At 69.3% G+C, this 41533-nt stretch carries 37 protein-coding genes and 1 pseudogene; 22 read left to right on the forward strand and 16 right to left on the reverse strand.

All coding sequences use genetic code 11. From position 1 onward, the window contains the following. From secD to DQP57_RS18845, 5 genes and pseudogenes are all read left to right on the forward strand, one after another. A partial coding sequence (gene secD, locus DQP57_RS18825; RefSeq protein WP_112634247.1) for a protein translocase subunit SecD occupies positions 1–1111 on the forward strand: 1111 nt, incomplete at its 5' end. A 3-nt stretch (positions 1112–1114) separates the two neighbouring features. Next, positions 1115–2382, forward strand: a pseudogene (gene secF, locus DQP57_RS18830) (protein translocase subunit SecF). 5 nt (positions 2383–2387) lie between these two features. Next, positions 2388–4082, forward strand: coding sequence for an ABC transporter substrate-binding protein (locus DQP57_RS18835; protein ID WP_165821844.1), 1695 nt, complete (start codon positions 2388–2390; stop codon positions 4080–4082). Between the two features lie 7 nt (positions 4083–4089). Beyond that, positions 4090–4632: an adenine phosphoribosyltransferase gene (locus tag DQP57_RS18840; protein WP_112634249.1), complete on the forward strand. Its 543-nt coding sequence runs from the start codon at positions 4090–4092 to the stop codon at positions 4630–4632. Positions 4633–4675: 43 nt separating this feature from the next. Then, positions 4676–7054 (forward strand): RelA/SpoT family protein, encoded by a 2379-nt coding sequence (locus DQP57_RS18845; RefSeq protein ID WP_112634281.1) that lies wholly within the window; start codon positions 4676–4678, stop codon positions 7052–7054. A 3-nt stretch (positions 7055–7057) separates the two neighbouring features. Here DQP57_RS18845 and DQP57_RS18850 read toward each other — a convergent pair whose 3' ends face one another. Next, a complete protein-coding gene (locus DQP57_RS18850) occupies positions 7058–8797 on the reverse strand; it encodes a protein kinase domain-containing protein (protein ID WP_112634250.1) in 1740 nt (579 codons plus the stop codon). Between the two features lie 153 nt (positions 8798–8950). Beyond that, positions 8951–9850 (reverse strand): peptidylprolyl isomerase, encoded by a 900-nt coding sequence (locus DQP57_RS18855; RefSeq protein WP_112634251.1) that lies wholly within the window; start codon positions 9848–9850, stop codon positions 8951–8953. 117 nt (positions 9851–9967) lie between these two features. Here DQP57_RS18855 and DQP57_RS18860 point away from each other — a divergent pair, with 117 nt between their 5' ends. The 3 genes from DQP57_RS18860 to DQP57_RS18870 are packed head-to-tail and all read left to right on the forward strand — an operon-like array spanning position 9968 to position 13466. Then, complete coding sequence (locus tag DQP57_RS18860; protein WP_112634252.1) at positions 9968–10636, forward strand: MBL fold metallo-hydrolase; 669 nt, start codon at positions 9968–9970, stop codon at positions 10634–10636. Between the two features lie 3 nt (positions 10637–10639). Beyond that, positions 10640–11911, forward strand: coding sequence for a histidine--tRNA ligase (gene hisS, locus DQP57_RS18865; protein WP_112634253.1), 1272 nt, complete (start codon positions 10640–10642; stop codon positions 11909–11911). 37 nt (positions 11912–11948) lie between these two features. Further along, complete coding sequence (locus tag DQP57_RS18870) at positions 11949–13466, forward strand: HNH endonuclease signature motif containing protein (RefSeq protein WP_112634254.1); 1518 nt, start codon at positions 11949–11951, stop codon at positions 13464–13466. Positions 13467–13493: 27 nt separating this feature from the next. On the opposite strand, the gene DQP57_RS18875 is transcribed toward DQP57_RS18870, so the two are convergent. Then, a complete protein-coding gene (locus tag DQP57_RS18875; protein WP_066861033.1) occupies positions 13494–13718 on the reverse strand; it encodes a deoxyribodipyrimidine photolyase in 225 nt (74 codons plus the stop codon). Positions 13719–13809: 91 nt separating this feature from the next. Further along, positions 13810–14295: an SRPBCC family protein gene (locus DQP57_RS18880; protein WP_112634255.1), complete on the reverse strand. Its 486-nt coding sequence runs from the start codon at positions 14293–14295 to the stop codon at positions 13810–13812. Between the two features lie 425 nt (positions 14296–14720). Between DQP57_RS18880 and DQP57_RS18885 the strand changes: the two genes are divergently transcribed. Continuing rightward, complete coding sequence (locus tag DQP57_RS18885; protein WP_112634256.1) at positions 14721–15749, forward strand: Rv2578c family radical SAM protein; 1029 nt, start codon at positions 14721–14723, stop codon at positions 15747–15749. Between the two features lie 56 nt (positions 15750–15805). On the opposite strand, the gene DQP57_RS18890 is transcribed toward DQP57_RS18885, so the two are convergent. Continuing rightward, a complete protein-coding gene (locus DQP57_RS18890) occupies positions 15806–17368 on the reverse strand; it encodes a purple acid phosphatase family protein (RefSeq protein WP_112634257.1) in 1563 nt (520 codons plus the stop codon). 88 nt (positions 17369–17456) lie between these two features. Here DQP57_RS18890 and DQP57_RS18895 point away from each other — a divergent pair, with 88 nt between their 5' ends. Beyond that, complete coding sequence (locus DQP57_RS18895; RefSeq protein WP_112634258.1) at positions 17457–17891, forward strand: hypothetical protein; 435 nt, start codon at positions 17457–17459, stop codon at positions 17889–17891. A gap of 28 nt (positions 17892–17919) precedes the next feature. On the opposite strand, the gene DQP57_RS18900 is transcribed toward DQP57_RS18895, so the two are convergent. Beyond that, a complete protein-coding gene (locus DQP57_RS18900; RefSeq protein ID WP_112634259.1) occupies positions 17920–19524 on the reverse strand; it encodes an MFS transporter in 1605 nt (534 codons plus the stop codon). 49 nt (positions 19525–19573) lie between these two features. Continuing rightward, on the reverse strand, positions 19574–20125 hold the full coding sequence (locus DQP57_RS18905; protein WP_112634260.1) for a helix-turn-helix domain-containing protein: 552 nt from the start codon (positions 20123–20125) through the stop codon (positions 19574–19576). 45 nt (positions 20126–20170) lie between these two features. On the opposite strand from DQP57_RS18905, the gene DQP57_RS18910 reads away from it, so the two are divergent. Continuing rightward, positions 20171–20983 carry an aldolase gene (locus DQP57_RS18910; protein WP_112634261.1) on the forward strand — a complete coding sequence of 271 codons (813 nt, stop codon included), beginning with the start codon at positions 20171–20173 and terminating at the stop codon, positions 20981–20983. Then, positions 20980–21852 (forward strand): dihydrodipicolinate synthase family protein, encoded by an 873-nt coding sequence (locus DQP57_RS18915; protein ID WP_112634262.1) that lies wholly within the window; start codon positions 20980–20982, stop codon positions 21850–21852. Before DQP57_RS18910 ends, DQP57_RS18915 begins: the two co-directional genes overlap by 4 nt. Before the next feature lie 9 nt (positions 21853–21861). On the opposite strand, the gene ypfJ is transcribed toward DQP57_RS18915, so the two are convergent. From ypfJ to DQP57_RS18930, 3 genes are all read right to left on the reverse strand, one after another. Then, complete coding sequence (ypfJ, locus tag DQP57_RS18920) at positions 21862–22740, reverse strand: KPN_02809 family neutral zinc metallopeptidase (protein WP_112634263.1); 879 nt, start codon at positions 22738–22740, stop codon at positions 21862–21864. A gap of 9 nt (positions 22741–22749) precedes the next feature. After that, positions 22750–23247 (reverse strand): SRPBCC family protein, encoded by a 498-nt coding sequence (locus tag DQP57_RS18925; protein ID WP_112634264.1) that lies wholly within the window; start codon positions 23245–23247, stop codon positions 22750–22752. 125 nt (positions 23248–23372) lie between these two features. Beyond that, positions 23373–24272: an oxidoreductase gene (locus tag DQP57_RS18930; protein ID WP_205869161.1), complete on the reverse strand. Its 900-nt coding sequence runs from the start codon at positions 24270–24272 to the stop codon at positions 23373–23375. Between the two features lie 62 nt (positions 24273–24334). On the opposite strand from DQP57_RS18930, the gene aspS reads away from it, so the two are divergent. Beyond that, the gene (gene aspS, locus DQP57_RS18935) at positions 24335–26101 is read left to right on the forward strand and encodes an aspartate--tRNA ligase (RefSeq protein WP_112634266.1); all 1767 of its coding nucleotides are present in this window, start codon (positions 24335–24337) and stop codon (positions 26099–26101) included. 33 nt (positions 26102–26134) lie between these two features. Here the strand turns inward: aspS and DQP57_RS18940 are convergent, their stop codons facing one another. Next, positions 26135–26335: a hypothetical protein gene (locus DQP57_RS18940; protein WP_112634267.1), complete on the reverse strand. Its 201-nt coding sequence runs from the start codon at positions 26333–26335 to the stop codon at positions 26135–26137. A 166-nt stretch (positions 26336–26501) separates the two neighbouring features. On the opposite strand from DQP57_RS18940, the gene DQP57_RS18945 reads away from it, so the two are divergent. After that, entirely contained in the window at positions 26502–26933 is a 432-nt protein-coding gene (locus DQP57_RS18945; protein ID WP_112634268.1) for a nitroreductase family deazaflavin-dependent oxidoreductase, read from the forward strand. Positions 26934–26936: 3 nt separating this feature from the next. Further along, positions 26937–28013: an FUSC family protein gene (locus DQP57_RS18950; RefSeq protein ID WP_112634269.1), complete on the forward strand. Its 1077-nt coding sequence runs from the start codon at positions 26937–26939 to the stop codon at positions 28011–28013. Positions 28014–28018: 5 nt separating this feature from the next. Here DQP57_RS18950 and DQP57_RS18955 read toward each other — a convergent pair whose 3' ends face one another. After that, positions 28019–28408 carry an MmcQ/YjbR family DNA-binding protein gene (locus DQP57_RS18955; RefSeq protein WP_112634270.1) on the reverse strand — a complete coding sequence of 130 codons (390 nt, stop codon included), beginning with the start codon at positions 28406–28408 and terminating at the stop codon, positions 28019–28021. Between the two features lie 98 nt (positions 28409–28506). Between DQP57_RS18955 and DQP57_RS18960 the strand changes: the two genes are divergently transcribed. Together DQP57_RS18960 and DQP57_RS18965 are read left to right on the forward strand one after the other, a co-directional pair. Further along, positions 28507–29478, forward strand: coding sequence for a transglutaminase family protein (locus DQP57_RS18960; protein WP_240631810.1), 972 nt, complete (start codon positions 28507–28509; stop codon positions 29476–29478). Then, positions 29471–30526 carry a zinc-binding metallopeptidase family protein gene (locus tag DQP57_RS18965; protein WP_112634272.1) on the forward strand — a complete coding sequence of 352 codons (1056 nt, stop codon included), beginning with the start codon at positions 29471–29473 and terminating at the stop codon, positions 30524–30526. Before DQP57_RS18960 ends, DQP57_RS18965 begins: the two co-directional genes overlap by 8 nt. Positions 30527–30634: 108 nt before the next feature. Here the strand turns inward: DQP57_RS18965 and DQP57_RS18970 are convergent, their stop codons facing one another. Then, a complete protein-coding gene (locus tag DQP57_RS18970) occupies positions 30635–33277 on the reverse strand; it encodes a circularly permuted type 2 ATP-grasp protein (RefSeq protein WP_112634273.1) in 2643 nt (880 codons plus the stop codon). 150 nt (positions 33278–33427) lie between these two features. After that, positions 33428–34378 (reverse strand): hypothetical protein, encoded by a 951-nt coding sequence (locus tag DQP57_RS18975; RefSeq protein WP_165821845.1) that lies wholly within the window; start codon positions 34376–34378, stop codon positions 33428–33430. A 154-nt stretch (positions 34379–34532) separates the two neighbouring features. Between DQP57_RS18975 and DQP57_RS18980 the strand changes: the two genes are divergently transcribed. Both DQP57_RS18980 and DQP57_RS18985 read left to right on the forward strand, forming a co-directional pair. After that, positions 34533–35903 (forward strand): replication-associated recombination protein A, encoded by a 1371-nt coding sequence (locus DQP57_RS18980; protein ID WP_112634274.1) that lies wholly within the window; start codon positions 34533–34535, stop codon positions 35901–35903. Next, positions 35900–36235, forward strand: coding sequence for a hypothetical protein (locus DQP57_RS18985; RefSeq protein ID WP_112634275.1), 336 nt, complete (start codon positions 35900–35902; stop codon positions 36233–36235). Before DQP57_RS18980 ends, DQP57_RS18985 begins: the two co-directional genes overlap by 4 nt. Before the next feature lie 8 nt (positions 36236–36243). On the opposite strand, the gene DQP57_RS18990 is transcribed toward DQP57_RS18985, so the two are convergent. Next, positions 36244–36867, reverse strand: a complete 624-nt coding sequence (locus tag DQP57_RS18990) for a hypothetical protein (protein ID WP_112634276.1) — start codon at positions 36865–36867, stop codon at positions 36244–36246. Between the two features lie 153 nt (positions 36868–37020). Continuing rightward, on the reverse strand, positions 37021–37641 hold the full coding sequence (locus tag DQP57_RS18995; protein WP_205869160.1) for a hypothetical protein: 621 nt from the start codon (positions 37639–37641) through the stop codon (positions 37021–37023). Between the two features lie 163 nt (positions 37642–37804). On the opposite strand from DQP57_RS18995, the gene DQP57_RS19000 reads away from it, so the two are divergent. The 3 genes from DQP57_RS19000 to ruvX all read left to right on the forward strand — a co-directional run. Then, positions 37805–38194, forward strand: coding sequence for a secondary thiamine-phosphate synthase enzyme YjbQ (locus tag DQP57_RS19000; protein ID WP_205869162.1), 390 nt, complete (start codon positions 37805–37807; stop codon positions 38192–38194). 129 nt (positions 38195–38323) lie between these two features. Next, the gene (alaS, locus tag DQP57_RS19005; RefSeq protein ID WP_112634279.1) at positions 38324–41026 is read left to right on the forward strand and encodes an alanine--tRNA ligase; all 2703 of its coding nucleotides are present in this window, start codon (positions 38324–38326) and stop codon (positions 41024–41026) included. Beyond that, positions 41027–41533, forward strand: a 507-nt coding sequence (gene ruvX / locus DQP57_RS19010) for a Holliday junction resolvase RuvX (RefSeq protein ID WP_112634280.1), incomplete at its 3' end; no start/stop codon positions are given.

A 41533-nucleotide genomic window follows, 5' to 3' on the forward strand; every position in this document is an offset into this window, starting at 1 on the left:
TCGCATCGCCGACGAGAAGAAGTGGCGTCAGAGCACGCGCCAGGGCATTCAATTCCTCGCCCTGCAGTTCCAGGCGACGCGCTGCGACAAAGAAGACATCCTGGCCGGCAACGACGATCCCACGCAGCCGTTGATCACCTGCTCCACCGACCACAAGGTCGCCTACCTGCTGGGGCCGTCGATCATCAGCGGTGACCAGATCCAGGACGCCAGCGCCAGCCAGAACCAGCGGGGCATCGGCTACGTCGTCGACCTGCAGTTCAAGTCCGCCGCGGCGAACACCTGGGCCGACTTCACCGCCGCCCACATCGGCACCCAGACCGCCTTCACCCTGGACTCGCAGGTGGTCAGCGCGCCGATGATCCAGGAGGCCATCCCCGGCGGCCGCACCCAGATCAGCGGCGGCGATCCGCCGTTCACCGCCGCGACGGCCAAGCAGCTGGCCAACGTCCTCAAATACGGCTCGCTGCCACTGTCCTTCGAGGCCTCGGAGGCCCAAACCGTCTCGGCGACACTGGGATTGACCTCGCTGCGGGCGGGCCTGATCGCGGGCGCCATCGGCTTGATCCTGGTGCTGGTGTACTCGCTGCTCTACTACCGGGTGCTGGGACTGCTCACGGCCCTGTCGCTGGGCGCTTCCGGCGCAATGGTTTTCGCAATCCTGGTGATCCTGGGCCGTCAGATCAACTACACCCTGGACCTGGCGGGCATCGCGGGTCTGATCATCGGTATCGGTACCACCGCCGACTCGTTCGTGGTCTTCTTCGAACGCATCAAAGACGAGATCCGCGAGGGCCGTTCGTTCCGGTCGGCGGTGCCACGAGGGTGGGCGCGGGCCCGCAAGACGATCGTGTCGGGTAACGCCGTCACCTTCCTGGCCGCCGCGGTGCTCTACGCCCTGGCGATCGGCCAGGTGCGCGGTTTCGCCTTCACGCTGGGCCTCACCACGGTCCTCGACATCGTGGTGGTGTTCCTGGTGACCTGGCCGCTGGTGTACCTGGCGTCCAAGTCCCCGACGCTGGCGAAGCCGGCCTACAACGGCCTGGGCGCCGTCCAGCAGGTCGCTCGCGAACGCCGGGCCTCGGCGATGGTCAAGACGGGACGGGGATAGCGCATGACTTCCTCCAAAGCCTCCAAGGACGCAACCGAGCTCACCGAAGCCTCCGAGGGCGCCACCGAGTTGACCGACAGCGCCCCGCACCACGGCTTCCTGTCGCGCCTCTACACCGGCACCGGCGCCTTCGAGGTGGTCGGGCGGCGCCGCCTGTGGTTCGGCATCAGCGGCGCGATCGTCGCCATCGCCGTCCTGTCGATCCTGGTGCGGGGCTTCACCTTCGGCATCGACTTCAACGGCGGCACGACGGTGTCGATGCCCGCCGCCGGCAAGACGGGCACCGCGCAGACCTCGCAGGTCTCGGAGGTGTTCCACAAGGCCCTCGGCAAGGATCCGGAATCGGTCGTGATCGTCGGCAACGGCGCGGGGGCGACCGTGCAGATCCGCTCGGAAACGCTGACCAACGATCAGACGACGAAGCTGCGCAACGCCCTGTTCGATGCCTTCGGACCCAAGGGCGCCGACGGCAAGGCCAGCAAGCAGGCGATCAGCGACGCGGCGGTCTCCGAGACCTGGGGTGACCAGATCACCGATAAGGCGCTGATCGCGCTCGCCGTGTTCCTGGTGCTGGTCGGCGTCTACATCATGGTGCGCTACGAGCGCTACATGGCCATCTCCGCGCTGACGACCATGGTGTTCGACCTCAGCGTCACTGCGGGGGTCTACTCGCTGGTCGGTTTCGAGGTCACGCCCGCCACCGTCATCGGTCTGCTGACGATCCTCGGTTTCTCCCTGTACGACACCGTCATCGTGTTCGACAAGGTCGAGGAGAACACGAAGGACTTCCAGCACAAGCCCCGGCGCACGTTCGCCGAGCAGGCCAACCTGGCCATCAACCAGACGTTCATGCGATCCATCAACACCAGCCTGATCTCGGTCCTGCCGGTGCTGGCGCTGATGGTGGTGGCGGTGTGGCTGCTGGGCGTCGGCACGCTGAAGGACCTGGCGCTCGTGCAGCTGGTCGGCATCCTGGTGGGCACCTACTCGTCGATCTTCTTCGCCACGCCGCTGCTGGTCACGCTGCGCGAGCGCACCGAGCTGGTACGCACCCACACCCGGCGGGTGATGCGGCGGCGCAACCTCGGCGCGGGCGCGGCGGCCGAGGCCGCCGGCGACGACGACGCCGACACCGCCGAGGACGCGGACGAAACGGCGGCCGTGGCCGAGCCGTCCAAGCCCGCGCCGGCTTGCTCGGCGCGGGCGCCCGTCCCGTGCGGCCGACCGGGACCCGGCGTCCCACCGGCAAGCGGAACGTCGGCCGGCGGTAGGCAGCATGGCCACCAGGTACCGGGGAACTGGGGCCGGTCGTGGCGTGCTGGCCGGCCGTCGGGCCCTCACGGGGTGGATCGGCGCCGCATTGGCGGTGGTGCTGGCGGCGGCCGCCGCGCTGACCGCCTGCGCGGGCAGCGCCGCCTCCCAGATCGACTACGTGGTCGACGGCCCGCTGTCGACCTACAACACCAACACCGTCGCCGGCGCCGCATCGGCCGGAGCGCAGGCGTTCGCCCGCACGCTCACCGGTTTCAGCTATCACGGCCCCGACGGGCAGATCGTCGCCGACCGTGACTTCGGCACCGTGTCGGTGGTCGGCGGCACGCCGCTGGTGCTGGACTACCAGATCGCCGACAACGCCGTCTACTCCGACGGTAAGCCGGTGACCTGCGACGACATCGTGCTCGCCTGGGCGGCGCAGTCCGGCAAGTTTCCCGACTTCCACGCCGCCACCCAGGCCGGCTACCTCGACATCGCCAACGTCGAATGCATCCCCGGGCAAAAGAAGGCCCGGGTGTCGTTCATCCCGGACCGCGGCATCGTCGACTACAACCAGCTGTTCACCGCGACCTCGCTGATGCCGTCGCACGTGATCGCCGACCAACTCAACGTCGACGTGACCGCGGCCCTGCTCAGCAACAACGGGCCGCTGGTGGCCCAGATCGCCAAGCTGTGGAACACCGTGTGGGACCTCAAACCCGGGGTCGACCTCAAGCGTTTCCCGTCGTCGGGGCCGTACAAGATCGAATCCATCCTCGATGGCGGCGCCGTGGTGCTGGTCGCCAACGACCGGTGGTGGGGGCCCAAGGCCATCACCAAGCGGGTCACCGTGTGGACGCAGGGACCCGACATCCAGGATCGGGTCAACAGCCGCAGCGTCGACGTGGTCGACGTCGCCGCGGGTTCGTCCGGCGCCCTGACCACGCCGGACAACTACGAACGCTCCGATGGCCCGTCGAGCGGCATCGAGCAGCTGATCTTCGCCCCGCAGGGGCCGCTGGCCGCGCCCAAGGCCCGGCGCGCGGTCGCGCTGTGCACGCCGCGTGACTCGCTGGCCAAGGACGCCGGGACACCGATCGCCAACTCGCGCCTGGACCCGGCCATCGATGACGCCGCGTCGGCCGGTGACGGGGCGGGCGAGGCCGACCCGTTCGCCAAGGCCGATCCTGCCGCCGCGCGCGCCGCGCTGGGCGGTGCGCCGCTGACCGTGCGGATCGGTTACCAGGGGCCCAACGCGCGGCTCGCGGTCAACGTCGGCGTCATCACCAAGGCGTGCGCCGCGGCGGGGATCACCGTCGCCGGCGTCATCCTGGACAGCTCGGGGCCGCGGGCGCTGCGGGACGGCAAGATCGACGCGTTGCTGGCCAGCACCGGCGGGGCCACCGGCAGCGGGTCGACGGGATCGTCCGCGCTGGATGCCTACGCGCTGCACACCGGCAACGGCAACAATCTCTCCGGCTACAGCAATCCCCAGGTCGACAACGCGATCGGGGCGCTTGCGGTCTCGGCCGACGCCGCCGAGCGCGCCAGACTGCTGTCCGAAACCGCGCCGGTACTGTGGGGCGACATGCCCACCCTGCCGCTGTACCGGCAGCAGCGCACGCTGCTGACCTCGAAGAAGATGTACGCGGTGAGCAAGAATCCGACCCGGTGGGGCGCGGGCTGGAACATGGACCGATGGGCCCTGATCCAGTGAGGCTGCGATGACGAACGCCGCCGGGCGGGCGCCGGTGGCCGAGTTGATCGCGTCGCTGACGCGCAAGGTGGCCGATTTCCCCAAGCCGGGGATCCAGTTCAAGGACCTCACCCCGGTGTTCGCCGACGCGACGGCGATGACGGCGATCACCGGCGCGCTGGCCGACATCGCGTCCGGCGCCGATCTGGTGGCCGGCATCGAGGCCCGCGGCTTCCTGCTGGCCGCGGCCGTCGCCGACCGGCTGCAGACCGGCGTGCTGGCCATTCGCAAGGCCGGGAAACTGCCGCCGCCTGTACACGCCGAGACCTACGAGCTGGAGTACGGCGCCGCGACGCTGGAGATCCCCGCCGACGGCCTGGACCTGCGCGGCCGCAGCGTCACGATCGTCGACGACGTCCTGGCCACCGGGGGCACCCTGGCCGCCGCGGTCCGGCTGCTCGAGCGCGCCGGGGCCCGCGTGACGACGGCGGCGGTGGTGTTCGAACTGAGCGGGTTGTGCGGCCGGGAAGCGGTCGCGCCGTTGGCGGTACACAGCTTGACTTGCGAGTAGCGCTCTCGCATTGGAGATATCCTCGAATTCGGAGGTGACCAACGTGGCGGAGGAAAACAGCGCGGCGCAAGCGCTCGACGCGCCCACTAAAGCCCCGGAGTCGCCGGCCATCACGCAGCCGATGGAGATTCCGGAGCCGCCGACGGAATCCCTGAAAACGTCGAGCAGCGCGTCGCGGCGGGTGCGGGCCAGGCTGGCGCGACGGATGACCGCCCAGCGCAGCACGCTCAACCCGGTGCTCGAACCGCTGGTGGCGGTGCACCGGGAGATCTACCCGAAGGCCAACGTGTCGCTGCTGCAGCGCGCCTTCGAGGTCGCCGACCAGCGCCACGCCACCCAGTTACGCCATTCCGGCGATCCCTACATCACCCACCCGCTGGCCGTGGCCACCATTCTGGCCGAATTGGGCATGGACACCACCACTTTGGTGGCCGCGCTGTTGCACGACACCGTCGAGGACACCGGATACACCCTGGACGCGTTGAGCGAGGAATTCGGTGAAGAGGTGGGCCATCTCGTCGATGGCGTGACGAAACTGGACCGGGTGGTGCTGGGCAGCGCCGCCGAGGGCGAGACGATCCGCAAAATGATCACCGCGATGGCGCGCGATCCCCGTGTGCTGGTGATCAAGGTGGCCGACCGGCTGCACAACATGCGCACCATGCGTTTCCTGCCGCCGGAGAAGCAGGCGCGCAAAGCGCGCGAGACGCTGGAAGTCATTGCGCCCCTTGCGCATCGGCTGGGTATGGCCAGTGTCAAATGGGAGCTGGAAGACCTGTCGTTCGCTATCCTGCACCCCAAGAAGTACGAGGAGATCGTTCGGCTGGTCGCCGGGCGCGCGCCCTCGCGCGACACCTACCTGGCCAAGGTCCGCGCCGAGATCGTCAACACCCTGGGCGCCTCGAAGATCAAGGCGACGGTGGAGGGCCGCCCCAAGCACTACTGGTCGATCTACCAGAAGATGATCGTCAAGGGCCGCGACTTCGACGACATCCACGACCTGGTCGGCATCCGCATCCTGTGCGACGAGATCCGGGACTGCTATGCCGCCGTCGGCGTGGTGCACTCGCTGTGGCAGCCGATGGCGGGGCGGTTCAAGGATTACATCGCCCAGCCGAGATACGGTGTGTACCAGTCGTTGCACACCACCGTCGTGGGGCCGGAAGGCAAGCCGCTGGAGGTGCAGATCCGCACCCGCGACATGCACCGCACCGCCGAATACGGCATCGCCGCGCACTGGCGCTACAAGGAAGCCAAGGGGCGCAACGGCGTTCCGCATCCGCACGCGGCCGCCGAGATCGACGACATGGCCTGGATGCGCCAGCTGCTCGACTGGCAACGGGAGGCCGCGGACCCGGGCGAGTTCCTCGAGTCGTTGCGTTATGACCTTGCGGTACAGGAGATCTTCGTGTTCACCCCGAAGGGGGACGTGATCACCCTGCCCAACGGTTCCACGCCGGTGGACTTCGCCTACGCGGTGCACACCGAGGTCGGCCACCGCTGCATCGGCGCCCGCGTCAACGGGCGGCTGGTGGCGCTGGAGCGCAAGCTGGAAAACGGCGAAGTCGTCGAGGTTTTCACCTCCAAGGCGGCCAACGCCGGGCCGTCGCGGGACTGGCAGCAGTTCGTGGTCTCGCCGCGCGCCAAGGCCAAGATCCGGCAGTGGTTCGCCAAGGAGCGCCGCGAGGAGGCGCTCGAGTCCGGCAAGGACGCCATGGCCCGCGAGGTCCGCCGCGGTGGACTTCCGTTGCAGCGCTTGGTCAATGGCGAGACGCTGGCGGCCGTGGCGCGCGAGCTGCACTACACCGACGTGTCCGCGCTCTACACGGCGATCGGTGAGGGGCACGTGTCGGCCCGCCACGTCGTGCAGCGGCTGCTGGCCGAACTCGGCGGCATCGACCAGGCCGAGGAGGACCTCGCCGAACGCTCCACGCCGACAACGATGTTGCGCCGCCCGCGCAGCAGCGACGACGTCGGCGTCTCGGTGCCCGGCGCCCCGGGCGTGCTGACCAAGCTGGCGAAGTGCTGCACGCCGGTGCCCGGCGACCAGATCATGGGCTTCGTCACCCGTGGCGGTGGGGTGAGCGTGCACCGCACGGACTGCACCAACGCCGCCTCGCTGCAGCAGCAGTCCGAGCGCATCATCGAGGTGCATTGGGCGCCGTCGCCGTCGTCGGTGTTCCTGGTGGCGATCCAAGTCGAGGCGCTCGACCGGCACCGGCTGCTGTCGGACGTCACCCGGGTGCTGGCCGACGAGAAGGTCAACATCCTGTCCGCATCCGTCACCACCTCCGGTGATCGAGTTGCGATCAGTCGCTTCACCTTTGAGATGGGTGACCCCAAGCATCTCGGCCACCTGCTCAACGTCGTACGCAACGTCGAAGGCGTGTACGACGTCTACCGCGTGACGTCGGCGGCCTGAGCCCTAGCCCAGCCGCACCGAGGTGATCTTCACCGGGTCGGTGGGCGCGCCGCTCTGCCGATTGCCGGCGATGCCGGCCCGGGCGATCTTGTCCAGGGTCGCCAGCCCCGCCTGGTCGATGGTGCCCAGCACCGTGCTCTGCGGTTCCATCTCGGAATCCTTGAAGATCAAGGCGAATTGGCTGCCGTTGGTGTTGGGCCCCTCGGTGGCCATCACGATGGTGCCGCGCGGATACACCACCGTCGCGCGCAGCGCGGGGTCGTCGGGCTTGTATTGGTCGGCCGGGTACTCGTCGGCGAATTCGTAACCGGGGCCGCCGGATCCGTCCACCTCGGGTCCGCCGCACAACAGCGATCCGCCATCGGGCGAGCTGATCAGCCGGGCGCACTGGGTGTTGTCGAAGAACTGCTGCTTGACCAGGCTGATGAAGCTGTTCACCGCGCATGGGGACTCGGAATTGGCGAGCTGGATGGCGATGTTACCGAAGTTGGTGGAGATGACGGCACCGATCTGCGGGGGAGTGGTGGACACCGGGCCCGGCGGGGGCGGATTCACCGGCCGGCTGACCGGATCCGGCACCGACCGGTATTGGCAGTTGGCGCCCAGGTCGGGCGGTGGTGCGAACGCCGGCAGCGGCGGCACCGTCGCCGACGCCGGGCCGGCGGAACCGGGGTTGGAGCCGGTCCGGCCGGGCGCGCGGGCCCGGGTCTGGGTGGTGGATGCCGCGCTGTCCGTGGAGCCGTGGCTTTGCGTCACCAAGGCGAAGACCAACGCCGCCACCGCGGCCAGCGCCAGGGCCGACGCGCCGACGATGCCCACCAGCAGACGCCTGGAATGCGTTGGGCGGCTGGGTTGCATCCGCGGATCCGGTTCGCTGTGCGGCGGTGCCGGCGGGGCGGTCCCGACCGGTCCCGTTGCCGGGTTCGGCAGCGCGGCCCGGGCGGCCTCGGCGAGCTCCATCGCCGTCTGATACCGCTGCTCGGGATCCTTGACCATGCCGCGGGCGACGACCGCGTCGAAGGACGCGGGCACCTCGGGTGCGACCGCGGACGGTCGCGGCGGCGGCGCGTTGAGGTGCGCGTTGAGCTGTTCCTCGAGGCTGTCGCCCGCGAACGGGCGCTTCCCGGTCAGGCACTCGTGCAAGACACAGGCCAGCGAGTAGACGTCGGCGCGATGATCGGTTGTGCCTTTGAAGCGCTCGGGCGCCATGTAGGCGACGGTGCCCATCGTGGCGCCGGTCTGCGTGAGCTGAGTGTCGGCCTCCGCGCGGGCAAGACCGAAGTCGATCAGGTAGACGAAGTTGCGTGCGGTGGTGATCAAGATATTCATCGGCTTGATGTCGCGATGGATCAAGCCCGCCTGTCGCGCGCTATCCAGCGCTGCCGCAACCTGTTCGATCACCGCGACCGTCTGCTCCGGGCTGAGGCGGCCGCCGTTCTCGGCGATGTAGTGCGACAGGTCGCGACCCTCGATCAGCCGCATGTCGACGTAGAGCCGGCCGTCGATCTCGCCGTAACCGTGAATCGGGACCACGTGCGGGTCGGTGAGGCCGGCCGCTATGCGGGCCTCGCGGCGGAAGCGGTGCTGGAAGTCCTGATCCTCTGCCAGATGCGGCGGGAGCACTTTGAGCGCCACCACCCGATCCGTGGTCGCGTCGTAGGCGCGGTAGACGCGGCCCATGCCGCCCCGGCCCAACAAGTCCAGTATTCGGTAATGGCCGAATGTCTCCGGATCCAGATTCACCCAACGACCATAAGCCGTCGACGGTGTACGTCGGGCGAATCCCGCCGATCAGAGGCAGTTTCGCGCCCGGCGCACGCGCCGCGCTTGCGCCCGGCGCTAGTCGACGGCGCCGACCCGCGGCGCCCGGCGCACGCGCCGCGCTTGCGATCGACGCTAGTCGAGCAGCAGCGAGGTGATGGTCACCTCGGTCGCGGGCGCGCCGTCTTCACCGCCGCCGGCGACGCCGGCCTTGGCGATCTTGTCCAGGGTGGCCAGCCCGTCGGGCTGGATGGTGCCGAACACGGTGTACTGCGGCGGCAGCTGGGAGTCCTTGTACACCAGGAAGAATTGGCTGCCATTGGTGCCGGGCCCGGCGTTGGCCATGGCCAGCGTGCCGCGCGGATAGAGGACCGGCTCCTGCGCCTTCGGGTCGTTGGGCGGGTACTGGTCGGTCGGGTATTCGTTGGCGAATTGATAGCCCGGACCGCCGGTGCCCTCGCCCTTGGGATCGCCGCACTGCAGAACGCCCAGGCCCGGCGAGGTGGTCAGCCGGTGGCATTTGGTGTTGTCGAAGTATTTCTGTCCGATCAGGCTCGCGAAACTGTTGACGGTGCACGGTGATTCGTTGTTCGCCAGCATCAGGCCGATGTGGCCCTGGTTCGTCACCATGCTGGCGCTCACCTGGGCGGGATCGGTGGGCACCTTGCCGGTCCGCGGCGGCTTGACCCCCTGCTTGGCGGCCGGCTCGGGCGAGGCCGGGTACTGGCAGTTGGCGCCGACGGAGTCCGACGGCTTGAACGCCGGCAGCGGCGCCGCGCTCGGCGTCGGCCCCGCGGGCGTCGTGGACTCCGCCGCGCCGCTGCTGCTGGTCGTCGTCGACGCCGCGGTGTTGCTCTTGTGGTCGTGCTTGGTGTTGACGATCGTGATCACCACCGCCGCGACCACGGCCACCGCGACGATCGAGGCGGCCGCGATCAGCACGATCCGGCGCGTCTTGGCTTGCTTCGCGCGCCGCTCCAGCTGCCGTTCGAGCTTGCGTTTGGCGTTGGCGCGTCGCTGTTCGTTGGTCGGCACGGCCGCTATGCCTCCATGCTGGTGAAGTCGGAGTCCCTGGAACGGGTGAGGTGCCAGCTCAGGCTAATGTGGGCGCCGCGACTGGTGTCAAGTGGGGCCCGTGGGAAACTGGGAAGCGTGTTGATCACCGGATTCCCCGCCGGCATGTTGCAGTGCAACTGCTACGTGCTCGCCGAACGGCCGGGGACGGACGCCGTCATCGTGGATCCGGGGCAACGGGCGATGGGCGCGCTGCGCAGCATCCTGGACAAGAACCGGCTGACGCCTGCCGCGGTGTTGCTGACGCACGGGCACATCGACCACATGTGGTCGGCGCAGAAGGTGTCCGACACCTACGGTTGCCCGACCTACATCCATCCCGAGGACCGGTTCATGCTCACCGACCCGATCTACGGCCTCGGCCCCCGGCTGGCGCAGATGGTCGCGGGCGCCTTCTGGCGGGAGCCCAAGCAGGTCGTCGAGCTGGACCGCGACGGCGACAAGCTGGACCTGGGCAGCGTGACCGTCAACGTCGACCACACGCCCGGCCACACCCGGGGGTCGGTGATCTTCCGGGTCGCCGGGGGAACGAAGGACGGGAAAGACCTGGTCTTCACCGGTGACACGCTCTTCGAGCGCGCGGTCGGGCGCACCGACCTGTTCGGCGGCAGCGGCCGCGACCTGCTGAGGTCGATCGTGGACAAACTTCTGGTGCTCGACGACGACACCGTGGTGCTGCCCGGGCACGGCAACTCCACCACCATCGGCGCCGAGCGCCGCCTCAACCCGTTCCTCGAAGGCCTGTAGCCCGTGCCGGAATTCTCAGCGTTCTCCGCACCCAAAGGGGTACCGGACTATGTCCCGCCGGACTCGGCGCAGTTCGTCGCGGTGCGCGACGGCCTGCTGGGCGCGGCCCGCCGGGCCGGCTACGGCGACATCGAGCTGCCCATCTTCGAGGACACCGCGCTGTTCGCCCGCGGCGTCGGCGAATCCACCGACGTGGTGTCCAAGGAGATGTACACATTCGCCGACCGTGGCGACCGTTCGGTGACGCTGCGCCCCGAGGGCACCGCCGGGGTGGTGCGCGCCGTCATCGAACACGGGCTGGACCGCGGCGCGCTGCCGGTCAAACTCTGTTATGCGGGCCCGTTTTTCCGCTACGAACGCCCGCAGGCCGGCCGCTATCGCCAGCTGCAGCAGGTCGGGGTGGAGGCGATCGGCGTCGACGACCCCGCCCTGGACGCGGAGGTGATCGCGATTGCCGACGCCGGTTTCCGTTCGCTGGGGCTCGATGGATTCCGCCTGGAGATCACATCGCTGGGCGATGACAGCTGCCGTCCGCAGTACCGGGAACTGTTGCAGGAGTTCCTCTTTGGGCTCGACCTGGACGAGGACACCCGGCGCCGCGCGCAGATCAATCCGCTGCGGGTGCTCGACGACAAGCGGCCGGAGGTGCGCACCATGACGGCCGATGCGCCGGTGCTGCTCGATCACCTGTCCGACGCGGCCAAGCAGCACTTCGACACCGTGCTGGCGCATCTGGACGCGATGGGGGTGCCCTACGTCATCAACCCGCGCATGGTCCGCGGGCTGGACTACTACACCAAGACCACCTTCGAGTTCGTGCACGACGGCCTGGGCGCGCAGTCCGGGATCGGCGGCGGCGGCCGCTACGACGGCCTGATGCGCCAGCTGGGCGGACAAGACCTGTCCGGCATCGGGTTTGGGCTCGGCGTGGACCGCACGCTGCTGGCGCTGCGCGCCGAGGGCAAGAGCGCCGGGGAGGCCGCGCGCTGCGAGGTGTTCGGGGTGCCGCTGAGCGAGCAGGCCAAGTTGCGCCTGGCGGTGCTGGCCGCACAGCTGCGTGGCGGCGGTGTGCGCGTCGACATGGCCTACGGCGACCGTGGACTCAAGGGTGCGATGCGCGCGGCCGACCGCTCCGGTGCCCGTTTCGCGCTGGTCCTCGGTGACCGCGATCTCGAGTCCGGCACGGTCGGGCTGAAGGACCTCGGGACTGGGGAGCAGGTCCCCGTCGCGCTGGATTCCGTCGTCGCCGAGGTGCTCGGGCGGCTCGGAAGCTGAGGGGTTCCTGTCGGACCCCCGTGCCATACTCGAACCTATGTTCGAACGGTCGGGTCTTCGATCGCCGCCGGAGGTGATCGCCTATTTCGACGAGCTCATGGAGCGCCATCACCCGTCGGCGACGCCGGTGTCGGCGGGGCTGCTGGGGCGGGTCGGTGCGGCGGCGCGGGCGGAGAACCGGGCGGCGGCCGAGCAGTTGGTGGCCATCGGTGAGCTGTTCGGGTACCGGCTGTCGCGGTGCTCGGAGACCGAGGCGTGGGCGGTGGACACCGAGGCGGCGGTGAGTGCGGAGGTGGCCGCCGAGTTGCGCATCGGCCAGGGTCTGGCCGCGAGCAAGGTGCGCTATGCGCGGGCGATGCGGGAGCGGCTGCCCAGGGTAGGTGCGGTGTTCGCGGCCGGTGACATCGACTTGCGGATGTTTCAAACGATCGTGTTCCGCACCGATTTGATCACCGACCCCGACGTGCTGGGTGTGGTGGACGCGCAGTTGGCCGCCAACGTGGCGCGGTGGCCGTCGATGACGCGCGGCCGGTTGGCCGCGCAGGTGGACAAGATCGTGGCGCGCGCCGACGCGGACGCGGTGCGACGCCGCACGCAGGGCGCGGCTGGGCGGGAAGTCTGGGTCGCCGACATGGACGACGGGTTGGCACACATTGAGGGCACCGTGTTCGGCGCCGACGCGCATGCGCTGGATCAGCGCCTGAATGCGTTGGCGGCCACGGTGTGTGAGCATGATCCGCGCACGCGGGAGCAGCGCCGCGCTGATGCGGTGGGGGCATTGGCGGCCGGGGCGGATCGGTTGGCGTGTCGGTGTGGGCGGCCCGATTGCGCGGCCGGCACACGGCCCGCGGGGCCGGTGGTGATTCATGTGATCGCCGAGCGGGCCAGCCTGGATGGCACCGGGGCGGAGCCGGCCTACGAGCTGGGCGCCGAGGGCATGATCTCACCGGAGTTGCTCGCCGAGCTCGCCGGCTCGGCGGCGCTGGTGCCGCTCGTTCATCCCGGTGATGCGCCGCCGGAGCCGGGCTATGTGCCGTCTCGGGCGCTGGCCGACTTCGTGCGCTGCCGGGACTTGACGTGTCGTTGGCCGGGCTGTGACCAGCCCGCGGTGAACTGCGATGTGGACCATACGGTCGCGTTCGCCGACGGCGGCCCGACGCACGCGTCAAACCTCAAATGTTATTGCCGCACACATCATTTGGTGAAGACGTTCTGGGGTTGGCAGGAAAAGCAGCTGCCCGACGGCACCTTGATCCTGACGTCCCCGTCGGGCCAGACGTATGTCACCACCCCGGGCAGCGCCCTGCTGTTCCCGAGCCTGTGCCGGGGTATCGGCGCGATCCCGGCCACCGAAGCCGACGTCGCGCCCGAGCGCTGCGGCGACCGCACGGCGATGATGCCCAGACGCCGCCGCACCCGCGCCCAAAACCGCGCCGCGCGCATCGCGGCCGAACGCCGGCGCAATCGAATGGCGCGGCAGGTCGAAAAGCCTTCGTGCACTGGGGGTTCCGAGCTGACCCACGCCGTCGGCGACGGGGAGCCACCGCCATTCTAGGCGTGCACACATGCGTCAGCGCGGCGCTTATTTCTTGCTGGGAATGATGATGACGACGATCAGCGTCAGGATCGAGAAGAACAGCCCAAGAATTCCCCAGCCCAGCGGATTGCGGCCCTTCATCATGGCGATGACCCCGCAGATTATTGCGGCGATAATGCTGCCGATGGCGACGAAAATTCCCTTGATGCCACGGAGGATAAAGCCGGCCGCGACCGGATCCGAACTTGCCAGAATCACCTGATGCAACATGACAGGTCCTTTCGTAAGGGGCCCTGGGGTAATACCCGCGCAATGTCGCGCAAAACCGAAACTCGATTCACCCGCCGTGCGCGCTTTCGGCTTATCCGCGCGGATAACCGCGCCGCACCGTGCGGTCGAGAATTCCCAGCGTCGCGCGCAACGCGCCCTCGGACAGGATCGGGAAAATCCCGGCTTGCCGCCACTTCGGGTCGATGGTCGACCAGTCGTAGAACGAGGTGACGATCGTGGCCGCGCCGTCCTCGGTGGGGGTGAGCGCGTAGCCGTAGACGTGACCGATCGGCGGCTGGATCTGCCCGAGAACCGTCCAGGAGATCAGCCGATCCTGCTCGAATTCCTTGATGTCGACGGTGACATCGTATTTGCCCAGTTCCGGGAAATCGTTCAGCGATTCGCGGTCCATGTGAACGACGAACTGGTCACCGGCCGCGCGCACGGGATCGCCCTCGGCGTCTTGCAGCATCCCCGACGAGTCGATCGCCACATGGCCCTGCGGGTCGCACAGGACGGCGAAGATGGCCGACGCGGGTGCGGCAATGGTCCGGGAAGTCTCGATGCGTTCGGTCATGTTCCTCGCGGCCGGTCGAGGCCGGTGGTGTGGGCTAGCCCTGCTCGGGCGCGACGTCGGTGCCCGCGGGTGGCCGGGGCCCAGGCTTCCAACACCACCAGCTGCCGTCGCATTTCGGGGCCCTTCGAGTGGGATTTATCGCGCCGGATTGACCCGCAAATCAATGGATCGAGCAAATGTCTCCTCGGCATGGAAGAGCCGAGCATACATCGGCAAAAAGTGTGCCGGGGCGTCTTTCGACGGTTATTCGGTGCGCGCAGATCGGGGTTCGGATTACGCAACGCGGCGGCGTCGGGAACGGCACGCACACCGTCGCCACCGGGTGTTTCCCGTATTCGGTGCTGCCGCCGATTACGCCCGGCGCGACGTCACCACGTGGGGGCGGCGCTTGACTTCGTGCTCGAACTGATGTTCGAATAGAGGGTATGCGGTGGGCACATCAGGCCGTCGCGGTCAACGGGACACCGGTCGAGGACGGGGCGCTGCCGGGGCTGCAACGCATCGGCTTCCTGCGCAGCGTGCGCTCGCCGCAGTTCGACGGGATCACCTTCCATGAGGTGGTGTGCAAGTCCGCGCTCAACAAGGTGCCGAACGCGGCGGCGCTGCCGTTCCGCTACACCGTCAACGGCTACCGCGGCTGTTCGCACGCCTGCCGGTACTGTTTCGCCCGCCCCACGCACGAATACCTGGAGTTGGACTGCGGCAACGACTTTGACACCCAGGTCGTCGTCAAGACCAACGTGGTCGAGGTGCTGCGTCGCGAGCTGCGCCGGCCGTCCTGGCAGCGCGAGACGGTCGCCCTGGGCACCAACACCGACCCCTACCAGCGCGCGGAGGGGCGCTATGCGCTGATGCCGGGCATCATCGGGGCCCTGGCCGAATCCGGTACGCCCCTGTCGATTCTGACCAAGGGCACGCTGCTGCGGCGCGACCTGCCACTGATCGCGCAGGCGGCGGGGCAGGTTCCGGTCTCGGTGGCGGTGTCGCTGGCCGTCGGCGATCCAGAGCTGCACAAGGACGTCGAGCCCGGCACGCCCACGCCGCAGGCCCGGCTGGCCCTGATCGGCGCCATCCGGGCCGCCGGGCTGGAGTGTCATGTGATGGTCGCGCCGGTGCTGCCGCATCTCACCGATTCCGTCGAGCACCTCGACGGGTTGCTCGGCCAGATCGCGGCGGCCGGTGCCAGCAGCGTCACCGTCTTCGGTTTGCACCTGCGCAGCTCGACACGGGGATGGTTCATGGCGTGGCTGGCGCGCTCGCATCCCGAGTTGGTGGGTCGCTATCGCGAGCTGTACCGGCGCGGCGCCTACCTGCCCCAGGACTATCGCGAAGCGCTGCGCCGGCGGGTCGCCCCGTTGATCGCCAGGCATGGGCTGTCCGGCGACCACCGCCCGTTCGCCCGGGCCGCCCCGGCCGCGCCGGCACCGGAAGCGATTCAGCCGACGTTGTTTTGAGCGTCGGGCTTACCCCCCGATGACCGGATGGGGCGGTTCAGCCCATTCTGCAGTGTTCACTGGCCCCTGTCGCCGCGCGGCTTGGTGAGCGTGAATTGGTCGATCACGGCGACTTCGCCGAACGGGCCCCGCAGCGCGTAGTGCGTCGCCTTGATCGAGGTGTTGCCGCCGGGTTGGCCCGGGTCGACCTCGAAAGCCGCGAAACCGTAGGGGTTGTCGCGATCGCGAAACGCTGACCACGGCGCGTCCTCGAGAACGTAGATGGGCGCTTTGCGGCGCAGCGCGGGATCGAACGCGCCCACGGCGGTCACCACTCGGCACCGTGGCTCGGGGAAGAACATGGCGTTGCTCGGGGCCGACGTGCCGCCGCCGCCGATGACCAGATGGACGGTTCCCCGGGTGGCGTCGATCAGATCGTTTCGGGTGTCGACGGGTATCGGCGTGCGGGTGTCGGTGCCCAGCGCGCCGCGCAGCGGATGGGAGCGTTCGTAGTGGTGTTCGTGGCCGCACACCACCAGATCGACCTGGTACTGGTCGAACAGCGGCAGCCACTCCGCGCGGATGCCCAGGTCGGCGCCGTTGGTCTTGTCGGCGGTGGAGATCGCGGTCTGGTGCATGCACACCACGATCCAGTCGATGTCGGGATCGCGCCGTGCCGCCGCGAGTTCGCTTGCCAGCCAGCGCTTTTGCTCGCCACCGGAGTAGCCGTGCACGTAGAAGTTGCCGCCGTCCTGGAAGGCGACGTCGTCATTGCTCAGGCTGATCACCCGCACCGAACCGGCGGTGAACGAGTACCACATGCCGCGGGTTTCCGGGCTCGACCCGGAATCGGGCACCGCGAAGTAGGCCTGGTAGGCGCCGTAACCGATTGGCCCGTTACCCAATTCGTTCTCGTGGTTGCCCGCCGCCGGCATCCAGGGCCGGTAGCGCGCCGAGCGGGTGTTGTTCTCGAACCAGTTCGACCAGGTGCGTACCCGGTCTCGGGCCAGGTTGGCGTAGCACAGGTCGCCGTTGATCAGGTTGAACAGCGGGCCCATCCGTTCGATCGCCATGGTGGTGTCGGCGGCGGCCGGCGAACCGATGTTGTCCGTGGCATAGCTGCCGTCGGGCATCTTGGCCAGCGCAGGAGTGGACTGGTCGCCGAAGCTGGTGAACAGCAACGGTTTTCGGCCCACCGGCGCCGTGCGGACGGCGCCCTGCTCGGGTTCCGCGCCGTCGTGCAGCGCGGCGTATACGTAGTCGGTGTCCGGGGTGAGGCCGGTCAGCCGGGCGTGGTTGACGCGAACTTCGGTGCCCGACTTTGCGTCCCGGTAGGTGCGGGTTTCGGCGGCCACGGTGCGGCCGTAGCCGGATGTCGGTGTTCCGAGCAGCACGCGCGGATTGCGCACCGCGTCGGTGGTGTGCCAGGACACCACCACTTCGGTGCCGGCGTCCTTGCCGAATTGCAGGTGCAGCCCCCCGACCGGTGGTGCGCCATGGCGATCGGGCTGCAGCCAGGCCATCGGGCCTCGTGGGTGCGACCACAGCAGCGTGGCACCACCACCCAGGCCCACGCCGAGAGCGGCCGAGGCCGCCCCGGTCGTCAGCAACCGGCGGCGGGTCACCGGGTCTTCGCGCATGCTTGCTTCATACCGGAGCCGGGCAACCGCGGCACAGCTGCGGCCTAAACATCGAACCGCCGCTAACGAATCCGGTAGCGTTTTCGATATGACGAACGTGCAAAGGACAGCGAGCGCGATCTCAGCGACAATCCTGGCAGCGGCGGCGGGTGCGGTGCTCACGCCCGCGACCGGCTACGCGGATCCGGCCGGTCATCAGGTCACCTACACCGTGACCAGCCCCAACAACCTGACCGCCAACGTCTCCTACGTGAACGCCGACCCGCCCAGCCAGGCCGCTTTCACCGCGGACCCGTCCAAGTTCTCGACCAGCGTGCAGGCGCCGCTGAGCGCCGGATCGCCGGTCACCTACACCGCCACCCTGGCGAACCCGAACCAGTACGCGAGCATCACCGCCAGCGGCATGCTGCACTGGCCGGATTCCGGCAACGGCCCCGCCCAGTTCCACTGCGAGATCGCCGTGGACGGTCAGGTGGTCGCGCACGCCGACGCCACCACCACCGTCACCTGCCGCCCCAGCTAGTCAGCCGGCCGAAGGCGGACACCCGGTCTCATCGGTGCACCCGCAGCGCCAGGTAGTACTCGTGCTGACGGGTGCTGTCGACGGTGTAGCTCACCGCCGTCGCCAGGCCGTCGTGGTCGGACTCCAGCCAGCGCTCGGTGTGCTGGTGCTGAAACTCGCTCCAGGACGGCACGGTGAACCGCTCGAGGACCGCGTCGGGGTCTTCGATGCTGTGATACAGCCGCCAGCTGTGTCCACCGGTGCGCAGCCGCGATCGCCGCACGGCGCTCATCGCCGTGACGAATTCCTGAAGTTTGTCCGCGGCCACCCGATAGCGGATCGCCACCAGGACCGGGCCGTCGTTGGGGCACGGTTCGAAGACGACCACGGGCGACGGCCATGCCCGGGAGATGTCGCGGCTCAGCTTCCCGGTGGACGGCCGCAACGGCAGGACGGCGACGCTGAGGGCGGTGGCGCCCAGGATCGCGGCCGACACAACGAGCGCGAGATCGAGCCCAAACCGGGTGGCGATGGCGCCCCACAGGTACGAGCCGAAGGCCTGAGATCCGGTGAAAACCAGGAGATACACCGACAATCCGCGTGCCCGCACCCACTGCGGCAGATGGAGTTGTGCCGCGGCGTTCAGCGTCGTCAAAGTGATCAGCCAGGTCGTCCCGGACAGCACCAGAAGCGGCGCCGCCGCGGCGAACGGCAGCCACACCACGGCGAGCGGTGCAAGCGCGTAGGCGGCGGCCGAGATGGCCAACAGGGCGTTGGGGGGCACCTTCTGGCGCAGAGGTGCGGGAACCGCCACGGCGAGCACCGCGCCAAAACCTATGGCGCCCAAGGCCACACCGTATCCACCGGCGCCCAGGTGCCACCGGTCGGCCGCGGCCACCGGCAATAGCGCCAGCAGCGCCGAGGCGGGGAAGACGAAAAGCGCTGTGCGCAAGAGAATTCTGCGGAAGATGGGGCCGTTGGCCACGTACCGGAAGCCGGTGACGATGGCCTGGCTGAAGTGCTCCCGCTCGACGGGTGGGTCTTGCCTGGGGCGGCGCCACGCCGCCAGCGCGACGATGATCGCGGCGAAGGATATCGCGTTAATGGTGAAGACGGCTCCGGGACCGGTCGCCGCCAGCACCACGCCGCCGATCGCGGGCCCCACCACGCGGGCGATGTTGACCGAGACGCTGGCCAGCGTCGCCGCGGCCGGGATCTGCTCGCGCGTGACGACCTCGGGCTGAATGGCCTGCCAGGCCGGTGCCGTCAGGGCGGAGGCGAAGCCGACCGCCAACGTGAACAACAAGAGCGACGTGGCGGTAAGTGTGCCGAGGAACGTCAGCATGGCCAGGGCCAGCGTCACCAGGACCGCATACGACTGCAGGAAGATCAGCAGTCGCCGCCGGTCGAAGAGGTCTGCAAGCGCCCCGGCGAAGAATCCCAGCAGCAGCGTCGGGCCCAGACTCGCGGTTTGAACCAGGGCCACGATGACGGGACTGCTGTGGTCCTCGATCAGGAACCATTGCGCGGCGACGCTTTGCATCCACGTCCCGACGTTGGAGACGAACTGCGCGATGAACAACGCGCGGAACACGCGATTGCGCATCGGTGCCCAGGCGGACGCGTTCGGGTCGTCGGTAGGCCTATCCGACATGGGGGCAACGCCTTTCGCGTTGTGCGGGAGGAGCGGTGGGGTTAGCAGTCTAGGACACAAAGATGTCGCAGGTGCTGCGTGCGCTACCGGGCTCGGCGTGCGCAACGACGACGACCTGCGCGCGTTCGGCGCCGACCGCACGGATCTTGTGGCTGACCGACGCGTCGAAGTAGGCGCTGTCGCCCGGTCCCAGGGTGAACGTCTGGTCCCCGTAGTCGAGTTCGACCGTTCCGGCGTGCACGAACATGAATTCCTGACCGGCATGCTCGGGATGGGGATCGTCGGCCAGGTGCTCGGTGGGGTGAACCACGAACGGCGACATCGACTTTCCCAGCAGCGACGGCGCCAGCACCCGATAGCGGGCGCCGTCGCCCGTGTCGGCCCGGTCGACGGTGATCTTTTCCTGTGCGACCCCGGCGGAGAACAGCCGACCGACGTCGACGTCGAGCGCCCGCGCGACCTTCAGGGCCACCGCGATCGACGGAGTGCTTTGGCCCCGTTCGATCTTGGACAGGTAGCTCTTGGTCAGGCCCGTCTGCCGGGCGAGTTGCTCGAGGGTGAGGCCGCGTTGCCTGCGGACGGGGCGCAGCAATGCAGTCACGGGGCTCCTATGACACAAGGTTTCCTAGCTGCTACATTGTGTCACATGGGCGGCACGTTCACCGAATCCAAATCCGAGTTGATGCGCCGGGCCGCCGAGCAGTTGACGGCCTCTCAAACCAAAGAAGCCGCCGATTCGCAGCTGACCACGCGCCAGAAGCTGGCCTTGACCTGCCGCGCGCTCTTTGACGCCGGGCACGACTCCGGGCTGGCCGGACAGATCACCGCCCGCGCCGAGGAGGAGGGCACCTACTACACCCAGCGGCTCGGCCTGGGGTTCGACGAGATCACCGACGCCAACCTGCTGCTGGTCGACGAGGACCTCAACGTCCTCGATGGCGACGGAATCGCCAACCCGGCCAACCGTTTTCACAGCTGGATCTATCGCGCCCGGCCCGACGTCGAATGCATCGTGCACACCCACGCGTTCCACGTGGCGGCCCTGTCGATGCTCGAAGTGCCGCTGATCGTGTCCCACATGGACACCACCCCGCTCTACGGCGACTGTGCGTTCCTGCCGACATGGCCGGGGGTGCCGGTCGGCAACGAGGAGGGCGAGATCATCACCGCCGCCCTCGGGGACAAGAAGGCCGTCCTGCTGGCGCATCACGGCCACGTCATCGCGGGGGCCAGCGTCGAGGAGGCCTGCTCGCTGGGGATCCTCATCGAGCGCGCCGCCAAACTGCAGCTGACCGCGATGGCCGCGGGCACCGTCAAGGAGCTGCCCGAAGACCTGGCCCGCGAGGCCCATGACTGGACGCTGTCGCCGCAGCGCAGCCGCGCCAACTTCGCCTACTACGCCCGCCGGGCCCTGGCCCGGCACCCCGACGTGCTGACGAATCAAGGAGCCGCCCTGTGACCGAGCCCAAATTCCACGGCATCATCGCCTACCCGGTTACGCCCTTCGGCGACAACGGGATTGACACCGAACGGCTGGCCGCACTGGTCGAGCGGCTGGTGTCCGCGGATGTTCACGCGATCGCGCCGCTGGGCAGCACCGGCGAACTGGCCTACCTCGAGGAACCCGAATTCGACGCCGTCGTCGACACCACCATCGCCACGGTCGCAGGCCGGGTTCCGGTGATCGTCGGCGTGTCGGATGTGACCACCGCCAAGACGATCCGGCGCGCCACCTACGCCCAACAGGCCGGGGCGGATGCCGTGATGATCCTGCCGGTGTCCTACTGGAAGCTCGCCGAGCGGGAGATCTTCGGGCACTACCGCAGCATCAGCGACGCGATCTCCATCCCGATCATGGCCTACAACAACCCGGCCACCAGCGGTGTCGACATGCCGCCCGAGTTGCTGGTGCGGATGTTCGAAGACATCGACAACGTCACCATGGTCAAGGAGTCCACCGGCGACCTGACCCGCATGCAGCGCATCGCCGAACTGTCCGGCAACCGGCTGCCCTTCTACAACGGCAGCAACCCGCTGGTGCTCGACGCGCTGAAGGCCGGGGCGTCCGGATGGTGCACGGCCGCACCGAATCTGCGGCCGCAACCCTGCATCGACCTCTACGAGGCGGTGCGCGCGGGCGACCTCGACACCGCGCAGAAGCTCTACGACGATCTCAAGCCGCTGCTCACCTTGATCGTGGCCGGCGGGCTGGCCACCACCGTGAAGGCCGGCCTGGAGCTGCTCGACTTCCCGGTCGGCGACCCCCGCGCGCCGCTGCTGCCGCTCGACGAGCGGGGCCGCGCCGAGCTGCGGGGCTTGCTCGCCTAACCGCAGCCGCTAGCCCAAGTCGGGCGCCGAGAAGGTGTCACACTTCTTCGGGTCGCCGGTCTGGTAGCCGATGGTGAACCACTTCTGGCGCTGCTCCGACGAGCCGTGCGTCCAGGACTCGGGATTGACCCGCCCGGTGGCTTCCTTCTGGATGCGGTCGTCGCCCACCGAGGCCGCGGCCGACAGCGCATCGGCAATGTCCTTGTCGCTCAACGGCTCCAGGTAGGGCACACCGGTGCTCTCCTGCTTGACCGTGGAGGCGTAATGCGCCCAGATCCCGGCGTAGCAGTCGGCCTGCAGCTCGGTGCGCACGCCGTTGCCGCCGGCACCCTGCGCGCCCTGCTGCGAGCGGCCGAGCAGGCCCTGTAACTGCTGCACGTGGTGGCCGTATTCGTGGGCGACCACATACTCCTGGGCGAATGGCCCACCGCTGGAACCGAATCGATCGACGAGCTCCTGGAAGAAGTCGGTGTCGAAGTACGCGGTCTGGTCGACCGGGCAGTAGAACGGCCCGACCGCGGTGGTGGCCGCCCCGCAGCCGGTGTTCACCCGGCCGGTGAACAGCCGGACGTGGGGGCGGGTGTAACCGGGCAGCAGCTGATGCCACACCGCGTCCACCGAGTTGCCGGTGGCGACCACGCGGCACTGCACGTACTTGTTGGCGTCGGCGCCGGTCTTGCACTGGCTCAGGTCAAAACCGGGCGCCGAGTAGCCGCCGGTGTTGGTCTGCGGGGAGTTCATGACCCGGCCGGGGTCGACGCCCAAAAACAGCGCCCCGATGAGGATGAGCAGCCCCAGGCCGCCACCCCCGACGGCCATGCCCATCCCGCCCCCACCGGACGAGGACGCGGTGCTGGTGTCGATCTGCATGCCCTCGTTGAAGGTCATGACGCTCTCCTAACGTTGCCGGGTCGCAAGGGAGTCGGTGTAGCTGCGCAGGTTTCGCAGGTAACGGCGCAGCGCCAGGTTCAGCAGCGGCCCCACCACGACCATGGCCAGCTTCGCCGGGCCGGCCGGCTTCTGGGCCATGGTCCACGTCAGCCGGCAGCCGCCCGGGATGACCTCCACCCGGTAGTCCTCGGCGAAGGCCGCCACGGACCGGGTGGAGCATTCGTTGAATCGAAATGCCATGTGCGTGAACGGTTCCCAGGCGAGGAATTCTTCGTTGCCGACGATGCCGCCGCGCATCTCGACGACGCGGGTGGTCCCGACACCGCGCGGCTCCGGACTGGTCCAGGTCACCTTCGTGATGACCTTCGCCCACCGCGGCCAGGACTCGGCGTCGGAAAGCACCTCGAAAAGCTGCTCGGGGGTGATGGCCAGGTCGACGCTGTTGCTGAAGCGAAAGGGTGCGCTGTCGGTGAAGCTCGTGTCCACGCGCTCGCAGGGGAACATGACAACAACCTAGTCCGGCGACGATGCTCGCGGTGCAACCGCGTGCGGAGGAGTCGGACGATTCGACTTAGTCCGGCGACGATGCTCGCGGTGCAACCGCGTGCGGAGGAGTCGGACGATTCGACTTAGCCGGGGCCGTCGCTGGCCGCGGCCAGTAAGGGCACGATGACGTCGCTGATCGGCGTGGCCAGGCCGTGGGCCCGACCTTTGCGGATGATCACGCCGTTGCGGATGTCCCATTCCGTGCGCCGCTGCTGTTCGGCGTCGGTGAGGATCGAGGTGCCCATGTCCGCGGCGACGTTGCGGAACATGTCCACCAACTCGTCGGCCACGCCGTCGGCCAGCCGGGCGCCCTCGGCCCGCGCGACGGTCAGGCACTCGGCGACATAGCGGCGCGCCAGCGCGGCGACGTCGTCGCGGCGGAACATCCCGGACCGCCTGCGCGCCAGCGCCATGAAGCCGGCCAACGCGTTGGTGAGCAGCTTGTGCCAGGCCGCGGTGATGATGTCGGGATCGCAGTCCACCCGGCACCCGGCGCCGCGCAGCAGTTCGGCGACGGTCTGCGCCGACGGCCCGCTCGGCAGCACCAGGGCCGGTTCGGTGCGCAACCGCACCCAGCCCTCGGGCTGGGCTTGGGCCGAGTACCACACGATGCCGGGGATGACGGGGGACAGCGGGCAGTGCGGCTGCACCTGCTCGACCTGCTCGACGCCGTTTTGCAGCACCACGACGATGGTGTGGACGTCGCACAGCCGGGCCAGCCAGCCGGCCGCCGCGTCGTTCTGGGTGGCCTTGACGGCCAGCAGCACCACGTCCACCGGCCCGGTCACCTCGGCCGGATCGGTGTGCACCGGGCCCGGGACGACGATCGGGTCGGCGCCGTCGGGCCGCAGTTCGATCGTGTCGCGCGGGGTGCGCCCGCACACCACGACCGAATGGCCGGCCCGGTGCAGCAGCGCGGCGGCCGTCGTGCCGACGGCGCCGGGACCGACCAGGGCGATGTGGGTAGCAGCGTCTGTGGCGATGCCACTGAAATTACCTCCTTTAGACTGGGCACTCGTTCTGGCCAGGTGAAGAGGAGTGTTTTGTGCTGCGCAGTCATGCCGCGGGTTCGCTGGACAGTAGCGACGCCGGGCAGCAGGTGACGCTGACGGGCTGGGTGGCCCGCCGCCGCGACCACGGAGGCGTCATCTTCATCGACCTGCGCGACGCCTCGGGGATCGCCCAGGTGGTGTTCCGCGAGGCCGAGGTCTTGGCCCAGGCGCACCGGCTGCGCGCCGAGTTCTGCGTCGCGGTCTCCGGTGTGGTCGAGATCCGCCCGGAGGGCAACGCCAATCCCGAGATCGCCACCGGCGACATCGAGGTCAACGCCACGTCGCTGAGCGTGCTGGGGGAGAGCGCGCCGCTGCCGTTCCAGCTTGACGAACCCGCCGGCGAGGAGCTGCGGCTCAAATATCGCTACCTGGACCTGCGCCGCGACGGGCCGGCGGAAGCAATTCGCTTGCGCTCCAAGGTGAATGCCGCCGCACGCGCGGTGCTCGCGCGGCATGACTTCGTCGAGATCGAGACCCCGACGATCACCCGCTCGACCCCGGAAGGCGCGCGCGACTTCCTGGTGCCGGCCCGCCTGCACCCCGGCTCGTTCTACGCCCTGCCGCAGAGCCCGCAGCTGTTCAAGCAGCTGCTGATGGTGGCCGGCATGGAGCGCTACTACCAGATCGCCCGGTGCTACCGCGACGAGGATTTCCGCGCCGACCGCCAGCCGGAGTTCACCCAGCTGGACATGGAGATGAGCTTCGTCGACACCGAGGACATCATCGCCATTTCCGAGGAGATCCTGTCCGCGTTGTGGGCGCTGATCGGGTATGAGATTCCCAGGCCCATCCCGCGGATCAGCTACGCCGACGCGATGCGGCGGTACGGCTCCGACAAGCCCGACCTGCGCTTCGGTCTCGAGCTCGTCGACTGCACAGAGTACTTCTCCGACACCACATTTCGTGTCTTCCAGGCACCGTACGTCGGGGCGGTGGTGATGCCCGGCGGGGCGTCACAGCCGCGGCGCACGCTGGACGGCTGGCAGGAGTGGGCCAAGCAGCGCGGCCACCGCGGCCTGGCCTACGTGTTGATCGCCGACGACGGCACCCTGGGCGGTCCGGTCGCCAAGAACCTCTCCGACGCCGAACGTGACGGGCTGGCCGCCCACGTCGGGGCGAAGCCAGGGGACTGCGTCTTCTTCTCGGCCGGCCCGCCGAAACCGTCGCGGGCCCTGCTCGGGGCGGCCCGCGGCGAGATCGCCCACCGGCTGGACATGATCGACCCCGACGCCTGGGCGTTCGTCTGGGTGGTGGACCCGCCGCTGTTCGAGCCCGCGGACGACGCGACCGCCGCGGGTGACGTGGCCGTCGGCTCGGGGGCGTGGACCGCCGTGCATCACGCGTTCACCTCTCCCAAGCCCGGCCACTTCGACGCCATCGAGACCGATACCGGCAGCGTGCTCGCCGACGCCTACGACATCGTCTGCAACGGCAACGAGATCGGCGGCGGGTCGATCCGTATCCACCGCCGCGACATCCAGGAGCGGGTGTTCGCGGTGATGGGCCTGGACCACGCGGAGGCCCAGGAGAAATTCGGATTCCTGTTGGAGGCGTTCACCTTTGGCGCGCCCCCGCACGGCGGGATCGCGTTCGGCTGGGACCGGATCAACGCGCTGCTGTCCCGCGTCGACTCAATCCGCGAGGTGATCGCCTTCCCGAAGACCGGCGGCGGCGTCGACCCGCTCACCGAGGCGCCCGCGCCGATCACCGCCCAGCAGCGCAAGGAGTCCGGAATCGACGCCAAGCCCGGCCCGGGTTAGCGCGGACCCGCGCGCTCGTCGCGATATCGGCGCCTACACCACCCGATAGGTGAACGACCACTGCACGTCGTCGCCGCCGGCCGGGGTGCTGTCACCGAGTTGCAGATCGGCCACCCGGTGGCCCCGCCTCACCTTGTGTTGCGCCTTCTGCATGGCGAGCGCGCGAACGTGATTCGCGTCCATGCGTTGCGGCACGGTGATCTTGTCGCTGCGCACCTCGGGTTGATCGGCCATGCTGCATATCCTGCCCGAGATGCGCCGACGCCGCGGATTCGTCTGGCAGCTTTTCAGTCGGCGTCGACACCAATTACCGTGACCGGGTGTTCGCCGAGCAACCGTCACAGCCGAAACCGTCCGGCGCGGGCGGAATAGTCGCCGAGCAGGACAGGGTTGACCGGGCATGACCGAAACCCCTGACGCCGAGACCGTCAACGCCTTCAACAAGAGCATCATCGACGAATTCCGGGCCAACGACGGCAACGTCGGCGGCCAGTTCGAGGGTGCCAACCTGCTGCTGCTGCACACCACCGGCGCCAAGTCGGGTCAGCCCCGGGTATCGCCGCTGGCCTATTTCGACATCGACGGCAGGCTCGTCATCATCGGCTCCTTCGCCGGCGCCCCCAAGGACCCGGCGTGGGTGCACAACCTGCGGGCCAACCCGCGGGCGCGCGTCGAGATCGGCAGGGACGCGTTCGACGTGGCGGCCCGCGAGCTGCCGGCCGACGAGCGCGCCGCGCTCTTCGACAAAGTCACCGCCGCCGCGCCGGGCTTCGCCGAGTACCAGGCCAAGACCAGCCGGGTGATCCCGCTGTTCGAGCTAAGCCGGACGTAGCCGGTGGGCACTTCGCGGCCGGCGGCGCCCTCGGTGGTTGCCGCGGTCGCGCGTGCCGGCAGCAAGCGGCTGCGCACGGTGTGGTTCAACCTGGTGCAGACCGCGGTGGCCGCGGGCCTGTCCTGGTACCTGGCCCACGACGTCCTCGAGCACCCGCAGCCCTTCTTCGCACCGATCGCGGCCGCGGTGTCGTTGTCGACCAGCAACGTGCTCCGCGCGCAGCGCGCCATCCAGATGATGATCGGGGTGACCCTGGGCATCGGGGTCGGCTCGCTGGTGCAGGGCCTGCTCGGGCCGGGGGACGTGCCCATCGCGGTCGCCGCCGTGGTGGCGCTGGGCGCCGCGGTGTTCATCGGGGGCGGCTTCATCGGGCACGGGATGATGTTCGCCAACCAGACGGTGGTGTCGGCGATCCTGGTGCTGGCCCTGTACCGCGGCGGCGTCGGGTTTGAACGCATCTTCGACGCGCTGATCGGCGGTGCGGTGGCCATCGTCTTCGCCGTCCTGCTGTTCCCCGCCGACCCCCGCAAGGTGCTGCGCAACGCGCGCGTCGGGGTGCTCGGCGTGCTGCACGACGTGTTGTCGCGGGCGGCGGACGTCGCCGCCGGACGCACGGCGCCGCCGGACTGGCCGCTGACGGCCGTCGACCGGGTGCACGAACAGCTCAGCGGGCTGCTCGAGGCGCGCACCACCGCGCGCCACGTCGTCACCATCGCGCCGCGACGGTGGGGGCTGCGAGACGCGATCGAGGCGGCCGATCACCAGGCCGTGCACGTGGCCCTGTTGGCCGGCTCGGTGCTGCAACTGGCCCGCGCCGTCGCACCCGGGGACGACGCGCTCGAAGACGCCGGGCGCGAACGCCTTCCGCAGTCCGTGCCCACGGTGCTGGTGGTGCTGGCGGCGGCGGCCGCGCTCGCCGATCCCGACCCGGCGGGCGCCTGCGCGTACACGGCCTCGGCGCGTCACCACGCCACGCAATTGCAGTCCGGCGCCCACGAGACGACGCAGGTGATCCTCCCCGACGTCGTCAGCGCCTGCGTCGACGACCTGCAACGGGTCATCGACCTTCGAACCGTGTGAGCGAATCAGCGCGAGTCGGCCAGGAACTCCTGGACCAGTTTGCGCGGCGCCTGGGTCAGCCAGGCCTCGGTGATCAGGTCCTCGAGGTCGCGCACCGAGATCTCGGCCAGGTTGACCAGCACCGCGGGGTAGCCGTCGAAATGCGGCGTGGTGAAGTAGACCCTCGGGTCGTCGTCGATCAACGCGAACTTGACCCCCTCGTCGGAGACCCGGACTCCGAGGATGTCGCCCCGCGGCGGCAGGGTCCCGTCGCGTTCCAGCGCCTCGCGCTCCGACGGCCGCAGCGGCCGCTCCCAGGCCAGCAACTTCTTGCCGACCCGCCAGTCGTGCGGTGACGGCTCGGAGGTGAGCGCCAGCTCACCAACGATGCGGGCGACCTCGCCCCACGTGGCCACAACACGATTGTGCTCCCGTTTTGGCGCGAGTGCCGTCGGATCGGCAAACGCCGGTTGGCGGCGCGGTCCGCGGACCCCGCGCGACCGGCCGGCATGTGATGAGATCAGCCGTGGACAGGAGGACGCGCTTGCCGGCACAACCAGGCGACCACGGGGGCGGGGCGGCCCGCCGCCATCGGGTGACCCACCGCACCGAGTACCGCTACTCCGACGTCGTGACCAGCTCTTACGGTCGCGGATTCCTCACCCCGCGCGATTCGCTGCGGCAGCGCTGCGTCGCGCACCGGCTGATCATCGACCCGGCCCCCGCCGACAGCTCCACCAGCGAGGACAGCTACGGCAACGTCAGCTCCTATTTCCATGTGACCGAGCCGCACCGCGCCCTGAAGGTGACCAGCGATTCGATCGTCGACGTCTACCCGCCCGCCCCGCAGCTGTACGGCGGCGGGCCGGCGACCGAACCGTGGGAGTCGGCGCGACCGGTCGGGCGCGGCGGGGCCCTGGCGACCGAGTTCACGCTCGACCTGAATCCGCCCGAGATCACCGACGAGATCCGCGACTACGCGGCGCCCAGCTTCGCACCCGGGCGCCCCTTGATCGACGTGCTGCGGGATCTCGCGTCGCGCATCTTCACCGACTTCACCTACCGGTCGGGATCGACGACGATTTCCACCGGAGTCAATGAGGTTCTGGCCGCCCGGGAAGGGGTATGTCAAGACTTTGCCAGGCTGGCGATCGCCTGCCTGCGCGCCAACGGTCTGGCGGCCAGTTACGTATCCGGATACCTGGCCACCGACGCGCCACCCGGAAAGGATCGGATGATCGGCATCGACGCCACCCACGCCTGGGCAGCGGTGTGGACTCCCCAGGAGGCCGGCCAATTCGAGTGGCTGGGGCTTGATCCCACCAACGACCAGATGGTCGACGAGCGCTACATCGTCGTCGGCCGGGGACGCGACTACGCCGACGTCCCGCCGCTGCGGGGAATCATCTACACCAACTCGGAACACAGCGTGATCGACGTCGCCGTCGACGTGGTTCCCTTCGAAGGCGATGTGCTTTATGCGTGATTTCCACTGCCCCAACTGCGGTCAGCGCCTGGCATTCGAGAACTCGGCCTGCCTGTCGTGCGGCAGCGCGCTGGGTTTCTCGCTCAACCAGATGGCGCTGCTGGTGATCGCCAAGGGCAACGAGGGCGAGCACGCCGGCGCCGTGGACGCCGACGAGTACCAGCTGTGCGGCAATCTCCATCTGGCCGAATGCAATTGGCTGGTGCCGAAGAACGACTACGGCCGGCTGTGCGAGTCGTGCTCGCTGACCACGGTGCGGCCCAACGACGCCGACGCCGCCGGGCTGGCCGAGTTCGCCCGGGCCGAGGCGGCCAAGCGCCGGCTGATCGTCGAGTTACACGAGCTGAAGCTGCCGATCATCGGCCGCGACGCGGATCCCCAGCAGGGCTTGGCGTTCCATTTGCTGTCCAGCGCCAAAGAGAAGGTGATGACCGGACACGACAACGGCGTCATCACACTGGATTTGGCCGAAGGCGACGACGTGCACCGCGAGCAGCTGCGCGTCGAGATGGACGAGCCCTACCGCACCCTGCTCGGGCATTTCCGCCACGAGATCGGGCACTACTACTTCTACCGGTTGATCGCCCCGTCAACCGAATACCTCGCACAGTTCAACGAGCTGTTCGGCGATCCCGACGCCGACTACCAGGCGGCGCTGGACCGCCACTACGGCGACGGCCCGCCCCAGGGCTGGCAGGACGACTTCGTGTCGTCGTATGCGACCATGCATCCCGCCGAGGACTGGGCCGAGACGTTCGCGCACTACCTGCACATCCGCGACGCGCTGGACACCTCGGCCTGGTGCGGATTCGCACCGGCGACGGCGACCTTCGACCGGCCCGTGTTGGGGCCCAGCGCTTTTCAGACGATCATCGACATGTGGCTGCCGCTGTCGTGGTCGCTGAACATGGTGAACCGTTCGATGGGCCACGACGACCTCTACCCGTTCGTGCTGCCGGCCGCCGTGCTGGAGAAGATGAAGTTCATTCACACCGTGATCGACGAGATCACCTCGGAGGCCAGGGGACCCGCCGCGATCGCCGGCTAGCCATTGCCGCATTCCTGCTCACCCCGCTTCGCGGGCTGCATCGTCGTGCGGCTAGCCGCATTGCCCCACTCCTCCTCACCCCGCTTCGCGGGCTGCATCGTCGTGCGGCTAGGCCGGCATCACCCGTCGCACCCCGGGGCCCCACAGCGGCTGCATGCCACCGGGCAGCGTCAGCTGGGTGGTGGTGATGACCTCGGCCAGGTTGCGCAGCTCGCCATGCGCGGCATCGAGCAGCTCCGCCAACTCGGCGCGGCGGCCGTCGTCGCTGACCCGTTCGAGCGCGGCGGGATGGGACCGCCGCAGCAGGGTGCCGATCTCGTCCACCAGCCGTTCCGGGCGCGACGAGCCCGACGAGCCCGGCAGGTCCTTGAGATTGAGCCGCAGCCGCTCCAACTGGTACAGCAACGACCGCGGGTTCTGCGCGTCGAACAACATCAGTTCGGCCATGGCGGCCACGCTGACCTTGCCCACCGTGCGGCGCCGGTAGATGACCGAGGACTCGCACGCCACCAGGGTGGACTCGATGACGGTTTGTTCGGCCGCGGACCCGCGGACCACGGTCAGGGTGGCCCGCAGCAACGCCGTCAGCCACAGCCCGCGTTCGATCCGCTTGCCGATGTCCATCATCGTCCAGCCCACGTCGCGCACCATCGACTCGTTGGCCACCCCCGACAGCGTCAGCATGCCGGCCAGCGTCTGGGTCTGCGCACCGGTGAGCAGGGCGTCGGCCTCCGAAAGTGAGTCCGGCGGTTCGCTTTCCAGCGCCAGCGCGCGCTCCACCGCGGCCAGCACCATCCATGTGTCGTTGGACATCTGGTCGCGCACCGCCCGCGCGGCGAGCGCCAAACCCTCGACCGATTGCACCAGGGAGCCGGGCCGGTACGGATCGACGGTGAGTGACCACAGCGTGGACGGCGCGATGGCGATCATCTCGGCGTGGTCGCCGTCGCTGTCGGCCGCGATGTCGTTGCCGGTGATGCGGCCCAGCGCCGTCATCAGCACCGGCACGCATTCGCTTTCCTCGCTGTGCTGATGGTGCCGGTAGACGTGGAACCGGTCGCGGGCGACGATGAGCAGCCGCGCCATGCTTTCGGCGCGCTCGCCGTAGCGGCCGATCCAGAACAGGTCGGACAACACGCGCGGCGAGCTGACGGCCCAGGTGCCCGCGGCCGTCTTCGCCGGGGCCTCCGGCGTGGGAAGGCTGATCGCCTCCGCCCGGGCCCGCTCGGTGGGACGCACCCAGACATCTTTCGCCGCAATGCTTTTCAGCGTGTATGCGCCGGATCCGGGGGCCAGCACATAGCCGATGCCGCCGATCATGGGCGCATAGCCGCCGCGCTGGGCGACGGTGAACAACCGGATGCCGACGCCCGCCGACGACAACACGCCGGCGTGATCGGTCGGCGCGGACGAGAACTGCGGCAGCTCCTGGCCGATCCACTGCCACGGCATCTTCTCGATGCGCGCGGCCAACCCCGTCAGCTGGTGCGACGAAAGCGTCGGGCCGACAAGGGTTTCCGCGCCGACCGTGGACTTCACCAACAGCGACGACAGGTTGGCCAGCAGGTGTGAGCGTTCGCCGGCGATGCCGCCCCAGTAGACCTGCGCGGTGGGCAACTGCAGGGTTTCGGACAGCAGGTGCTCGGCCATCGCGGGCAGGAAGCGCAGCAGCCCAGGGTTTTCCAGGATCCCGCTGCCCAGGGTGTTGACCACGGTCACCGTCCCGCGGTGCTGCGCCTCCACCAAACCGGCCACCCCGAGCCGGGAGTCGGCGCGCAGGTCCAGCGGATCGGTAAAGTCGGCGTCGACGCGGCGAAGCACGACGTCGACGCGTTTCAGGGTGCCCAGCGAGCGCATCCACAACATGCCGTCGCGCACCACCAGGTCGGCGCTCTCCACCATCGGGAAGCCCAGCAGGGTGGCCAGATAGGCCTGGTCGAATGCGGTCTCGGAGTAGATGCCCGGCGAGAGCACCACCACCACGGGGTCCTGGGCGTCATCGGGTGCCGCGTCGATCAGCGCCAGCCGCAGCGCCTGGGCGAACGGTGTCGTGGGCCGCGGCGCGATTCGTTCGTAGAGGTCGGGAATCGAGTGCGCGACGACGCGCCGGTCGGCCAGCGCGTACCCGGCGCCCGACGGGGCCTGGGTGCGGTCGCCGTTGACGACGAAGGCGCCGTCCGGTCGACGGCTGACGTCGCAGGCGTGCATGAAAAGCTGGTGGCGGCCGGGGATTTCGATTCCGTTGGCCGCGCGCACGTATCCGGGATGGCCGAAGAGCAGCTCCGGGGGCAGGACCCCGTCTGTGAGCAGGCTGCGCGGCCCGTAGAGGTCGGCCAGCACCGCGTCGAGCACCCGCGACCGTTGCAGCAGGCCGGCCTCGAGCGCCTCCCAGTCGGCCGCGGACAGCACGATGGGCAGGGTGTCGAGCTGCCAGGGCCTGGGTTCTTGGCCGCGGCCGCCGGGTGCGACGTCGGTGTAGGTGATGCCGTCGTTGTCGATTAGGTCGTGCACCACCGAGCGCAGCCGGTCCAGCCCGGCGCGGCCGCGCTCGGCGATGGCGTCGGCCAGTTCGGCCCAGGCGGGGCGGACGTTGCCGTCCCGGTCGACGAATTCGTCGTAGCCGCTGGCCGGGCCGTGCCGCAGATCGAACAGCGCTTGCTGGGCGCGCGCGGCGCGGTAGCCGGCCAACAGGCGGTCGGCGTCGTAGCGTGCGGTGCCCGCCGCCGGCGGGGCGCCGGTGCCGAAGGTCATGTCCGCGCAGGCCGATCAAAGGTGTGGCCGGCGCGGTGCCCCAGCGCCGCTTCGATGCTCATCATCGCCGATCCCATCACACGCGCCGACCGGGCGCAGCGCACCGCGCCAGCGTCTGACGGGCCGTAATCCGAAAACCTGCGCGCGGCGCTACGCCGGCGCGGGCCCCGGCGGGGGTCCGGACTGGTATCCGGCCTGCGGCACCGGGGCCACTTGCCCGCCGGAGAACTTGCGGTAGGCGTAGATCCCGAACAGGGAGGCGACCGGGGCCGCCACCAGCAGGCCGACTCCGCACACCAGCGCGCCCACCAAGAACAGGGCCACCTCGACCAGCCAGACCAGCAGGGCGTTGCCGAAGTTCGCTGTCACGGTGGAGAAGCTGGACGTGAGCGCCTTGATCGGCTGTTCGGATCGATCGATGGCGTACGGGATGGTGAATTGGGCAAAGATCCCCAGGATCAGCCCGGGCAGGACGCACAGCGCCGAGGCGATCGAGGTGAGGATGCCGACGAGCAGCGCGGCCAGGAACACCGTGCCGAAGTTGCGTGGCTTGAAGAAGGAGCCGATGGTGACCGGGCGCCCGTCGGCCAGATCCAGGCAGCCGGACAGGAATGCGGACTGGGCGAACGCTCCGACGAGGTAGGCGACGAGATAGCCGAGGATGAGCAGTGCCAGCCCACCGCCGTTGAGGTTCGCGGTGAAGGTGAAGTAGTCGTCGTCGGAGCTGCTCGTGGTGTCGCCCACGCTTTGGCTCAGTCCGATCAGGGCCGAGGCGATGCCGAACAGCACCCCGTAGACGAGGGCCGAAACGATCAGCGCCACAGGGTTTTTGGTGAACGCGTTCCAGGCCCAGCCGAACGCGTCGCCGACGCTGAACGCGGGCGGCCCGCCGTAGCCGGGCGGTGGCCCGTAGCCGGGCGGGGGCGCGCCGTAACCCGGCGGCGGACCGTAACCCGGGGGCGGCGGTGCGCCGTAACCCGGGGGCGGGCCGTAGCCCGGGGGAGGCGGGGGCTGTGTGCCGTAGGAGGGCGGCGGGTAGCCGGGAGGATTGGTGCCCTGCGGGTCTGCCGGGGTGCCTGGATACTCGGGAGGTTGGCTCATGTCCGTCCTTGCTGTCGGATTTCCGCGTGTGGCGAAGTTTCCTAGGAGGGAACGCCCGCGGAACTCGGCAACCGGAACTTAGCAAAGATGGGCCGTGGCCGCCCGGATTGCGGACCGCGTGCCTGGACCGGCGCGGGCGTCGGCCCGTCGTGGTATGCCTGAAGCCGTGTCCGACGGTCTGTTTGACCTCCCCGGCGCGCCGCGGCCCACCGATCACGGGCTGGGCGTGTCGGGCGGTGCGCCCCTGGCGGTCCGGATGCGTCCCGCATCGCTGGACGAGGTGGTCGGCCAGGACCATCTGCTGGCGCCCGGGTCTCCGCTGCGCCGCCTGGTCGAGGGCTCGGGCGTGGCGTCGGCCATCCTGTACGGGCCTCCCGGCAGCGGCAAGACGACGCTGGCCGCGCTGATCTCGCAGGCGACCGGCCGCCGGTTCGAGGCGCTGTCGGCCCTGTCGGCCGGCGTCAAAGACGTTCGGGCGGTGATCGACACCGCCCGCCGGGCGCTGCTGTCCGGCGAGCAGACGGTGCTGTTCATCGACGAGGTGCACCGGTTCTCCAAGACCCAGCAGGACGCGCTGCTGTCGGCCGTGGAGAACCGGGTGGTGCTGCTGGTCGCGGCGACCACGGAGAACCCCAGCTTCTCGGTGGTGGCGCCGCTGCTGTCCCGCTCGCTGATCCTGCAACTGCGGCCGTTGAGCGCCGACGACATCCGCACCGTGGTGCGGCGCGCGATCGACGACCCGCGCGGCCTGGGCGGCCAGATCGCCGTCGCGCCCGACGCGGTCGACCTGCTGGTGCGGCTGGCCGCGGGCGACGCGCGGCGCGCGCTGACAGCGCTGGAGGTCGCCGCTGAAACCGTGCGGGCGGCCGAGCCCGGCGGCGAGCTGACCGTCGCCGCCGTCGAGCAGTCCCTGGACGAGGCGGCCGTCCGCTACGACCGCGACGGCGACCAGCACTACGACGTCATCAGCGCCTTCATCAAGTCGATCCGCGGCTCCGACGTCGACGCCGCCCTGCACTATCTGGCCCGCATGCTCATCGCCGGGGAGGACCCGCGGTTCGTCGCGCGCCGGCTGATGATCCTGGCCAGTGAGGACATCGGCATGGCCGACTCGGCCGCGCTGCAGGTGGCGGTGGCGGCCGCGCAGACCGTCGCGCTGATCGGCATGCCGGAGGCGCAACTGACCCTGGCGCACTGCACGATCTATCTGGCCACCGCGCCGAAGTCGAACGCGGTCACCACGGCGCTGGGGGCGGCGATGAGCGACATCGGGGCCGGCAAGGCCGGACTGGTCCCACCCCATCTGCGCGACGGCCACTATTCGGGCGCGGCCGGGCTGGGCAACGCGCAGGGCTACAAGTACTCGCATGACCACCCGGATGGCGTTGTCGCGCAACAGTATCCACCCGACGAGCTGGTTGGTGTCGACTATTACCGGCCCACCGGCCGTGGCGGTGAGCGCGAAATGGCCGGCCGGCTGGACCGGTTGCGCGCGATCATCCGCAACAAGAGGGGACGGTCATGAAAGTCTTCACCGACGAGGAGATGGGCCGGCTGCTGCCCACCGCCAAGTCGTACAGCGTCGTCATCCTCAGGCGCGGCCCGCGATTCGGCGACGAGTCGTCGGTGGGCGTGATCTGGGAACACGGCCGGCGCAACTTCGGGCTGCGCGACGACGGCGTGCTCGCGGTGGTCCTGCCGGTCAGCGACGAATCCGACGTCTGCGGCGTCGGGGTGTTCGCTGCGACGGTCGACGAGACCACCGCGATCATGACCGAGGACCCGGGGGTGGCCGCGGGCGTGTTCACCTACGAGGTGCACGCCTGCCGCGGCTTCCCCGGCGACGCCTTGCCGTAAGCCGGCCGTCAGACCAGCTCGGGCACCCGCAGGTGGGCGATGGCCAGCTCGAACTCGGCCACGTCGATCACCTCGGCGCCCAGCTCCCGCACCCGCCTGCTGCGCAGTTCGCTGGCGCGGTCGCGGTTGCGGGCCATCGCCTCCATCGAGTCGAATGTGGAGCAGGTGACGGCCCGGCGGCAGGCGGGGTGGTCGACCAGCAGGCTGGCGCTGCAGAACCCGTCGAGGTTTTCCATTTCGGGCAGCACCGAGGACCGGTAGAACTCCAGCGACCGGTTCAGCTGATCCGGCACCACCTTGAGCCAGGTGGCGCGCACGCACGCGCCCTGGCGGGACGGGTGGTCGCGGTGCAGCAGGGCGATGTCCCATTCCTCCACGCGGGCGCTGCCGTCGAACATCAGCGCGGCCCGGTCCCGGATGGGCGCGACCCGCTCGGCGCTGCCGCGCATCGCCTCGATGGTCTCCCACGAGCTGGTGGCGATGCAGGTGCCGGATTGCCGGTCGATCAACAGCGACAGCCCTACGCACCCGTCGATCTCGGTGAGGGCGGGCATGACGACGTCGCGAACGTGCGCAATTCCGATGTCGACCGACAGGGGTTGCGCCTGGATGGTGGTGGAACGTGCGTACACGGTCGACCCCTTCTGTGTAGGGGCGGCACCCCGGTGGCGCCACCGGTCCCACCAGTTACCTTCCTCCTGCCCGTTGCGCGCCGCAATGGTTTGGGGGCGCGGGCCGGCGGCCGGCCGAATGCCTGGTTCGGCCGGTCCGTCGCCGCATCTCGATCAGACCAGCTCGGGCACCCGGAGGTGCGCTAGCGCTAGCTCGAACTCGGCTTCGTCGAGTTCCTCGGCACCCGCCTCTTGCATCGAGGAGTTCTTCAGCGCACCCGCCTGTTCCCTGTTCCGCTCCATCGCATCGACGCTGTCGAACGTCGCGGAGGACACGCCACGCCCGGAGGAGCGGTCGATCAGAAGGCTCGCGCTGCAGAACCCGTCGAGGCTCTCGAGCTGGGGCAGGACGGACGACTTGTAGTACTCGATGCCTTGGTCCATGCCCTCCGGCGGCACCCGGACCCAAGTCGCACGCACGCCCGCGCCGTCGGGCGCGCGGTGGTCGCGATGCAGCACCGCGATCTCCCACTGCTCGACGTTCGCCGTGCCCCCGAACCTTTCCGCCGCCCGATCACGGATCGGCGTCACGGTGTCACCGCTGGCGCGCATGGACTCATCGCTTTCCCAGGCGCTGGTGGCGATGCACCGGCCCGAACGACGGTCGACCAAAAGGGATACTCCGACGCACCCCGGCATACCTTGCAGCGCGAGCATGACCTCATCGCGAACATGCGCAATTCCGGCGTCGATGGACGAGGGTTGCGCCTGAATTGTGGTAGAGCGTGCGTACACGATCCACCCCCTCTTTGTTCGGGGCAGCGCCCCGGTGACGCCACCGGTCTGACCTACCTTCCTCCTGCCGGTGGGCACCCGCAATGCCCAACTGTGGCCGCGCTCACAAACGATTGGCTGCTCGCGACGGTCGCGCCGTAGGCTTGGCCGGGTGCATACCGATGTGTTGGACGTGGACACTTCGCGCCGCCGCATCGTCGATCTCACCGACGCGGTGCGCGGGTTCTGCCGGTCGCGCGGGGACGGCCTGTGCAACGTGTTCGTCCCGCACGCCACGGCGGGGGTGGCCATCATCGAGACCGGCGCCGGTTCGGACGACGACCTGGTCGACACGCTGGAGCGGCTGCTGCCGCGCGACGACCGGTACCGGCACGCGCACGGCTCGGAGGGTCACGGCGCCGACCATGTGATGCCGGCGCTCGTCGCACCGTCGGTGACGGTTCCCGTCTCGGGCGGGGAGCCGATGCTGGGCACGTGGCAGAGCATCGTCCTGGTCGACCTGAACCGGGACAACTCGCAACGCTCGGTGCGACTGAGCTTTCTGCAGGGTTAGCGGCCGGGTGCCCGGGGCACCGGGCCAGGTACTGTGAGCGGTCGAAATGCGTCGTTAGATGGGCGTCTCACACCCGGCGAATAGGCTGGGAGTTAGACGTCGAAGTAACGGAAAGAAGCGGGCTGGAAAGTGCAGACACACGAGATCAGGAAGCGGTTTCTTGATCATTTCGTGAAGGCGGGCCACACCGAGGTGCCGAGCGCCTCGGTGATCCTCGACGACCCCAACTTGCTGTTCGTCAACGCGGGCATGGTGCAGTTCGTGCCCTACTTCCTGGGCGCGCGCACGCCCGAGTTCTCGACCGCCACCAGCATCCAAAAGTGCATCCGCACTCCCGATATCGACGAGGTCGGGATCACCACCCGGCACAACACGTTCTTTCAGATGGCGGGCAACTTCTCGTTCGGCGACTACTTCAAGCGCCGCGCCATCGAGCTGGCCTGGACCCTGCTGACCAACGGCGTCGAGCAGGGCGGCTACGGGCTGGATCCCGAACGCATCTGGACGACGGTCTTTTTCGATGACGACGAGGCCGTGCAGCTGTGGCAGGAGATCGCCGGGCTGCCCGAGGACCGCATCCAGCGCCGCGGCATGGAGGACAACTATTGGTCGATGGGCATCCCCGGCCCGTGCGGCCCGTCCTCGGAGATCTACTACGACCGGGGGCCGGAGTTCGGCGTCGAGGGCGGCCCGATCGCCAACGAGGACCGCTACATCGAGATCTGGAACCTCGTGTTCATGCAGAACGAGCGGGGCGAGGGCACCGGCAAAGCCGACTTCGAGATCCTGGGGCCGTTGCCGCGCAAGAACATTGACACCGGCATGGGGGTGGAGCGGGTCGCCTTCATCCTGCAGGGCGTGCACAACGTCTACGAAACCGACCTGCTGCGCCCGCTCATCGACACCGCCGCCGCGCGGGCGCCCCGCGGGTATGACGCGGGCAACCACGACGACGACGTGCGCTACCGGGTGATCGCCGACCACAGCCGCACCGCGGCGATCCTGATCGGCGACGGCGTCACGCCCGGCAACGACGGCCGCGGCTACGTGCTGCGCCGGCTGCTGCGCCGGGTGATCCGCTCGGCCAGGCTGCTCGACATCGAGGGGCCCATCGTCGGTGACCTGATGGCCACGGTGCGCGACGCGATGGGGCCGTCGTACCCCGAACTGGTCACCGACTTCGACCGGATCAAGCGCATCGCCGTCGCCGAGGAGACCGCGTTCAACCGCACGCTGGCGGCGGGCTCGAAGCTGTTCGACGAGGTGGCCGGCACCACCAAAGCCTCAGGCGCGAAGGCGATTTCGGGCTCGGACGCCTTCACCCTGCACGACACCTACGGATTCCCCATCGAGCTCACGCTGGAGATGGCCTCCGAGGCCGGCCTGCACGTGGACGAGGTCGGCTTCCGGGAACTGATGGCCGAACAGCGCCGCCGCGCCAAGGCCGACGCCGCCGCGCGCAAACACGCCCACGCCGACCTGACCGCCTACCGCGAACTGGTCGACGCCGGACCCACCGAGTTCACCGGCTTCGACGAATTGACTTCCGAGGCAAGGATTCTGGGCATCTTCGTGGACGGCAAGCGGGTCCCGGTGGTCACCCATGGCACCGAGGGTGCCGACCGGGTCGAACTCGTGCTGGACCGCACGCCGCTGTATGCGGAGGCCGGCGGCCAGATCGCCGACGAGGGCACCATCAGCGGAACGGGCGCCGGCGAGACGGCCCGCGCGGCGGTCACCGATGTGCAGAAGATCGCCAAAACCCTGTGGGTGCATCGGGTCAACGTCGAGTCCGGTGAATTCGTGGAAGGCGACACCGTCGTCGCGGCGGTCGACCCGCAGTGGCGCCGCGGCGCCACCCAGGGCCACTCGGGCACCCACATGGTGCACGCGGCGCTGCGACAGGTGCTGGGCCCCAACGCCGTTCAGGCCGGGTCGCTGAACCGCCCGGGCTACCTGCGATTCGACTTCAACTGGCAGGGCCCGCTGTCCGAGGAACAGCGCACCCAGGTCGAAGAGGTGACCAACCAGGCCGTGCAGGCCGACTTCGAGGTGCACACGTTCACCGAGCAGCTGGAGAAGGCCAAGGCGATGGGCGCGATGGCCATGTTCGGCGAGGCCTACCCCGACGAGGTGCGGGTGGTGGAGATCGGCGGCCCCTTCTCGCTGGAGCTGTGCGGGGGAACCCACGTGCACAACTCGGCCCAGATCGGGCCGGTGACCATCCTGGGCGAATCCTCGGTCGGCTCCGGGGTGCGCCGGGTGGAGGCCTACGTCGGGCTGGAGTCGTTCCGGCACCTGGCCAAGGAACGCGCGCTGATGGCGGGGCTGGCGTCGTCGCTCAAGGTGCCCTCCGACGAGGTGCCCGCCCGGGTGGCCAACTTGGTGGAGCGGCTCAAGGCGGCGGAAAAGGAACTCGAACGCACCCGGCTGGCCGGGGCGCGGGCCGCCGCGACCAACGCCGCGACGGGCGCCGAGCGCATCGGTAACGTCCGGGTGGTGGCGCAACGGATGTCGGGCGGGATGACGGCGGGCGATCTGCGCTCGCTGGTCGGCGACATCCGCGGCAAGCTGGGCAGCGATCCGGCGGTGGTCGCGCTGATCGCCGAGGGCGAAGGCGGGTCGGTGCCCTACGCCGTCGCCGCCAACCCGGCCGCCCAGGACCTGGGGCTTCGCGCCAACGACCTGGTCAAGCAGCTCGCGGCGACCGTCGACGGCCGCGGCGGGGGAAAGGCGGACCTGGCGCAGGGATCCGGCAAGGATCCGGCCGGCATCGACGCGGCGCTCGACGCGGTACGTTCCGAGATCGCCGTGATAGCGCGGGTCGATTGAGTGGTCTTGACACAGCACCGCCTGCCTGACCGGCCCGGAGATCCCGACCAGGACCCGGGCCGGGGACGACGGCTCGGCATCGACGTGGGCAGCGTGCGCATCGGCGTGGCCTGCAGCGACCCCGACGCCATCCTGGCCACCCCGGTGGAGACCGTGCGCCGCGACCGCAACGGCAAGCACCTGCGGCGGCTGGTCGCGCTGGTCGCCGAATACGAGGCCGTCGAGGTGGTGGTCGGACTGCCGCGCACGCTGGCCGATCGCACCGGCCCGTCGGCGCTGGACGCGATCGAGGTGGCCGACAAGCTGGCGGAAGCACTGGCCCGCCGCGTTCCTCCCGTTCCGGTGCGGCTGGCCGACGAGCGGCTGACCACCGTGGCCGCCCAGCGCTCGCTGCGCGCGGCCGGGGTGCGGGCCAAAGAACAGCGTGCGGTGATCGATCAGGCCGCGGCGGTGGCGATCCTGCAGAGTTGGCTGGATCAGCGCCGCGCGGCGACGGCGGGGGAGCTC

The organism is Mycobacterium colombiense (assembly GCF_003284935.1).
GTDB classification, from domain to species: domain Bacteria; phylum Actinomycetota; class Actinomycetes; order Mycobacteriales; family Mycobacteriaceae; genus Mycobacterium; species Mycobacterium arosiense_A.

Coding starts and splice junctions, on each gene's coding strand:
- DQP57_RS18835 (WP_165821844.1), top strand. CDS start 2,388: ATGGCCACCAGGTACCGGGGAACTGGGGCCGGTCGTGGCGTGCTGGCC.
- DQP57_RS18840 (WP_112634249.1), top strand. CDS start 4,090: ATGACGAACGCCGCCGGGCGGGCGCCGGTGGCCGAGTTGATCGCGTCG.
- DQP57_RS18870 (WP_112634254.1), top strand. CDS start 11,949: ATGTTCGAACGGTCGGGTCTTCGATCGCCGCCGGAGGTGATCGCCTAT.
- DQP57_RS18875 (WP_066861033.1), bottom strand. CDS start 13,718: ATGTTGCATCAGGTGATTCTGGCAAGTTCGGATCCGGTCGCGGCCGGC.
- DQP57_RS18880 (WP_112634255.1), bottom strand. CDS start 14,295: ATGACCGAACGCATCGAGACTTCCCGGACCATTGCCGCACCCGCGTCG.
- DQP57_RS18885 (WP_112634256.1), top strand. CDS start 14,721: ATGCGGTGGGCACATCAGGCCGTCGCGGTCAACGGGACACCGGTCGAG.
- DQP57_RS18890 (WP_112634257.1), bottom strand. CDS start 17,368: ATGCGCGAAGACCCGGTGACCCGCCGCCGGTTGCTGACGACCGGGGCG.
- DQP57_RS18895 (WP_112634258.1), top strand. CDS start 17,457: ATGACGAACGTGCAAAGGACAGCGAGCGCGATCTCAGCGACAATCCTG.
- DQP57_RS18900 (WP_112634259.1), bottom strand. CDS start 19,524: ATGTCGGATAGGCCTACCGACGACCCGAACGCGTCCGCCTGGGCACCG.
- DQP57_RS18910 (WP_112634261.1), top strand. CDS start 20,171: ATGGGCGGCACGTTCACCGAATCCAAATCCGAGTTGATGCGCCGGGCC.
- ypfJ (WP_112634263.1), bottom strand. CDS start 22,740: ATGACCTTCAACGAGGGCATGCAGATCGACACCAGCACCGCGTCCTCG.
- DQP57_RS18925 (WP_112634264.1), bottom strand. CDS start 23,247: ATGTTCCCCTGCGAGCGCGTGGACACGAGCTTCACCGACAGCGCACCC.
- DQP57_RS18940 (WP_112634267.1), bottom strand. CDS start 26,335: ATGGCCGATCAACCCGAGGTGCGCAGCGACAAGATCACCGTGCCGCAA.
- DQP57_RS18945 (WP_112634268.1), top strand. CDS start 26,502: ATGACCGAAACCCCTGACGCCGAGACCGTCAACGCCTTCAACAAGAGC.
- DQP57_RS18960 (WP_240631810.1), top strand. CDS start 28,507: ATGAGATCAGCCGTGGACAGGAGGACGCGCTTGCCGGCACAACCAGGC.
- DQP57_RS18965 (WP_112634272.1), top strand. CDS start 29,471: ATGCGTGATTTCCACTGCCCCAACTGCGGTCAGCGCCTGGCATTCGAG.
- DQP57_RS18970 (WP_112634273.1), bottom strand. CDS start 33,277: ATGACCTTCGGCACCGGCGCCCCGCCGGCGGCGGGCACCGCACGCTAC.
- DQP57_RS18975 (WP_165821845.1), bottom strand. CDS start 34,378: ATGAGCCAACCTCCCGAGTATCCAGGCACCCCGGCAGACCCGCAGGGC.
- DQP57_RS18980 (WP_112634274.1), top strand. CDS start 34,533: ATGCCTGAAGCCGTGTCCGACGGTCTGTTTGACCTCCCCGGCGCGCCG.
- DQP57_RS18985 (WP_112634275.1), top strand. CDS start 35,900: ATGAAAGTCTTCACCGACGAGGAGATGGGCCGGCTGCTGCCCACCGCC.